Source organism: Rhizobium gallicum bv. gallicum R602sp (assembly GCF_000816845.1).
Lineage (GTDB): Bacteria > Pseudomonadota > Alphaproteobacteria > Rhizobiales > Rhizobiaceae > Rhizobium > Rhizobium gallicum.
Window position 1 is genome coordinate 3636019 of sequence record NZ_CP006877.1, and the last position, 57671, is coordinate 3693689.

Genomic DNA, 57671 nt, shown 5'->3' on the forward strand with positions numbered 1-57671 from the left:
CGACGCATTTCGCCCACCGGCTGACACGGTCGCGCGATGGCGTCCACGCACTGGACGGTTCGGCAAACCGCTTCGCCGAACTCTTCGCTCGCCCGAGCGGCGAAGGCGCCCTCTTGATCATCATCGATTGCCGACGCTTCGGCAAAGCGCGTCTGTTGGCGCGAACCGCGCGGCGCTATGGCTACAAGGTCGTGCTGATCACAACGGAAAACAGCGACTGGCTGCCCGACCAATCCAACGTCATGCTGGCGCTTCCGCCTGCCCGCTCGCCCGACGAGGACAACCTTCCTCCGTTGATCGCTCTTCTCGACTGTCTGTCGGAATCCGTCATTGCCGCCGCAGGCGAAGAGGCGCTCGCACGCCGGCGGCGAATGTCGGAATTCGGCACCATTCTCGGAGAAAGCGGCAATCGCTAGCTTATCGCGTCCAGTTCGGCGCGATGGCGATACATCGCGAGAAACCGCCGGTATTCGCGATCATACAGAGCCTGCTTTGTCGCGTCCGGCGCACGCTCTTCACCGCCGGGATACATTGCCACGCCGGCCGTCGTGAGATCCTTATGTAAGCCACAGGCAACAGAAGCCCCGATCGCAGTGCCCAGCAACACCGCCTCGTTCATCTTCGGAACGACGACCCTGCAGCCTGTCGCATCCGAGTAAAGCTCCATCAGCACGGGGTTCTTTACATGCCCGCCCGCAACATGCAGCGTGTCCGGCACATAACCGTATTCCTTCATCTTTTCGAGAATATGCCGGATGCCGAGCGCAATGCCGACGGCCGTACGCCAGTAGAGCGCGCAAAGGCCGTCGAATGACGTATCGAGCGTCAGCCCGCTGATAGTGCCGACGGCGTGCGGATCGGCAAGAGGCGACCGGTTGCCGTGGAAATCCGGCAGCACGAAGATGCGCGAGCCGAGCGTGTCGCCGTCTTCGGCCCGCAATTGCGCAATGCGGGAGACGATCTTCTGATGCAATGCGGCGGTGGGCTCGCCCCCGGCGGCATGCATACGCACGATATGCTCGAGCAACGCACCCGTCGCCGATTGACCGGCTTCAACAAGCCACGAATCGTGAAAGACGACCTCGTAGTACGGTCCCCACATGCCATGGCTTGGCTTTCGATCGCGGGAGAACGAAATGATGCAGCTCGAGGTTCCCGCAATGAGCGCCAACTGACGCTCAAGCTGCGCTGGGTCGGCCGCATAGCCGGCAAGCGTGCCGAGCGCGCCCGCATAGGCGTCGATCAGGCCTGCCGAAACGTGGCAATCCGTCGTGAGCCCGAGTGCTGATGCGGTCTCCTGGGTGAGCGTGCCGACGCTAGTGCCGACCGGTGCTGTCTCGTCGGGTAGATGGCCGCGCTCCTGCAGGTCTTCCAGACCGATCTGCGCGAGAAAATCCCGCTGCCAGCCCTTTTCCTTGTGCGCCAGATAATTCCACTTCGCCGTCAGCGTGCTGCGCGAACGGGCAAGCGAGCCCGTCGCCTTCCATGTCATGAAGTCGGCAAGATCGAAGAAATAACCGGCATTCATCCAGGTGCCAGGCAGTTTCTTCTTCAGCCACATCAGCTTTGGCATCTCCATCTCCGGCGACATGAAATGCCCGCAATGATCGAGAACCGCATGGCCGGTTGCCGTGCAGAAATCAGCTTCGTTCAACGCCCTGTGGTCGAGCCAGACGATCGTGTCGAAGCGCCTCTCGCCCCCGGTCGAGACGCTGATCTGCCCACCATCGACATCGCGGACGACGAGCGAGCATGTGCCGTCGAAGCCGATCGCACCGACAGACGCAGGAGCTGCGCCCGATTGTTCCATCGCCTTGCGAACGACGATGCACACCGCAGACCAGATGTTTTCGGAATCATGTTCGGCATGATTTTCACGCGGCCTATTCATGATGATCGGATGTTCGGCCTTTCCGAGCAGGCGACCGCGGGCATCGAACACACCGGCACGCGCGCTGCCGGTGCCGACATCCACCGCAACCACATGATCATGCATCAAGGGCAGGCCCCATCCAGCTTTTGTTTCTGGATAAGGTGTATCAAATCCGGCATTGCGTCAAACACGCGTTCCGGCGAAAGCCGCTCGAGTTCGGCACGATAACCTGCAAAATTGGCATGCGACCCGCCGGTAAAGGCAAAGACCGTCATGCCTGCGGCCTGGGCTGCCTCGATCCCCGCCGGGCTGTCTTCGATTACGAGGCAGTCCTCCGGATCGACCTGCATTTCGCGGGCCGCATGCAGGAAGAGGTCCGGCGCCGGCTTTCCATTCTTCACCATCGAGGCGCTGAAGATGTTCGGTAGCTTGTCGATAAGGCCGGTGACGGTGAGCGACAGCCTGATGCGCTCGACCTGGCTGGACGAAGCGACGCAGCACGGGATGTCGAGCGCGTCGATTGTCGCACCTATGCCTTCGATCGGCCTCAGTTCTTTCCTGAATCGCGAATAGAGATTGGTGCGGATGCGCTCGAGAAACTCGTCGCCGGCATGCACCTGATATTCGCTCTTCATCGTTTCGATGACGGTCGCTAGGCTCTTGCCGAGGAATCGCCCATAGACCTCCTCCTCGGTGATCGGCACTCCGAGGTCGTTCATCGCCTCGACGAGCACGCTGACGGAGATCGGCTCGCTATCGACAAGGACACCGTCACAATCGAAAATGACCAGGCGTGTTTCAGAATTAGCCATGAAGACCAACCAGAGTTCCGTTCGGGCGCGTTATCGGCTCGCGCATGCGCAAGCCGGATCAATGGCGGCAGGAATTGCCGCCATGTTGATTTCCTACACTGCAAGCTTGCCGTCGAGATAGAGCTGCAAGGTCGCGCGGGTGCCCTTTTCCCACGCTGTTTTCAGGGCATGCGCAAAACGCTTGCAGAACAACTCCGATTGCGACACCTCGCCGAAAATGTCGTCGAAGACGAGGAACGCCGCCGGATCGTCCTTTGCCCTCAGCGCGGCGGCATGGAGCCGGTCGGCACTAGCATCGTTGAAAACGATCTTTTTGCCGCTGTCGGTCGTGCCCGCGAAGTAACGGCACCAGAGAGCCGAAACCAGCGAAAGACCGACGACGTCCTTGCCCTGGCGCAGATTGTCGAGCGTGGATGGCAGGATAAATTTCGGCTGACGGTTCGAACCGTCCTGGGCCAGGCGCGGGATCGTGTCGGCGATCTTCGGGTTCAGAAGTCGGCGTTCGATCAGCGCGAAATAATCCTTGAGCGAGGTATTCGGCACGGGCGGCACGATCGGGATGATCTCGTCGTTTTCGAGTTTGGCGAGGAACGCGCGGATCAGAGGCTCTTGCATCGCGTCATGCACGAAATGGATGTCCATCAACGCCGCCGGGTACGCGATCGCCGCATGGCCGCCATTGAGGATGCGTATCTTCATATGCTCGTAAGGCGTGACATCCGGCACGAAGGTGACGCCGACTTTATCGAGCGCTGGCCGTCCGGCCGTAAACTTGTCTTCCAGCACCCACTGCTTGAACTCTTCACAATAGACCGGCCAGTTGTCTTCAATACCGAAAGTATCCGTCAGCAAATCGATCTCGCGCTGGCCCGTTGCCGGCGTAATGCGATCAACCATGGCGTTCGGGAAGGCGACATTCGCCTTGATCCACACGGCAAACGCCGGATCGGAAAGCTCCGCCATGCCCAAGACGGCGTTTCTGGTGACGGCACCGTTATGCGGAATGTTGTCGCAGGACATAACGGTGAAGGGCACGATGCCCTTCTCCTTGCGTGTCTTGAGACCGGCAACGATAAGGCCAAAAACGGTTTTCGGCTCGGACGGGTTTTTTCCGTCCGCGACAATCGCCGGATTCGATGGATTGAATTTGCCGGACGCGTCGATGAAGTATCCGCCCTCGGTGATCGTCAGCGAGACGATGCGGATAGCGGGATCGGCGAGTTTGGCGACGATGGCTCCGCAATCGCCGACCGGCAGGATGTCGACCATCGGCCCCGTGACACGCGCCGCCGTCTTGTTGTTGTCCTGCTCCACGACCGTCGTCAGGAAGTCCTGCGCTGCAAGCTTCTCGCGCATCGCGGCGTCGGAAGGCAGCATGCCTGCGCCGATGATGGCCCAGTCGTGATCCTTTCCTTGGTTGAAAAGGTCATCGAGGTAGATAGCCTGGTGGGCGCGGTGGAAATTGCCAACGCCGAAGTGCACGATGCCGGCCGTAAGCGACGCTCGGTCATAAGCCGGGATTTCGGCCGTTTTAGCCGCATCGGTAAGCGTTGCCAGCGATAATTTGCACGTCATGTTTCAGTCCTCTTGAGGTCTTGCGAAGCGGATCTGCCGCTCTGCTCTCAGCAAACCGGACGCCTTGCCCGGCCTGCATTCTCACCCCGCCCGGCATTTGCCTCAGATGGCGAGGCCGCCCTCGTTGAATTTATGGATACGCGTCTTGTCCGCCGTCAGATAGACGGTGTCCCCGGCCTTCGCCGGGAAATCGCCGCCACCACGTGCCGTAACCGAGCCGATACCATCGACGTCGATATGCAGGAACGTGTCGGAGCCGAGATGCTCGGCGACGATGACCCTGCCCTTCCAGTCGCCGCTTTCGGTCGAAAGCAGCACATGCTCCGGACGCACGCCGATCGTATGCGCATTCAGCGCAGCCGCATTCTGACCGGTGATGAAATTCATCTTCGGCGAGCCGATGAAACCGGCAACGAAGAGATTGCGTGGGCTCTTGTAGAGCTCCAGCGGCGAGCCCACCTGCTCGATGTTGCCGCGGTTCAACACGACGATCTTGTCGGCCATTGTCATGGCTTCCACCTGGTCGTGGGTGACGTAGACCATCGTCGTCTTCAGTTGTTGGTGCAGTTCGCTGATCTCGATGCGCATGTTGACGCGAAGTGCGGCATCGAGGTTCGATAGCGGCTCGTCGAAGAGGAAGGCAGATGGCTGGCGCACGATGGCGCGACCGATCGCGACTCGCTGCCGCTGGCCACCGGAAAGCTGGCGCGGCTTGCGCTCCAGATAATCCGTCAGGTTGAGCACGCGAGCGGCATCGCTTACCTTCCTGTCGATCTCGGTCTTGTCCATGCCCGCCATCTTCAATGGGAAGGCAATATTGTTGCGCACGCTCATATGCGGATAAAGCGCATAGGATTGGAACACCATCGCAAGCCCGCGCTCGGAGGGTGCCTTTTCGGTGGCGTCCTTGCCGTCGATGACGATCTTGCCGCCGGAAACGTCCTCCAGCCCGGCGATCAGCCTGAGCAACGTGGACTTGCCGCAGCCCGACGGGCCGACGAAGACGACGAATTCGCCGTCCTGGATGTCGAGATCGATCGAAGGGATGACCTTGGCTTCGCCGAAGACCTTCGAAACGCTCTGAAGGGTAATGCTGCCCATGTTTCTCTCCCTGATGTCTTATTTCACCGCGCCGAAGGTCAGGCCGCGGACGAGTTGTTTTTGGCTGAACCAGCCGAGGATCAGGATCGGCGCAATTGCCATTGTCGATGCTGCCGAAAGCTTGGCGTAGAACAGACCTTCGGGGCTGGAGTAGGAGGCGATGAATGCCGTCAGCGGCGCGGCTTTCGATGCGCTGAGGTTCAGCGTCCAGAAGGCTTCGTTCCATGCCAGTATGATGTTGAGGAGCAGCGTAGAGGCAATGCCCGGTATCGCCATCGGCGTCAGCACGTAGATGATTTCCTTGGCGAGCGATGCGCCGTCCATGCGCGCCGCCTCGAGGATTTCGCCAGGGATTTCCTTGAAGTAGGTGTAGAGCATCCAGACGATGATCGGCAGGTTGATCAGCGTCAGCACGATCACCAGCCCCATCCGGCTGTCGAGCAGGCCGAAATTGCGGAACATCAGGTAGATCGGAATGAGCGCGCCGACCGGCGGCATCATCTTCGTCGACAGCATCCACATCAGCACGTCCTTGGTCCGCTTGGTCGGCGAGAATGCCATGGCCCAGGCGGCAGGGATCGCGATGATGAGGCCGATCAGCGTCGAGCCGAAGGAAATGATCACCGAATTCATGAAGTGGCCGAGATAGTTAGACCGGCTCTGCACCTCCGCATAGCTTTCCGTCGTCCAGTGGAAGAACAGGAACTGCGGTGGCGAAGCAATCGCGTCGGCCTCCGACTTGAAGCTCGTAAGAAACGTCCAGAGGATCGGAAAGAAGATCAGGATCGCCAGCGTCCAGGCGATTGCCGTCATGATCACCTTGCGTTGAGTTGTGACTTTTCTAGCCATCTCAAGACTCCAGATTCTTGCCAACAAGGCGGACAAGGAAGATCGCGACGATGTTGGCGAGGATGACCGCAATGATACCGCCCGCCGAAGCGCCGCCGATATCGAACTGAAGAAGCGCCTGCGCATAGACGAGGTAGGTCAGGTTCGTGCTCTGCGTGCCCGGGCCGCCGTTGGTGGTAACCAGGATTTCGGCAAAGACCGAAAGCAGGAAGATCGTCTGGATCAGGATCACCACCGTGATGGCGCGCGCCATATGCGGCAGAATGATATAGATGAATCTCGATATCGCGCCGGCGCCATCCATTTCGGCAGCTTCCTTCTGCTCCTCGTCCAGCGACTGCAACGACGTGAGCAGGATCAGCGTCGCAAACGGCAGCCACTGCCAGGCAACGATCAGAATGATCGAGAACAACGGCGCGTTTGCCAGCCAGTCGTAGGGCTGCAGTCCGAGCGCCTTGGCAAGATGTGCGAAGAGCCCGTTGACCGGGTTCATGAACATGTTCTTCCAGACAAGCGCTGCCACCGTCGGCATGACGAAGAACGGCGCAATCACCAGGATGCGCACGATGCCCTGGCCATAGATGTCCTGGTCGAGCAGCAAGGCGAAGGCGATACCGCCGACCACGGTGATGATCAGCACGCCGAGCACCAGCAGCAGCGTATTGGTGAGTGCTGCGAAAAAGGCCGGATCGGACAGGAAGTAGCTGTAGTTCAGAAAGCCGACGAAGCTCTCCATTCCCGGGCTGAGAAGGTTGTAGTTCAAAGTCGAGAAATAGATCGTCATCGCAAGCGGGACGATCATCCACGCGAAGAGAAGCACGACGGACGGTGCGATCATCATTCGCGCTGCGGAGCGGGTGTGTAACGTTGCCATGGCGATGACCGATCCTGTTTCGAGGGACGTCTGGCTGCAGGGCAGCTAAGAAAAAGGGGCCGCCGACGCTATTCGGGCATTCGGCGGCCCAGAGGGGCGGGAGGTCAACGATCCCACCGTCTCAGGAGGTTATTATTTGATGTAACCAGCCTTGGTCATTTCGCGGGTCGCCAGTTGCTGCGCGCTCTGCAGCGCCTGGTCGACCGAGACCTGGCCGGCGAGAGCGGCGGAGAACTGCTGGCCGACGGCCGTGCCGATGCCCTGGAATTCGGGGATCGCCACAAACTGGACGCCGACATAGGGAACCGGCTTTACGGTCGGCTTGGTCGGGTCAGCCGCATTGATGGAGTCGAGCGTCATCTTCGCGAAAGCCGCAGCCTTCTGGTATTCTGCGTTCTCATAGAGCGAGGTACGCGTGCCGGGAGGTGCGTTCAGCCAGCCTTCCTTCTCGGCGACGAGCTTGGTGTAGTCCTTGCTCGTTGCCCAGGCGACGAACTTCTCAGCTGCTTCGACCTTCTGCGAGCTCGCCGGGATGGCAAGGCTCCAGGCCCACAGCCAGTTGCCACGCTTGCCGAGACCCTTGTCCGGAGCCAGTGCGAAACCGACCTTGTCGGCAACCTTCGATTCCTTCGGGTTGCTGACGAAGGAGGCCGCAACGGTGGCGTCGATCCACATGCCGCACTTGCCGGTCTGGAAGAGCGCCAGGTTTTCGTTGAAGCCGTTCGACGAAGCGCCGGGAGGGCCGGCTTCCTTCATCAGGTCGACGTAGAAGGTGAGCGTGTCCTTCCACTCCGGCTGGTCGAACTGGGGTTTCCAGCTCTCATCGAACCAGCGGGCACCGAAGGAGTTCGACATCGCCGTGAGGAAGGCCATGTTTTCGCCCCAGCCGGCTTTGCCGCGCAGGCAGATGCCGTAGATTTCCTTGTCCTTGTCGGTGATCTTCTTCGCAGCGTCGGCGATGAAGTCCCAGGTCGGCGCGTCGGGCATCTTCAAACCGGCGGCGTCGAAGAGGTCTTTCCGATACATGACCATCGAGCTTTCACCGTAAAACGGCGCCGCATACAGCTTGCCGTCTACAGTCAGGCCGCTGCGTATGGCTGGCAGCAGGTCGTCGGCGTCATAATCGGCGCCCAGGTTGTCGAGCGGCAGGAGCCAGCTCTGCTTTGCCCAGATCGGGACTTCATAAGTGCCGATCGTCAGAACGTCGTACTGGCCGCCCTTGGTCGCGATGTCAGTCGTGACCTTCTGGCGCAGAACGTTCTCTTCGAGGGTAACCCATTCAAGGTCGATGTCGGGATTCTTCGCCTTGAAGTCATCCGTCAGCTTCTGCATTCGGATCATGTCGCCGTTGTTCACGGTCGCGATCGTCAGCGTTTCGGCCGAAGCCATGCCCGCAAACGCCAATGCTGAGCAGGCGCCCAGCAGAATAGTTCTCAATGTCATATCTTCCTCCCAGAAGATGGGGTATGAGCATTCGCTTTGCTCGTGAGCAATTACTCACTACAGAGCGTGGGATGTCAATTGGAATCGTTGCTGCAACAGCGAAATGACCAGCTATGCGATTGATTTTGAATATGATATTTTTTGCTCAAGACGTGAGCAAAAAATCGGCAGTCTGTTCATCGGTGATCAGGCTATTGATTTGACGGCCAACAATTGCGGCCCTAATCGCCTTGAACTTGCGCTTGCCCTTGGCGATTCCAATGACTGTCGAGGTTTCGCGTGAAGGAATCGAGGCCGACGCGACGCGCTCGTTGATCGGATTATCGAGAAGCCTGCCCTCCTCGTCGAAAATCCAGCCGCAGATTTCGCCGACGGCCCCCTCGCGCATCAGCTCCATCATCTCGTCCTTCTCCAGGAAGCCGTCGACGCACAGTGGGCCGTCGATGCCCAGTTCGCCGATACCGACGAAGGTCACATCGGCTTGGGCGCTGATTGCAAGCGTGTAGCGCACCAGTTGCTGGCCATGGAGCAATTCACGCTCCTCGGCCGAGGTGACGAGCACGGGCAGCGGCATCGGGAAGTGCCGCGCCTTCACCGCATCCGCCATGCTGAAGATGACATTGTAATAGGCGGCTGAACCGTCCGGCGTGATGTTGCCCGTCAGCGAAACGATGCGATGATTCGGACATTCGATCGTCGGCAGTTGATCGACCGCAGCCTTCAACGTGCGGCCGGTACCAACGGCGAGCACGATCGGATCCGGCCGCTTGAGCCATCGCTCGATCTCAGCAGCCGCCGCTTCGGCAATGCCGACCGTCCTCGATGAAGACCCCGGATCGCTCGGCACGATCTCGACATGCTTGAGGTCGAATTTCTTGCGCAGCTGGTTGGCGAGCTCGAGGCAGGCAGCAATCGGATGATCGAGCCGCACTTTGATGAGTTTTTCAGCGACGGCCAGCGACACCAGGCGCTGTGCTGATTGTCGCGAGATACCCATCGCAGAGGCAATCTCGTCCTGCGTGCGCCCAGCCACGTAATAAAGCCAGCCCGCACGCGCTGCGTCGTCCAGCCGTCCAGGTGTCTCGGTTCTTTTCGCCATTGAGGTCTACCGCGCGTAAAATGGGCCGGCTTTCTGCCGGACGAATATCTTTGAGTCTGTGCCGCGCCAGATCAGAACAAAATTGAGCAAAAGTCGAGTGCATTGAGAAAATGCATCGGCGGTATGGGCGAATATTCGCTCAGGCAAACCAGTTTGTGACGAAGAAGATCGCAGCCTTGATAAGGCCGTAGATCACGCCGCCAACGACGGTCAGTGAAATACCGGCCATGACCATTCCAAACGCCGAAAAGAGACCGTCCTTGCCCAAAATGCCGAAGGAAAACAGGCAGATGGTAAAAGCCGGCAGGATGTTGCCGAGCGGGATCGGCAGCGTCAGGATGACCGCAAGCACTAGGCACAGAAAGCCCACAAGGTATTCGGCAGGCGGCTCGACGAGGAAAGAAAGCCGCGGCTGCAGCATGCGCTCGGCAAAGGCGAGCCAACGGTGGATTCGCGAGACGACCGCCTCGAAATCCTCGCGCTTCATCGACCGTCCGGCAATTACCTTCGGTAACCATGGCTTCAGCCCGAACGTCAGCTGCGCTGCAAGAAAAAGTAGCGGCGCGCCGAGGATTGCGGAGGTTCCGGGCGGCGTCGGCACCAGATTGGGAATGGCAAAGACCAGCATGAGCGCACCGGTCGCGCGGTCGCCCATCACCTCGAAAAGATCGCCGATCGAAATGCGCTCGCGGCTCCTGTCACCCGCAAGCTGCCTCAGGATGGCCGAAAGCCGTCGCCCTCTTAGGCGCGGACTCCTGATCAAACGCCTGCGCGATGTCTCCATTTGCTCGATTGTCATAACATCCCGGCTCGTCGGCTCGCGACTGATACCATCTCAATGTGAATCTTCTCTGTCGAATGCGCCGCCATCATGGCCGCGCGGGTTCTGGATCACGGCTATTGCATGGCGATTTTTCGCCGGCACCCTTCACTTGACCCTTAGCAAAAAGCAGCGCTACTGCTCTTGGCAAGGAGAAATTGCTTGCGCATTCTTTTGGTTGAAGACGACAAGATGATTGGGCAAGCGGTGCGCGATCACGTTGCAGCGGCCGCTCACGCGATCGACTGGATGTGTACGATCGGCGATGCTGAGGCCGCTGCAGGCTCCGTCGACTACGGTCTGATCCTGCTTGATCTGCAGCTTCCCGACGGCAGAGGCATCGATTTGCTGAAACGGTTGCGTAACGACGGCATGGCAATGCCGGTAATAATTCTCACTGCGCGCGACCAGATTTCCGATCGCATCGAGGGCCTGAACGCCGGCGCCGACGACTACCTCGTCAAGCCATTCGATCTCGGAGAATTGCAGGCCCGCATCATGGCGGTCGCGCGCCGCTACGACGCCAATCCAAGGACTATCATCCGCATTGCCGATATCGAGATCGACCGGCCGCAGCACAGAATTGCCATCGCCGGCGAGCCGGTCGTGCTGACCAGCCGCGAATGGGCTGTGCTCGATCTGCTCATCGCCCGTCCGGGCGCAATCGTGCCGAAGGACCGGATCGAGGAAGCCCTTTATGCCTTCGGCTCGGAGATCGAAAGCAATACGGTTGAGGTCTATGTCAGCCGGCTGCGCAAGAAGATCGGTCGCGACAGGATCAAGACCGCCCGCGGCATCGGCTACACGCTGGCGCAAGCATGAGACGCGAACCGAGCATTACGCGCCGGCTCATTCTGGCGCTCACAAGTACTATGGTCATCTTCTGGCTCGCCGCGATCGGGCTCGGCATCCAGGTGATGCAGCACGAATTCGACGAGCTTTTCGACAGCGCCCAGCAGGAGACGGCCCAGCGCCTTTTGGCGCTGATCGTCGACGACCTGAACCAGCGCGCCGAAACCTACGCTTCCGGCGTCGCAATTTTAAATACGCCAGCCAGCCGCGAATATCTGACCTATCAAGTCCGCGACAAGGACGGAAATGTCGTTCTCCGCTCCAATGACGCTTCGCCCGAACCTTTCGATGCGCCACTCGTCCGCGGTTTTCACAACAACGATCACCAGCGCATCTATACCGAAGCGACCGCTGACGACGCCCTGTTCATGCAGGTGGCCGATCGCCTCGGCAATCGTCGCGAAGCCGTGCGCGAAAGCGCCGTCACGCTGCTGCTTCCACTGATCGTGCTGATCCCGGCGAGTATCTTCGCCATCTGGCTCATCCTTGGCCGGGCGCTGAAGCCGATCGAAACGCTACGCCGGGACATCGCCACCAAGGACAGCGGCAACATGGCAGCCATTGAAGGCGACGGGTTGCCGAAAGAAATCAAGCCGATCGCTCGCTCGGTCAATCTTCTGCTCGCTCGTCTCCGGTCGGCCCTTGAAGCGGAACGCGAATTTACCGCTAACAGCGCTCACGAGCTCCGCACGCCGATTGCCGGCGCTCTGGCACAGACCCAGCGATTGGCCGAAGAACTGTCGGCCGGTGCCGCCAGGACGCGGGCGCTGCAGGTCGAAAGCTCGCTCGTCGATCTCGGCCGCCTTGCCGAAAAACTGCTGCAGCTTTCACGCGCCGAAGCCGGCATCGGTGCCAGCGACAAAGCCGCCGATCTCAGCAAGGTGCTGGAGATGATCGTCAGCGACTACGAGCGCGACAGCCGCACCAAGGGGCGCGTCAACTATGTGCCCGACGCCGGAGCAACGCTTGTCCGTTATGCAGACATGGATGCCTTTGGCATCGTCATGCGCAACCTCATCGAAAACGCGCTTCTTCACGGCGACCAGGATCGGCCCGCCACGGTCAGCCTGGATAAGGCCGGGACCATCCGTGTCGTCAATGGCGGCCCTGCGATCCGGGAAGCCGATCTTGCGGGCCTCAAGAAACGCTTCCGGCGCGGCACGACCAGCGCATCCGGTTCCGGACTGGGCCTTGCGATCGCCGACCGCATCGTCGCACAGATGGGCGGCACGCTGGAACTCCTCTCCCCGGCAAGCGACGAGACTTCCGGCTTCGAGGCGAAGGTGAACCTGCCGGCATAGGACTTGCAAATCCGCCCGAAGGGTGCGAGCAGACGCGGAAACTTTCGAGGCAGACAAGCATGATCATCTCACTCGACATCGGCGGTTCGGCGATCAAAGGCGGTATCGCACGCTCGGAAACGGATATCGTTCCAATGGGTCGCCGTCCGACGCCCAAGGATGATTTTGCTGCTTTCGCCGAGACCATCCGCAGCTTCATAGCAGAGACCAGCGAAACACCTTCGTGCCTTGCCTTCTCGATTGCCGGCGTCGTCGATCCGGATACGCAACGGCTGACATGCGCCAACATTCCCTGCATTCACAACCGCAGCCTTGCGGCTGATCTGGAGGCCGAACTTGGCTTTCCGGTCCTGATTGCCAACGACGCCGATTGCTTCACCATGGCCGAAGCCGAACTCGGCGCCGGGCGCGGCCACCGCATCGTCTTCGGTGCGATCCTCGGCACTGGCGTCGGCGGCGGGCTCGTTTCCGACGGCCGGCTCGTCAACGCCTCGGGCGGTTTCGCCGGCGAATGGGGTCACGGCCCGATCCTCGCCTGCGAAGCCGGCAATCCCCCCGTGAAAATCCCGGCCCTTCCCTGCGGCTGCGGCCAGAAGGGCTGCGTCGATACAGTCGGTGGCGCCCGCGGCCTCGAGCGGCTTCACAAGACGCTGCACGACCTCGACTTCCCGAGCGAGGAAATCATCGCGCAATGGCGACGGGGTGAGGAAAAGGCGACGAACACGATCGATGTCTATACCGATCTCGTCGCCTCGCCCTTGGCACTCACTGTCAATATCACCGGCGCGACCATCGTCCCGGTCGGCGGCGGCCTTTCCAATGTCGAGCCGCTGCTTGCCGAACTCGACAAGGCCGTAAGGGGCCGCACGCTGCGCAGGTTCGACCGGCCGCTGATCGTGCGCAGCGAATGCCGCTTAGAGCCGGGCCTCATTGGCGCGGCTCTTCTGGGCCTGAAAGCGGTAGCGGCTTGAGAGCATTTTTTCGAGTGAGTTGATTGGAAAATGAAAATGGCGGGGCTTTCACCCGCCATTTTCACTCTGCTGCCAATGCCGGCGGATGATGGTCATCCGCCTCTTCCTGGTTGGCATTGGCATATTCGGTCTCCGTGTCCTTGGTCTTCGGCTCGCGGGCGAAGAAGAGGGCATAACCGGCTGGTAGCACGAGGATGGTCAGCACGGTCGCAACAAGAATGCCGCCCATCATCGCGTAGGCGAGCGGACCCCAGAAGACACCGCGGGAGATCGGGATAAGGGCGAGAACTGCCGTCAGCGCCGTCAGCATGATCGGCCGGAAACGGCGCACGGCCGCACCCACGATCGCCTCCTGCCGGTCCATGCCCGCCTTGATATCCTGGTCGATCTGGTCGACGAGGATGATCGAGTTGCGGATGATGATGCCGAGCAGCGCAATCACGCCGAGGATCGCGACGAAACCGAAGGGCGCGCCGCTGATCAGCAGTGCGGCAGAGGCACCGATGATGCCGAGTGGGCCGGTCGCGAGCACCAGCATCGCTTTGCCGAAATGCTGCAGCTGCGCCATCAGCAGCAGGACGATGACGACGAGCATGATCGGCGCCTTGGCGGCGATCGAAGCCTGACTTTCAGCGGCATCTTCCGCACCGCCCTGGATTTCGATCTTGTACCCGGCAGGCAGGCTGTCGCGCAGGCCCTGCATATCGGCATACATCTTCATCGCCACGTCGTTTGGCTGGATGCCATCTGGCAGCGTCCCGCGGACGGTGATCGTCGGCAGGCGGTCACGCCGCCATTCGACGCCTTGCTCCATGACGGGGACGACCCTGGCGACCTGCGAGACCGGAACAAAACCTCCGAAGTCCGTCGGGACATAGACCGAATTGACCGCCGACACCAGCGAACGGCTGGAATCCGGCTCCCGGGCCACGATCGAGACCGTCTCTTCGCCGTCGCGGAAGTCGTCAAGCGACGTGCCGGACACGGCGGTCTGCAGCGTCTGGCGGACGCGCTGCGAAGTGACGCCGAGGGCGCGGGCACGATCCTGGTCGATCACCAGCTTCATGGCCGGCACCGGCTCCAGCCAATCGTCGTGGACGGCACCGAGCTGCGGATTTTCGGCAAACTTCGCCTTCACCTGATCGGCGATATGGCGAACCTCCTGGCGATCCGGTCCCATGACGCGCATTTGCACGGGCCAGCCCGTCGGCGGACCGAGGAAGAGACGGTCGACCTTGCCGCGGATCGACGGAAAATCGTCCGCAAGGATGCTGCGCAGCTTGACGATCAGCCGCTCGCGGGCAGGTTCATCATTTGCGATGATCAGGAGCTGTGCGAAGTTTGGATTGCGAAGCTGCTGGTCGAGCGGCAAGAAGAAGCGCGGTGCGCCCTCGCCGATATAGGTGGCAATGAACTTCTTGTCCTTGTCATCCATCATCTTGGCTTCGAGCATCTTTGCCTGCGTCTCGACTTCCTTGATGCTGGTGCCTTCCGGCAGCCAGAGATCGACGAGAATTTCCGGACGCGAGGATTGCGGGAAGAAGTTCTGCGGAATGAACTGGAACGCCCAGAGACTCGTCGCAAAGGTGAAGAGCGTGGCAGCCAGCACGATGATGCGATGACGCACAGCCCATGCGACAGTGGTGCGCAGGCGGCGGTAAAAGCGCGTGTCGAAGACATCGTGATGCTCGCCGGCGTGCTTGCGCTGCTTGAGGATCATGTAACCCAGCCACGGCGTGAAATAGACCGCGACGAACCACGAGACGACGAGCGCGATGCCGACCACATAAAAGAGCGAGCGCACATATTCGCCGGCCGTCGATTCTGCAAAGCCGACGGGAATGAAGCCTGCCGTGGTGATCAGCGTACCGGTCAGCATTGGGAAGGCGGTCGAGGAATAGGCGAAGCTCGCCGCCTCGATCTTCACGAGGCCCTCTTCCAGTTTTCGTTCCATCATCTCGACGACGATCATCGCATCGTCGACCAAAAGTCCAAGCGCAATAATGAGCGCGCCGAGCGAGATGCGCTGCAGGTCGATGCCGAGTTCGTACATGATGGCGAAGGTCGCAGCCAGCACAAGCGGAATCGCTATCGCAATGACAAGGCCCGATCGCCAGCCGATCGACAGGAACGAGACGATCAGCACGATGATAAGCGCTTCGCCAAGCGCATGCATGAATTCGCTGATGGCCTCGGTCACGACATCCGGCTGATTGGATATCTGGTCGACGGAAACGCCATAGGGAAGAGATTCATCGAAGCGCTGATAGGTCGCTTCGATATCCTTGCCGACATCCGTGACCTTGAAGCCTTTGGCCATGACCACGCCGACCTGCACGCTTTCGTGCCCGTTGAAACGGTATTTGCGTTGATAGGGGTCTTCGAGCCCGGAGGTAACGGTGGCAATATCACCGAGACGCGTCACCTGGTTGCCGGAACGCAGGCGTAGTTCGCGAATATCCTCGGCCTTCTTCACATCGCCTTCGACGGAAATACGCACCGAACGCAGCCCGGTATCGACAGAGCCGGCAGGATCGACTGTGTTCTGGCCTTTGATGGCATTTTGCAGGTCGAGGATCGTAAGTCCTCGTTCGGCAAGCGCCTTGGAGGAAACGTCGATGTAGATCTTTTCCGGCTGGTCACCAATGATGACGGCCTTCTCGACGCCCCGCGTCGAAAGCAGCATGTCGCGCGCCTGGATCGCGAATTTCTTCAGTTCCGGATAGGAGTAGCCGTCGCCGCTGATCGAATGAAGTGTGATGAAGGTATCGCCGAATTCGTCATTGAAATAGGGCCCAAGCAGGCCTTCCGGCAGCTCGTTCGAAATATCGCCGACCTTCTTGCGCACCTGATAGAAGGCATCCGCCACTTCCGCGGAGTTCGTGTCGCCCTTCACCTGCAGCGTAATGACGGCGCTGCCGGCACGGGTGTAAGAGCGAACGAAATCGAGATGCGGCGTTTCCTGCAGCTTGCGCTCGATCTTGTTGACGACCTGGTCCTCCATTTCCTGGATCGAGGCGCCTGGCCACATAGCTTGCACGACCATGACACGGAAGGTGAAATCCGGATCTTCCTTCTGCCCCATGCGCATCAGTCCGAGCGCACCGGTGATGATGATCAAACCGAAGAGGAAGCGTGCAATGCTGGGATGACCGATTGCCCAGCGCGACAGATTGAAGGAGCGTTTCTCGGTGGTCGAGTTGTCCATGACAGTATTCCCTCTCCTGGACAGCAATTATTGAACGGTGCCGGCGGGCTCGGCGGAAGCCGACTGCTCGCCCGGCACCGAGACCTTCAGGTTCTCGGTCATGAACTGCGTTCCGGCAGCAACAACGAGATCCCCGCTCTTCAGGCCATCGGTGACGTTGACGCCGTCGCCGGTGAAATCACCGACGCGGATTTGGCGTGCGTGCACGGTTGCCGCGCCGCGGTCGACGACCCAGACGATCTTCTTCCCATCCTTCTCGGCAAGCGCGCTCAACGGCACCGCCACATAGGGATCGGAATTCGTAACATCCGCCTCGATCGTCGCCGTCATCCCGAGCAGAACACGCTGATCATTTGGCAGGCTGATGCGGACGGAAAAGGTCCGGGACTGCTGATCGGCGCTTCCTGAAACTTCGCGCACCTTGCCGTCGAGCACCAGCTTGTCATCCGACCAGAAGGTTGCCTTCACCGTCTTGCCCGGCTTGAATTCGGCAATATCGTTTTCCGACACCGCGATCTGAACTTCCTTCTCGCCATCGATGGCAACGGCGACGACAGGTGTACCGGAAGCGACGACCTGACCCGTATCCGCACTGACTGCGGTTACGATGCCGTTCTGATCGGCCTTCAGATCCGTGTAACTTACCTGGTTCTTCGCCTGATCGAGCGAGGAGATCGCAGCATCGCGCGTCGAAACAGCTTGGTCATAGGAAAGCGAAGCCTGCTCGAGTTGCGATTTCGGTGTGGCATTCTTGTCGAAGAGCTGCCCGGCACGCTTGTTGGCGAGATCTGCCGTCTGTACGCCCTTCTCGGCCGCCGCCAGGTTGGCTTCAGCCGTCTTCACCGCGAGCTGATAATCCGTGGAATCGATGCGCGCGAGCACATCCCCAGGCTTCACTCGATCGCCGATATTGACGAGTCGCTCCGTGATCTTGCCCGCAACACGGAACCCGAGATTCATCTCGATGCGTGCTTTTACAGCACCGGAATAGTCGAGGGCTCGCGTTTGGCCGGCCATGGCAATCTCCACGACTTTTACGGGGCGGACGATTTTTTTCGTCTCTGCCTTCTCCTCCTCGCTGCAGCCGGCAAGGCCGAGGCTGACGATGCCGACAAACGCGAAGCTGAAAACGGACGGCAGATTGCGTGTCTTGAGCGAAACCATCTTCGCACTCCTGATCGTTTCGTGTGTTTCTGACGGCCTGGCCATGCCGTTATTTCAATGCCTTGATCGAATATTCGATGAGTTCGTCAACCGTCGCGCGGTTGGTCTTGGCAAGACATTGCGCCACCATCTGGGGGTGGCAGAGCGTCACGGTGGCCGCACCGAAGCAGCGTGATGCAACATTTGCATCCTGCTCGGCGAATTCCCCGGCTGCGATCCCTTCGCGGATCACGCCGGCGATCAGTTCATGAATGGCGTCGATATGTCGTTCGATGACATGCCAGTCGCGTTCGATTGCGACGACGACCATCTCGTGCACCTTCTGTTCATCAAGCATCGTGTCTAGCGTCATCTGATACTGGCCATACACAAATCGTCGCAGGCGCTCCGAGGCGCTGATCGGCAAGTGGCAGATGTCGTAGGCCTGCTTGTAACTGGCCGCCAGCATGCGGCCGCAGATCGCCTGGTGGATTTCCACTTTCGAGGCGAAGAAGCGGTAGATATTGGCCGGCGACATGCCGAGGTCACGCGCCACATCGGCAACCGTCGTCTTGCCGTAGCCATAGTGGCGGAACAGCCGCTCTGCCGCATCCAGAATGCGCGTCACATTTTCCTGGCGGGTACTGTCCAGCATGTTTTCTGCGGTTTCATTCATGCGTTTTCAGAACCTTACTTACGACTGACGAATTTTGAATTTCGTCAGTCGTAAAACATCAGGCGTCATTTGTCAATATTCCGCCACCGCCAAAAAAATGCCGCGGCATCGGCTCGCGGCATTTAAAATCGATCATTGGGGAAATCAGTCCAGCTTGACGTCGAGTGTGATCGGCACGGCGGAAAGCGCCTTGGAAACCGGGCACCCTGCCTTCGCCTTATTGGCGAGCTCGGTGAACGCCGCCTGGTCGGCGCCGGGAACCTTGCCGGTCAGCGACAGATGGATCGCGGTGATCGCGAAGCCACCTTCGACGCTCTCGAGCGTTACCTTTGCCGTCGTCTCCATGTCTTCGGCAGTAAGCCCCGCATCGCTGAGAATCAACGATAGTGCCATGGTGAAGCAGCCGGCATGGGCCGCGCCGATCAGTTCTTCCGGATTGGTGCCTGGAATACCTTCGAAGCGGCTCGAAAAACCATAGGGATGCTCCTTCAACGCGCCGCTCTGTGTCGATATCCGCCCCTTGCCGTCCCTGAGGCCGCCGGACCATTGAGCCGAACCTGTACGATTGATCTGCATGCCGTCCTCCTGTTTCGATTGGACTCATCCGGAAAGGACTTTTGCCGCTTCCCGCCGCAGAGAGGCCAGGCCTCCCCGAACGGCAATATAAGGCTCTATCGGCAGAAGACGACAGCTATCAGAAAATCGGTCCCGAAGAAGACCTGCACTCGCCTGATCGCGCGATAAATCATCATACAATGGAATTGCCTTTGTATGATATTGCAGTAAAGGGTTGTGCACATGCGCCGAGGAGACGTCGCATGGAAACCCGAATTTCCACTAGGATTCGGTTTGCTTCACCGGTGAGGCTAGAGGTCAGTGGACTCCAGCGAGCAGCAGGATGAGGGCGAAAACCCGCGCGAGCGCCGCCCGCGCGTGCGCCGAAACGTCACAGTCTCGATCGCGCGAGCTATCTGTTCCCACCGTTATCCAGCAGGCCTGCCGCTGCCGCGCGAAAACGACCTCTGCGAAATCTACGGCGTCAGCCGCACCGTCATTCGCGAATCCCTGAAAATCCTGGAATCCAAAGGCCTCGTGCGCGGCAAGCCTCGTATCGGCACGACCGTCTGCGACAAGGACGACTGGAACATACTTGATGCCGACGTGCTCGAATGGATGGGACCGCATATCGAGGATTCCGACCTGCTCGGCTGCATCCTCGAAGCCCGACGCACCATCGAGCCTGCGGCCGCCGAATACGCAGCCGCACGCGCAACGGCACAGGAGATTGCCGATCTCGACCGCGCCTGGCGACAGATGCGCGATTGCGCCAACGATCCGGAAAGCTTCACCGATGCCGACATCATGTTCCATTCGGTGCTGCTAGCCGCGAGCCACAACCAGGTGTTCCGGCGGCTCTCGAGCGCCATTCACGCCGCGGTGAAATATGCCCTGCACGCCTCGAATGTCGCGGTTAAAAACCGCCAGGACGCAGTTGCCGTTCACGGCGAACTGGTCGAGGCACTCAGGATGCGCGACCGTAAACGGGCACGCGAATGCGCCAACCGGATGCTGGATCTTGCGGTGCGCGATCTTGCAGCCGTCAAGAAAGCCACCAGCAGCGCCCCGTAGAGAAACACGAGAAGAATGAGGCCTGAACCGATGAAGATCACGAAACTGACCACCTATATCGTTCCGCCGCGCTGGTTGTTTTTGAAGGTCGAGACCGATGAGGGCGTGGTCGGCTGGGGCGAGCCGGTGGTCGAGGGCCGGGCTCTGACCGTGGAAACCTGCGTGTACGAGCTTGCCGACTACCTGATCGGCAAGGATCCATTCCTGATCGAGGACCACTGGAACGTCATGTATCGCGGCGGCTTTTACCGCGGCGGCGCCATCCACATGAGCGCGCTTGCCGGCATCGACCAGGCGCTCTGGGACATCAAGGGCAAGGCCCTTGGCCAGCCGGTCCATTCGCTGCTCGGCGGCCAGGTGCGCGACCGGATCAAGGTCTACAGCTGGATCGGCGGCGACCGCCCGTCAGACGTCGCGCGCAATGCCAAGGAGGTCGTCGCGCGCGGCTTCAAGGCGATCAAGCTCAACGGCTGCGAGGAAATGCAGATCGTCGACACCAACGAGAAGGTTGAAAAGGCCGTCGAGACCATCGCCACCATCCGCGAGGCGATCGGCCCGCATATCGGCATCGGCGTCGATTTCCACGGCCGTGTCCACAAGCCGATGGCAAAGGTCCTGGCCAAGGAACTCGAGCCCTACAAGCTGATGTTCATCGAAGAGCCGGTGCTTTCCGAAAACAGGGAAGCGCTGAAGGAGATCGCCAATCATTGCTCCACGCCGATCGCGTTGGGCGAGCGGCTCTACTCGCGCTGGGATTTCAAGTCGGTGCTTTCCGACGGCTATGTCGACATCCTCCAGCCGGACCTTTCGCATGCCGGCGGCATCAGCGAGTGCCGCAAGATCGCGGCGATGGCGGAAGCCTATGACGTGGCGCTCGCCCCGCATTGCCCGCTCGGGCCGATCGCGCTTGCCGCATGCCTGCAGGTCGATGCCGTTTCCTACAACGCCTTCATCCAGGAACAGAGCCTCGGCATTCACTACAACCAGGGCAACGATATCCTCGACTACATCTCCAACAAGGACGTCTTCAAGTACGCCGAGGGCTTTGTCAGCATTCCCCAAGGGCCGGGTCTCGGTATCGAGGTCGATGAGGCCTATGTCATCGAGCGCGCCAAGCAGGGGCACCGCTGGCGCAATCCTGTCTGGCGTCATGCCGACGGCAGCTTCGCCGAGTGGTGAGAACCAACAAGGGTCGCGTCGAGCGGCCCTTGTTGTTGCACCGTGTAGGAGGCAGCGCGCGCCATCCGTCATAGTGAAAGCTCATAGGAGGAGATTTCAAATGACCAGAGCAATCGCAGTGATCGTCGCACGCATTATCTTCAGCTTCATCTTCTTCATGGCGGCTGGCTTCAAGTTTGCCGACATGGGCGCCACATCAACCTATATCGCCTCCGCCGGTTTTCCGCTGGCCGGCTTCCTGGCATGGGTCGCGGCCTTCTTCGAGATGGCTTTGGCGCTAGCCTTGATAACCGGCGTCTTCTTTACGGAGGCAAGCCTGCTTGCCGGCACTTATGTCGTCTTCCTGGCATTCGCCTTTCATGGCCCGTCACGCTGGACGGATAACCAGGCGGAATTCGGTTTCTTTATCGACCACTTCAGCTTCCTCGCAGGACTTCTATTTGCCGCCGTGCACGGGCCGGAGAAGTGGGCGATCCGCCGCAGCCTGGTGAGGCTTTAAGGCCGCCAGCCCGATAACTTCGCCCCCGCGGCGGAACCATGCCCCCATTCGAACATTGCCCTAACGCAAAACCGAACGAGGGATTGGGAAATGGAACTTCAGGGAAGAACTGCACTGGTCACCGGCGCGGGTTCCGGCATCGGAAAGGCGACCGCTCTGAAGCTGGCCGCAGAAGGCGCAAGGGTTGCCGTTTTGAGCCGCACCGGCCGCGAGGCGAAACAAACCCGCGACGAAATCCGCTCCGCAGGCGGGGAAGCGATCTCGCTGAAGGCCGACACCAGCGACGAAGGCCTGATGCGCGACGCAATTGCAACCCTTCTCGGCAAGTTCGGAGGCATCGACATCGTCGTTGCCAATGCCGGCATCAATGGCGTCTGGGCGCCGATCGACGACCTGAAGCCGCAGGAGTGGGACAAGACGATGGCCGTCAACCTGCGCGGTACCTACCTCACCCTCCATCTCACCGTTCCGTATATGAAATCGAACGGCGGCTCCATCATCGTCGTCTCCTCGATCAACGGCACGCGGACCTTCACGACACCTGGGGCGACCGCCTATACCGTCACGAAGGCCGGCCAGGTGGCGATGGTGCAGCAGCTGGCACTGGAACTCGGCAAGCACGGAATCCGCGTCAATGCCGTCTGCCCGGGCGCCATCGACACCAATATCAGCGACAATACCAGGAGCCGCCACCGCGAGGAGACGGAAATCCCGGTCGTCTGGCCGGAAGGCGAAATCCCGATCAGCGGCGGCGAGGCAGGGCATAGCGCGGATGTTGCCGAAGCCATCCTTTTTCTTGCGACAGAGCGCTCGCGTCACATCACCGGCACACCGATCTGGATCGATGGCGGCCAAGGCCTGCTGCGCTAGGGTCAGCCTCCGAGCCGCGCAGTTTCCAGCGTGTAAAGCTCCTGCGGCCGCTTGACGCCGCGCAGCGCATAACGGCCGATGCAGGCGAGGCCGCTGCGCTGAGCCTCAGGAATAGCAGCTGCAAAATCCGATGACATCAGTACGTTGAGATCGACCGATCGGCATATCGACGCGATGCGGCTGACCTCGTTGACCGCCGGACCAATGACCGTGAAGTCCAGCCGTTCCTGGCTGCCGATATTGCCGTAGAAGACATCGCCGATATGCAGGCCGAGATAGACGTCGGTCGTCGGCCTGCCATCGGTGGCGCGCGCTTGATTGAGCGTCGAAAGCCTCTTGCGCAACAGACCCTCGGCGCGCAATGCCGCGAGGCACGCCTCGGATTGCTCCTCAGCCTTGAAAATCGCAAGCACACCGTCGCCGATGAGCTTCAACACGTCGCCACCTGCCTCATGGATCGCGGAAATCACCACTTCGCTATAGGCGTTGAGCAGCGGCAGAATTTCTTCCGGCGGCGCGCTATCCGATATCTTGGTGTAATTCAGAAGATCCGAAAACCAGAGTACCGCCGAAATCCGCTCGGACTTGCCGCGCGTGATCTTGCCCTCCAGCACCTGCTTCGCTGCATCCTCGCCTAGATAGACCTCGGCGATCGTGCGCGCGATGCGGCCGAGCGCGATGCACTTGATTGCCAGCGCCAGGACCGGCACGAGCTTGCGCAGGATGGCGAGGTCGTGGTCGCAAAATCCTTGCGGATGCCGGGTCGTAAAATGCGAGAAAAAGCAATCCATCTCGCCGATCGTACCAGCTTTGGCGAAGCGATGTACCATGGCGACGAAATCGGTGTGGCCCGCTTCGGCCATCTCGTCGAGCATGACGAAATCCGTCGGGTCGCCGAAGCCGATGCGGCGGCGCACCTCGCTCTCTTTGCCGGACCAGAGATAGTAGAAGGCCGAACGCTGCCAGTTATCCCGCGCACTGCCCTCGCCGGTCGGACCGTATTCGAATTCGGTCTCTATGTCCTCCTGGCTGTCCCACCGGAAGGCACGGCCCTCGTGCACCGGGTGCAGTGTATCCATAAGCGCCATGCCGCGATCGAGCGGCAGGCCGAATTCGCGGCAGGACTTGCAAAAGCCGGTCAGCAGCTCGGCTTCAGAGGCACCCTTCAGTCCCTGTTCCGTCAGCCATGCGGCCACCGTTCCGACGTCGCTGTATTCCATGTAGCCGATCCTCACTGTTGAAACCTGTACCCCGATTTCGCCGGCAAGGGAAAGACAAACTCACCCGGGTACGGGCATATTGTAAGGTGTCACGATTTCGACCGTCGACGGCGAAGACGCCGCGGGATGGCCCGAAAGTTGGCGGCCGATGATGGTCCGGAAGGCAGAGCGGGCGTCCATGCGCAAGTCGTGATGCAGCACGAAGCCGATCTTATGCGCAGCAAGCAGAGCCCGGTTATCGGCATCGAGATCATGAGCGACGAAGATCAGGATCCGCCGCTGCATCGCCTCGAAGGCCGCCAGAACCGCCTTGTTACCGCCGCCGATCGAATAGACGGCATTGATCGCCGGATCGTCAGCGATGGCGCGTGCCGTCTGCGTACCGGTCGCCGCATCGGTTCCGTGTCCCTCGCTGATTTCTGTAATGCCGATCTGCGGATAGCGGTCCCGGATGAGGCGGCGAAAGCCGATCTCCCGCTCTTCTTCGCCACGAAAGCGGCCGCTCGACAACGTCACCAGCACCTGGCCGGAGGCGCCGGAAAAGCGCTCGCCAATCAGATAGGCAGCCGTCTCTCCCGCTGCCCGGTTGTCCGCGCCCGCGTAAGCGGCGCGCAGCGAATTCGGCAGGTCCGTCACCAATGTGACAACGGGAATGCCCGCTTCGTCCGCGCGCGCTACGGCCGCGACGATCTCGGGGACATCGGGCGCCTTCAGCACGATCCCATGCGTTCCGCGAAGCCGAATGCGGTCGAGAAGCAGGACCAGCTCGCCCGGCTTCATCACCTCGGCAAAATGGAAGCGGCAGCGGAAAACCGTCGGCAGGAATGTCGCAACCTCGGCCTCGAAGGCCGCCCGTACGGCAGTGCTGAAACGGTCCGGCGTCTCCATGACGATATCGATCGCGAACTTTCGTGCCGCGGTCTCGGCGCCGGCCTGCTGCTTCTCGAGTTCAACGATGGCAGCCCTGACACGCATTTCGGTCTGGCGCCGTACGCCGCCTCGTCCATTCAAGACGCGATCGACCGTTGCGGTGCTCAATCCCGCTTGAAAGGCAATATCCTTGACGAGGAATATATGCGCCATGCCAATACTGATGGTTTTTTGATGGATTTCTGATCTATAACACGCTCATCCTCGGCGTATAGTGCCATCATCAGAGATGGAGGAGCCGCCTGATGAAAACCGATAACCCACAGAAACTCCGTGCCGATCGCGTCTGGCTGACCGAGGATGCCTGCGATCTCGACGAGTTTCGTGCACTCGCCGAGAAGACCACGTTGCTCGCCGACTATCCGACGGCAGACAGGATCGACAAGAACGTTCTGATCTACGAGAGCCGCAAGGTTATCGCCGCGATCGCCGATCCGCATGGCCGCCGCGCCGTCCTCGCCGAGATATGCGAAGCTTTCGGCGAAGGTCCGGGTGTGGTCGTCTTCAAGCACGCCTATGAGGACCCGAGCGTTATTGATGGCGCCAGCAGGATCTTCGATGACCTTATCGAGGGGCAGCACCGCACCTCGACCGGCGGCGGCGACCATTTCGCCAAGCCCGGCGCCAATGACCGCATCTGGAATTCGCTGGAAAAGCATTGCCTGGCTGATCCGGCAAATTTCGCCAAATATTACGGCAATGCCATTGTCGCCATCGCCAGCGAAGCCTGGCTCGGACCAGGCTACCAGATGACGGCCCAGGTCAACCGCGTAAACCCGGGCGGTGCAGCGCAATCCGCCCACCGCGACTATCACCTCGGCTTCCAGGCTTCGAAAGTAATCGAGCAGTTCCCGTCGCATGTGCACCGGCTTTCTCCAGTGCTGACGTTGCAGGGCGCGGTCGCGCATTGCGACATGCCGCTCGAAAGCGGGCCGACGCTCTTCCTGCCACACAGCCAGACCTATGTACCCGGCTACCTCGCGTTGAAACGGCAGGAGTTCAAGGACTATTTCGAGGAAAACCACGTCCAGCTACCGCTCGAAAAGGGCGATGTGGTCTTCTTCAATCCCGCCCTTTTCCATGCCGCCGGCACCAACCGCTCGGCAAATATCAGGCGTCTCGCCAATCTTCTGCAGGTGTCGTCCGCCTTCGGCCGCGCGATGGAAACGGTAAACCGTGAACGGATGAGCGCGAAGTTGTTCCCGGCTCTAAAGGCGCTGAAGGGCAGGCTCTCCGACGCAGAAATCGCGAATGCCGTCGCCGCTTGCGCCGAGGGATACTCCTTCCCCACCAATCTTGACCGCGATCCGCCCCTCGGCGGCCTTGCCCCGAAGACGCAATCGCAGCTCATGCATGAAGCGTTGAGGCAAGGCTGGAGCGACGAGGCATTGGTGACGGCGCTGGCCGAACAGGCGGAGAGGAAGTTGAGCTAGAAAGGTTAGGCTGGAGCAAGCCGACCCTTCATCCGATCCCCCGGGCAAACCATCGCGCCACACGTTTCTTCTGCCCACCGAGGAGAAGGTCCTGCAGGCGGATGAGGGGCGAGCGTCAGCACTGACAGCAAACGGGGGCCTCGCCCAACGGGGCGCCATTCGGATATCATCGCCACACATCAAGGGGAGGAGCCAAATGACCACAGACCATGGCCGTCTCGACGGCAAGATCGCGATCGTCACCGGCGGCACGCAGGGGCTCGGCGCGACGATCGCCCGGCTCTTTGCGGAACGCGGCGCAAAAGGCATCGTTATCTGCGGCCGCAATGAACGGAAGGGCAAGGCGAAAGCGGAGGACATCTCGTCGAGAACCGGCTCAAAGGTCGTCTATGTCAAAGCCAATCTCGGCAATGTCGAGGACGCGCGCAATGTCGTCCATGTCTGCGACCAGGCCTTCGGCCGCGTCGATGCACTGGTGAACGCAGCGGCGATTACCGATCGCGGAACGATCCTCGATACAAGCCCGGAACTCTTCGACGCCATGTTCGCCGTCAATGTCCGCGCGCCATTCTTTCTGATGCAGGAAACCGTCAAGGTCATGCGTCGCGACAAAATCGAGGGCACGATCGTCAATATCGGCTCGATGTCTGCAAGAGCCGGCCAGCCCTTTATCTCCGCCTATTGCGCATCGAAGGGTGCGCTTGAAACATTGACGAAGAACACGGCCTATGCGCTGCTTCGAAACCGTATCCGCGTCAACGGTCTCAATATCGGCTGGATGGCGACTGAGGGTGAGGACCGCATCCAGAGAGAATATCACGCCGCGTCCGACGACTGGCTGGCGAAGGCCGCGGCAAGCCAGCCCTTCGGTCGCCTCGTCGATCCGGAAGAAGTTGCCCGCGCCTGCGCCTATCTCTCGTCTGCCGAATCCGGCCTGATGACTGGCTCGGTCATCTGCTTCGACCAGTCGATATGGGGCGCATATGACGGATCACCGCATCCGGCGGCAGCCCTTTGAAAAATCGCCAGAGCCCGGCGCATTTGCCGCACCGGGCTCTGGCACGCATCGCCGTTTATGTTTACGAAGAACCTCATATCGCTTTGGGGAGGTGCCAATCAGTGTCGCAAGATATCCTCTATGAGATTCGCGACGACCGCTTCCGCAGCCTGATTGCAGGAAGCGCCAGGCTGGAGGAACTTTATAGCGGCTGCCGCTGGGCGGAAGGCCCTGTCTGGTTCTCTGATCTCAATTGCCTGATCTGGAGCGATATCCCGAACGAGCGCATGCTGCGCTGGGTGCCGGATGGCGGCGTTTCGGTCTTCCGTTCGCCATCGAATTACGTCAACGGCAACACCCGTGATCGTCAGGGGCGCCTGATCTCCTGCGAACACGGCGGCCGTCGCGTTACGCGTACGGAGCCCGACGGCAAGATCACGGTGCTGGCCGACAGCTATCAGGGCAAGCGTCTCAACTCGCCAAACGACGTCGTCGTCGCGTCCGACGGCTCGATCTGGTTCACGGACCCGAGCTACGGCATCAAATCGGACTACGAAGGCCACAAGTCGGAGCCGGAACAGGAGACGCGCAACGTCTACCGCATCGATGCGCAGAGCGGCGTCGTCGAAGCGGTGGTTACCGACTTCATCCAGCCGAACGGCCTTGCTTTCACGTCCGACGAAAAGCAGCTCTACATTGCCGATTCCGGCTCTGCCGATCATGACGTGCCGCGCCATATCCGCGCCTTCGACGTCATCGATGGCAAGAAGCTCGCCAATAGCCGTTATTTCTGCTCAATCGACAACGGCATACCGGATGGCTTCCGCTTCGACACCAGCGGAAATCTCTGGAGCAGCGCCGCCGATGGCGTGCATTGCTTCGCCCCGGACGGTACCTTGCTTGGTAAGATCAAGGTGCCGCAGACCGTCTCCAACGTCACCTTCGGCGGTCAGAAGAAAAACCGCCTGTTTATCACCGCAACACAGTCGCTCTATTCAATCTACACGGCGACGAATGGCGCACAATATCCGTAAGCGGCTCTGCCGGCCGCGCCAATCAGACACGCTTTAAAGAGGAGTCCGGGATGCGGTCCGTCGTCTCGTTCAATGAATCCTGGAGTTTCCACGAAGGCTTCGGCCAGCAGCTTCTCGACGCTTTCGACGGCACGACGAGCGTCAGCCTGCCGCACACCGCCGTCGAGCTGCCCTTCAACTATTTCGACGAGAAGCTCTATCAGCGCGCCTTTACTTATCAGAAAGTCTTGCGCTGGCTGCCCGAGTTCGAAGGCCGCGAAGTATCGATCGTCTTCGATGGCGCCATGGCCGATAGCGTCGTCTACCTGAACGGCGAAGAGATCATCGCTCATAAGGACGGCTACACGCCCTTCGAGGCCCGCCTCACCGGCAAGCTTGTTAAGGGCGACAACCTGGTTACCGTGAAGGTTGACGGCAGCGAGAACCCCGCAATCCCGCCTTTCGGGGGCCGTATCGACTACCTCACTTATGCCGGCATCTATCGCGATGCCTGGCTTAAGGTCACCGGCGCGGTTTCGATCCGCAACATCAAGATCGAAACCGCAAATGTACTCTCCGACGTCAAATCCGTTCGCGTCCGCTGCGATCTCGCCAACCCGCAAAATGCCGCGTTTCTTGGCACCGTTACGGCTTCGCTGAAGGACGCATCCGGCACCGTCATCGCGACCGCGAGCGGCGATACGACGGGCGAAGACGTGACGCTGTCCTTCGAAGGCCTTATGGGCATTTCGCTTTGGGACATTTCCAGTCCTGCACGCTATGAAATCACCGTCGACCTGAAAACCAGCCACGGCTCGGATCGGCTGTCGTCGCATTTCGGCTTCCGCAGCGCCGAGTTCACGCCGGATGGTTTTCTGCTCAATGGCAAGCCGCTGAAACTGCGCGGCCTGAACCGCCACCAGGCATTTCCTTATGTCGGCTATGCGGCCGGGCGCTCGGCGCAGGAGCGTGATGCCGATATCATGAAATCGGTGCTGAAGTGCAATATCGTCCGCACCTCGCACTATCCGCAGTCGAAATGGTTCCTGGACCAGTGCGACCGCATCGGTCTGCTGGTTTTCGAGGAGATCCCCGGCTGGCAGCATATCGGCGACGTGGAATGGCAGCAGGAGTCGATCCGCAACGTCCGCCGCATGATCGAACGCGACTGGAACCACCCGTCGATCGTCATATGGGGCGTGCGCATCAACGAATCGCAGGATAGCCACGACTTCTACGCCGAAACCAACCGGCTCGCCCGCGAGCTCGACCCGACCCGCAAGACCGGCGGCGTGCGCTACATCACGGAAAGCGAGTTGCTCGAAGACGTCTACACGATGAACGATTTCATCCTCGGCAACGAGGAACTGCCCGGCGCCAATCGCCCACGCACGGCGCTTCGCAACCAGCAGGAAAGCACCGGTCTTGATCGAAAGGTGCCGTACCTCATCACCGAGTTCAATGGCCACATGCATCCGACTAAGATCTACGATCAGGAGGCGCGCCAGGCAGAGCATGTGCGTCGTCACCTCGAGGTGCTGAACGCCGCCTACGGCGATCCGGAAATCGCCGGCGCGATCGGCTGGTGCATGTTCGACTACAACACCCATAAGGATTTCGGCTCCGGGGACCGCATCTGCTATCACGGTGTGCTCGACATGTTCCGCGAGCCGAAATTTGCCGCCTATGCCTATTCCAGCCAGTGCGATCCGTCTGACGAGATCGTCATGAAGCCGGTGACCTTCTGGGCGCGCGGGGAACGCAACATCGGCGGCGTTCTGCCTCTGATCATTCTTACGAACTGCGATGAGGTCGAGCTGAAATACGGCTCGATCACCAAGCGCATCGGTCCGGATCGTGATCATTTCCCACACCTACCCCACCCGCCCGTCGTGCTGGACCATCGGCATTTCACGACCGATGAGCTTGGCACGTGGGGTTTTGAGTGGCTCGACGGCGAGTTTACGGGTTATATCGACAGCCAGCCCGTGGCCAGGTTGCGGCTTGCTGCCGATCCGCTGCCGACGACGCTCGACGTGGTGGCCGACAGTGGATCGCTGAAAGCCCGCGAGCGCGACACGACGCGCGTCATCATTCGCGCGATAGACCAATATGGCCAGCGACTTCCCTTTCTGCATGATAGCGTGACACTGCGCGTCGATGGTCCAGCCAAGATCGTCGGCCCCTCCACTATTCCGCTGCAGGGCGGGACGGCTGGCTTCTGGCTGGAAGCAACCGGGCTCACCGGCAACATTACGGTCGAGGCAGTCTCGTCCCGTTTTGCACCTGTCACCCTGCATGTAACGGCCGTCTGACGGACGCTTATGCGATCCGGAGCTCGCTCTCCGGATCAAAGAACACCGCCTTATCGAGATTGAAGGCAAGGCGCGTGCTCTGACCAGGCTGAATACCGGCATCGGCGCGCAGCCGCGCAATGACCGACTTGCCGCCGAGCTTCGTCACGGCGAAAGTGTCCGAGCCTGCGGGCTCGACCACCTCGATCGCACAGTCGCCTTCCGCCAGCGACTTTGCCTTGCGGTCGGCGCCGTCCGGATCGGTCAACGCTTCCGGGCGAATGCCGAAGATCACCTTCTTGCCGGCATAGGAGGCCAGGCTGTTGCTTGCAGCCGAAACCGGCAGCTTTAAGGCTTCGGCGTTCGGCCGGTCGAGTGAAACCTGCAGGCCGCCGGCGCTGTTTTCCAGCGTCGCGTTGAGGAGATTCATCGCCGGCGATCCCATGAAGTCGGCAACGAAGATATTGGACGGGCTATTGTAGATTTCGGCGGGTGTACCGAACTGCTGCAGCACGCCATCCTTCAGTACGGCGATCTTGGTTGCCAGCGTCATCGCCTCGATCTGGTCGTGCGTGACATAGACGATCGTCGTTTTCATACGCTGATGCAGGCGCTTGATCTCGGTGCGCATATCGACGCGCAGCTTGGCATCCAGGTTCGACAGCGGCTCGTCGAAGAGGAAGACCTGCGGATTGCGCACCAACGCGCGTCCCATCGCAACGCGCTGGCGCTGACCGCCCGAAAGCTGGCTTGGCTTGCGGTCGAGCAAATGGCCGATCTGCAGCATGTCGGCCACTTCCTTGATCGCCTTTGCACGCGCATCCTTCGGCACGCCGCGAATCTCCATGCCGAAGGAAATGTTTCCCGCCACCGTCATGTTCGGGTAGAGCGCGTAGGACTGGAACACCATGGCAATGTCGCGCTTGGAGGGATGAAGACCGTTAATGGTGCGGCCATCGATGCGAATATCGCCCGAGGTAATCGACTCAAGGCCGGCAATGGTGTTGAGCAAAGTGGACTTACCGCAGCCCGATGGACCGACCAGCACGAGGAATCCGCCTTTTTCAAGCTCCAGATCGATCCCCTTGAGGATGTCGACGGCGCCGAAGCGTTTTTTAAGACCGGATATTTCAAGGAAAGCCATGGGTTACCCTTTGACGGCGCCCGCCATCAGGCCGCGCACGAAATAGCGGCCGGCGAGGACATAGACGATGAGCGTGGGCACGGCGGCGATCATCGCAGCGGCCATGTTGACATTATATTCGACCACGCCGGTCGAGGTATTCACGACATTGTTGAGCGCCACCGTCATCGGCATGGATTCACCGGTGCCGGCATAGGCGGAAGCGAACAGGAAGTCGTTCCAGATATTGGTGAATTGGTAGATCACCGTGACGACGATGATCGGCAATGAATTTGGCAACATGATGCGACGGAAAATCTGGAAGAAGCTGGCGCCGTCAACCTGCGCTGCCCTGACCAGTTCAGTCGGAAAGGCCTCGTAGAAATTACGGAAGAACAGCGTCGTGAAGCCCAAGCCGTAAACGACATGCACGAAGACCAGATTGACGGTCGGATTGCCGAAGCCGAAGCTCATTCCCGTGGCGTTCTGGAGCGTGACACCGAAGCGGCCGAGTGCACCGAGGATCGTCGCCATCGGCAGCAGCACCGACTGGAACGGAATGAAGCAGGCAAACAGCATCAGCCCAAATACAAGCTTATCGCCGGGAAAGCGCCATTTGGTCAGCACATAGCCGTTGAGCGCGCCCATGATGGTGGAAATTGCAACGGCAGGAACGACCATCTTGATCGAGTTCCAGAAATAGCCCTTGATGCCGGCGCAGGTCAGGCCGACGCAGGTCTCGCCCCAGGCCCGCAACCAAGGCTCGAAGGTCGGCGACTGAGGCAATGCCAGCATGTTGCCGTTCTGGATCTCGTCCATGGTCTTGAACGAGGTAACCAGCATCACGAAGAGGGGCATCAGATAAAGGATCGCGAAGATCACCAGCAGGCCGTAGATGACGGTGCGAGTGATCCACCGGCGGCCAGTGCCGTCTTGCGAAATGGCAATTGCTGAAGAGGCAACGCTACTCATCGCGCCTTCTCCCTCAGTTCGGAGTAGAGATAGGGCACGATGATCGCCGAGATCGTCATCAGCATGATGATTGCGCTCGCCGAACCGACAGCCATTTCGTTTCGCTTGAAGGTGTATTCATACATGAAATTGGAAGGCAGCCAGGCCGAGCCACCGGGACCGCCACTCGTCAGCGCGACGACCAGGTCATAGGACTTGATCGCCATATGGGCGAGTACGATGAAGGCCGACAGGAAGACCGGTCGCAGCATCGGGATGACGATGCGCCTGTAGAGCTGAAAGGTCGTTGCCCCGTCGATCTGGGCGGCTTTCATGATCTCGCCGTCGATGCCACGCAGACCCGCGAGAAACATCGCCATGACGAAACCGGAAGCCTGCCAGACGCCGGCGATCACCACGGTGTAGATGACGAAGTCCTTGTTCTTGATCCAATCGAAATGGAAGCTCGTCCATCCCCATTGATGCAGTGTCTGCTCAAGGCCGAGGCCCGGATCAAGAAACCACTTCCAGGCAACGCCCGTAACAATGAAGGAAAGCGCCATCGGATAGAGGTAGATCGGCCGCAGCAACCCCTCGCCGCGGATCTTCTGGTCAAGCAGAATTGCCAGGAACAGGCCGAGTGCGAGACAAATTCCGACATAGAGAAAGCCGAAAATTCCCATATTGGTAATCGAGGTGTACCAGCTCGACGGCGGATCGGTCTCAAACGTCCAGCGCCATAGCCTTTGATAGGCGCGCGGTCCTGTCAGCACATAGGATGGGAATGTCTTGGAATTGGTGAAGGACAGATAGGCGGTCCAGACGATGAAACCATAAACAAAGATCACAGTGACGGCGAAACTCGGCGCCAGCACGATCTTGGGCAGGACATCCTGCAGGCGGGAGCGGATGGAATTGCCTATTTTGCGTTCCGACGTCAGGTTGATCTCGGGGGTCGCGACAGTGTTCATAAAATCGTCCTCTCCCAGGGCCGTATCTGTGGCAGAACGCCTCCCCCGCCTGCGCGGGGAAGGATCCTATTTGATCGATGGCAAGTTACTTGGCGTCGTCGATTGCCTTGACGAGCTCTTCCACGGCCTGGTCAGAGGTCTTGATCTGTCCATGAACGAACTTGGACACGACGTCCTTGTAAGCATTGGCAACCGCTGGAGGAGCGCCATAGCCCTGGGCCAGCGAGCCGAACAGCGTGCCGCCTTCATTGGCGGCCTTAAGGTCGGCAATACCCTTCTTGCCGCAAGCATCGAAGTCGGTATCGGGAACGTCGGTGCGCGCAGGCACCGAGCCCTTGACGACGTTGAAGGCCGACTGGAAGCTCTTGGAGAGCGTGGCTGTGGCAAGCGCGACCTGCGCGGCCTTGCGGTCGTCCGGCACATTGAACATGCCGAACATGTCGGAGTTGTAGATCACGCTGCCGTCCGTGCCCGGGAAGCGGTAGCAAAGGAAATCGGTATCCGGCGTCTTCTTCGCCGCCACGAATTCGCCCTTGGCCCAATCGCCCATGACCTGAACAAGTGCATCGCCCTTGATTACCATGGCGGTCGCCAGGTTCCAGTCACGGCCGGAGAAGTTCGGGTCGACATATTCCTTGATCTTGGCAAGGTTGTCGAAGGACTTCTTCATCGTGTCTGATTTCAACGACTCTTCGTCGAGGTCGTTGAAGGCCTTCTTGTAGAATTCCGGCCCGCCAGTGGAGAGCACGATCGAATCGAACATCGTCGCTTCCTGCCAGTTCTGACCACCAAGCGCCAGCGGAATGACGCCTGCAGCCTTGGCCTTTTCAAGCAGTGCGATCAGGTCGTCGAAGGTCTTGGGCTCCGTGCCGCCGATCTTTTCCATGACGGCCTTGTTGATCCAAAGCCAGTTGACCGAGTGCACGTTGACCGGAGCAGCAACCCATTTGCCGTCATAGACGGAGAACTTCTGAAGAGCCGCGGGAACAGACTTGTCCCATCCTTCCTTCGTCGCGGTCTCGGTGAGATCGCCCATGACACCTGCCTGCGCGTAGTCAAGCACCGTATAGCCGAGCATCTGCGAGGCGGTCGGATAGGTACCCGCCGCAACCATCGCCTTGAGCGCGGTCATGGCAGCATCGCCGCCACCGCCGGCCACCGGCACGTCCTTCCAAGCAAAGCCTTCCTTGGAGAGGTCCTCCTTCAGCACGTTGAGCGCCGCCGCTTCACCGCCGGACGTCCACCAGTGCAGCATCTGGACTTCCTTCACGTCGGCCGCGTATGTCGCAGTACCTGCCATCATCACGGCAGCAACGGCTGCCGAGCCCAAAAACTTGCGCATGATATTCCTCCCGTTCGCAAGTAAAGCGGCGAGACCCTCCTCGTCCGCCGATGTCTCCCGCAGTCGAAGCGGCAAACATGCCCCGCAACTCTCCCAGTCGCGGTTGATAATTTAAAGCGTTATAAAACGAGCGGCGTCAAGTCTTTCTCGACTCGTGAGAAAAATCGGCCTTTGTTGTATAAATTATTGAAAATATTTAACTTCGGCAGCCGCTTGCAGTGACCGCTTAGAACGAGATTTCCCTTCGCGTGATTGCCGCACCCGGCAATATGGTAGCCAGCAGCGGCAGGTGATCCGAGGCCCGGCGCACGAGCGGTGTCGCGGCAACCGTCGCAGATGTCACGCCAATCCCGTCCGACACGAAAATATGGTCGATCCGCAGGATCGGCAGCCGGGAGGGATAGGTCGGGCGGGGACGCCGCGCGGCGAGCAGCTGCGTATCGCGGAAATGCCGCGCCAGCATTTTGTAAGCCGGCGATGACGGGACAGCATTGAGATCGCCGCAGATGATCGCCGGAGCCGCCTGGAATTTCTGGCTTCCAATCCATTCCCTGCCGAGCAGCGTCGTCACCTGCCGCATCCGATCGATGCCGCGCAGGCCAAGATGCGTATTCAGCAAATTCAGATGAATTCCCGCCATTTCGATCTGCACCCATATCGCCCCGCGCATCTCGCCTACGGAGGGTAACGGCCCGGCTTTCATCAACCGGGTCGGCATGGCCGTCAGGATGGCATCGCCGTACTGCTCCTCCTCGACATGCAGCGCCGGATGAAAGTGGGCCTGCATCTTCAAGAGCGATGCGATCGCATGTGCCTGGTCGATTCCGCCCGTGCGCTTGCGGCCGACATCAAGTTCCTGCAGCGCGATGATGTCCGCGCCGGTTTGCGCGATCACATCGGCGATGCGCGCTGGTTCGATCCGCCGGTCGGTGCCGATGCAGCTATGCACATTGTAGGTCAGGATTTTCAGCTCGCCGCCGGTTGATTGCGGCGGAACGGGGGAGAATGTGCTCATCCCGGGGGAACTAGCTTTCAGCCTGTTTCGTTCCATCTTCGGAACTCCAACGAAACGGGGCATTTATGTCCATCAAACGCGTGCTTATCAATCTGGCTCTCGTCTTCTGCCTGATGCTTGCGGCCTTTCTTCTCTACAGGGTCTTCAGCCGTTACACCTTGAGCGACGTCTTGGAATCGATCGGCATGATACCGGGAGGCCGCATTGTCGGGGGCCTCTGCTTTGCGGCGGCCTCCTACCTCTGCCTGACCGGTTTCGACTGGCTGGCGCTGCGCTACGCCGGCAGACCGCTGAGCTATCCGAAGGCCGCCATTGCCTCGTTCACCAGCCTCTCGATCGGCCATAATCTTGGCTTTGCAGCGCTGAGCAGTGGCGCTGTGCGCTACCGCTTCTATTCTCGCTGGGGCTTGAATGCCGAAGAAGTTGCAAAGGTCATCCTGTTTTGCGGCGTGACCGTGGGCATCGGCCTTTCGGCCCTTGCAGGCATCGCCCTGCTCATCAATCCGCAGGATGCCGCAAGTCTTCTGAAACTCGGCCCGGCCAGTCTGTTCGCCCTTGGCTGCGCCTGTCTCAGTCTGCCCTTAGTCTATGTCACTCTGTCCGCCATCGTCCGCGCGCCGCTGCACGTTTGGAAATGGTCTTTCGAAATGCCCCGCCTGAAGCTCGCATTGGGCCAGGTCATCATCGGAACGGTGAATTTCATCTTCGTCGCAGCCTGCCTGCATCAGATGCTGGCCGTGCAGGGCCAGGCGAGCTACGTGCAGACGGCCACGGCCTACGTGCTTGCCAATATCGCTGTCCTCGTTACCCATGTGCCTGGCGGTCTAGGCGTCATCGAGGCCACGGTCGGCTATGTCCTGCCCGGCGCCGCCTCGATAGGGGCACTGGTGGCCTTCAGGGTGATTTATTTTCTGATTCCGCTGCTGATCGGCCTGCCGGTCTTCGCGATCAGCGAAGTCGTCATTCCGAAGCCAAAACAGCTACCGTCGGAAGATCGCTCTCAACAGTCGGCTCATGCGCAGACGCAGCTTCTGTAGCGGCCGGTAAGGTCGCCGGGGGTCCACGAAAGCAGTTCCGATCATCGGCGATATCTCGCCTCTCGCAATATCGATCGCAAAGTGGCGAAGGCCGCGCTTGCGGATGTTCAGAGCCTCCATGGCATTGAGCAAGGACCGCTTCGCCGTCTCCATTTCTTTGACAGCTTCGCTCGTCGCATCGAGATGCTCGGCAATCAGCCGGTGGCGAAACGACATTATCGCCCGCCGGTGAGCAGCACTTTCCGCCTCGATCGCCAGGTCGCACTCCGTATCGAGCCCCTCCGAACGATTGTTGAGATTCGAAGAGCCGATGCGAATTAAACGGTCGTCGACGATGATTAGCTTCGAATGGATAACAACCTCCTGCTCGCCCCCCTTCCCGTCCGGGACCACCGGATACATCACGCGCAGCCGGTCATAGCGATCGATGCGCTTCAGCCTGCGGATCAGCCGGTCGCGGTTATGCCCCATTGCGAGCTTTTCGATCAGTCCGTGCGAGCTCTTCGTAACCAGAACAGCAATCTCCGGGCCATCTGCCTCCTTGAGGCGTTTCGCGATGACCCGCGCCACGCCGAAGGAGGCAAGATACTGGGTTTCGATATAGATGTATTTCCTTGCCGCATTTATGGCATCGCGCGTCAGCCGAAAGGCTTCAAACCGCCCGCGCTTGCCGATCCATCCTGGCTCGGTGAGTGCAATCGCCGCCGTCACATTCTCCAATTCCGGCGGGAGCGCATGCGGCCATGACACGCCGCCCGGCGGCGCTACTTCGACCAGCTTGCCGGTCGCCTGCTTCCACCGCCGGCGGCACACGTCGCCGATCAGCCGCGCAGCGCTGCCTGAGACCATCGACTGTATGTCATGCACCGGATCGTATGGCACACCGTCCGGAGCCCTTCTAAGCGGATTGTCGGCCCGATGATCAGGCTCATCCCAGCGCCGGGCGGTCAAATCTAGACCGCCGAGGAAACCGATGCTGTCATCGATCGAAACCAGTTTCTGATGGTGGCAGCCACGCACAGGATGGCGCAGATCGAAACGCAGGCTGATCTGCGGATGTGTGGAGAAGCCGTTTTCCTTGAAAAGCTTCAAGGATTTGCCGGAATAGACAGGTCCCATGCCCCAGATCAGTATCCGGATCTGCAGCCATGGATTTTCATCGGCAAGCGCCATTAGAAGTTCGCCGAGCGTTTCCGAGCTTTGATGTGGCCTCAGTCGGATATCGGGATTGAAATCCCAGCCGATGATCCAGATGGAATGTCTTGCCTGTCGCAGAACCTCATCAAGCGCTGCGAAATAAGAAGCGCCGTCAACCAGAAAAGCCGCCTTGTCCGCTTTGCCAGCTCGCCAGACGTTTCGCCCGTTGCGGATAATGCCGCCCGGAATGACCGAAAGAGCGTCGCGGCGCCGACGCGCGACCGTCGTGATATAATCAATTGCTTTTGTTGTCTTGCGGCTGTCGGATACGGCTCGAAAATCGGTCATTCGCTGTCCAGCGCCCTTGAATATTATGCTCTGGAAACGCCCGAATTACGCGGCTTGTTCCCGGATGGGGCAAAAGCACCGGGTGTTCATCATGATGCGGCCGCAAATCTGCTCGACCGATGAAATCCGCATTTCCGCCTGCAGGTATTTGACGCATTGCGAAGGCAAAGGGAGAAATCATCATGCGCCAGTACTCAGCCTGCGTCGAATGGCTGTTCGCCGAACCCGGTGACCGTTTCGAAGACCGCATCTACCGCGCCAGGAAGGCCGGTTTGCCGGCAATCGAGTTCTGGCGTTGGACGGACAAGGATCTCGGCGCGATTTCCGCTGCCCTCAAGCAGACCGGCCTCGCCGTGTCCAGCATCGTGGCAGAGCCGATGATCCCGTTGACAGATGCCACCAACAAGCAAATGTGGCTGGAGGGACTGGCCGCGTCGGTAAAGGTCGCCCAGAGGCTCGCCGCTCCTATCCTCATTGCACAGGCAGGTGACTATCTCCCCGGCCGCTCGCGGCAGGAGCAGCGCCTTGCGCTGACGGCTGCGCTGCGCGCCGGCGCCGATATCCTGAAGGGCACGGGCGTGCGCCTCGGCGTCGAGCCACTGAACACCCGCATCGACCATATCGGTTATTTTCTGGAATCCACCCGCGAAGGACTCGACATCGCTGACGAGATCGATCGCCCCGAAATCGGGATCGTCTACGATATCTACCATTCGGCGGTGATGGATGAACGAACGGAAGATGTGATCGGCGAGCGGATTTCGCGCGTGTTTCATGTCCACGTCGCAGACCACCCGGGTCGCAACGAACCCGGCTCCGGCAGCATCGATCTGGCGCACCGCCTCAACTGGCTGTTTGACAAAGGATACGCAGGAAGCGTCGGACTGGAGTACCGCCCGCTTACGCAAGGCGTTATGGCGGTCAGAAATGCGATTGGCGTGCTTTGATAGAGATCCGCCGGCAAGCTGCGATGACGCGTCGTATCGGAAGCATATGGGTCGCGGCGGCCATTGCAGGGCGGGCCGGAAGCTCGTTTCTTCCGACCCGCCCGATGACGATCAGTTCGACTGCCAGCTCTTGACCAGTTCGTCGTAATTGACCGTTACCGGCTTTTCTTTCTCGTTCTCGACCTTCAATTGCGGAGCGAGGTTGCCCTTTGCGACGGCATCCTTGTTCCAGTATTCGAGATCCTGCTCTTCGGCGAGCTTCGGGCCGACATCGCCCTGAACGCCGGCGCGTTCCAGGCGCTGCAGTACCTTTTCCTGCTCGGCGCAAAGCGAATCCATGGCTTCCTGGGGGGTCTTCGCGCCCGAAGAAGCATCGCCGATCGCCTGCCACCAGAGTTGTGCGAGCTTCGGATAGTCCGGCACGTTGGTGCCGGTCGGCGACCACTGCACGCGGGCGGGCGAGCGATAGAACTCGACCAGACCGCCGAGCTTCGGAGCGCGTTCGGTGAAGCTCTTGTCACGAATGGTGGACTCGCGAATGAACGTCAGCCCGACGTGGCTCTTCTTCACGTCGACCGTCTTCGATGTGACGAACTGAGCATAGAGCCAGGCGGCTTTGGCACGATCGTCCGGGGTCGACTTCATCAGCGTCCAGGAGCCGGCATCCTGGTACCCGAGCTTCATGCCGTCCTTCCAGTAGACGCCGTGCGGCGACGGGGCGAAGCGCCACTTCGGCGTACCGTCCTCGTTCACGACCGGCAGGCCCTGCTTCACGAAATCGGCGGTGAAGGCCGTGTACGTAAACATCTGCTGAGCGATCTCACCCTGCGACGGAACCGGGCCAGATTCGGAGAAGGTCATGCCCTGGGCTGCCGCCGGAGCGTAGGCCTTCATCCAATCCAGATACTTCTGGATCGAATAGACGGCTGCAGGACCGTTGGTGTCGCCGCCGCGTGCGACGCAAGAGCCGACTGGACGCGAGTTTTCGTCTACCTTGATGCCCCATTCGTCAACCGGCTTGCCATTCGGAATGCCCTTGTCGCCGTTGCCGGCCATGGAGAGCCAGGCGTCGGTGAAGCGCCAGCCGAGCGACGGATCCTTCTTGCCGTAGTCCATGTGGCCATAGACCTTCTTACCACCGACCTCACGTCCGGTGAAGAATTCAGCGATGTCTTCATAGGCCGACCAGTTGACCGGCACGCCGAGGTCGTAGCCGTACTTCGCCTTGAAGTCTGCCTTGTTCTTCTCGTCGTTGAACCAGTCGTAGCGGAACCAGTAGAGGTTCGCGAACTGCTGGTCGGGCAGCTGATAGAGCTTGCCGTCCGGCGCCGTCGTGAAGGACTTGCCGATGAAGTCGTCGATGTCGAGGTTCGGATTGGTGACGTCCTTTCCCTCGTTCGCCATGAAGTCTGTCAGACTGCGTGCCTGCTGATAGCGCCAGTGCGTACCGATGAGGTCCGAGTCGTTGATGTAGGCGTCGTAGATGTTTTCGCCTGACTGCATCTGCGTCTGCAGTTTTTCAACGACGTCGCCTTCGCCGATCAGGTCGTGGGCGATCTTGATGCCGGTGATGGCGGTAAAGGCTGGTGCCAGCACCTTCGATTCATATTCGTGCGTTGTGATCGTTTCGGAGACAACCTTGATGTCCATGCCGGCGAAAGGCTTTGCCGCATCGACGAACCACTGCATTTCCTTTTCCTGGTCCGCACGGGAAATCGTCGAGAGATCGCCGACTTCCTTGTCCAGAAAGGCTTTCGCCTCATCCATGCCGGCATAGGCGGAACCCGCCATGGCCAGCAAGATGCCTGCTGTTGTCGCTAGTAAATGCCGTCGCATAGTATCCTCCCAGGGTTTGCGATTGCAGTCTTCACGTCTCAGGCGGCCAGTCCCCCGGCCATCTGTATTACCTGCCGTCACGCGTAGCGGAACACGCCGATGGCGTAGACTACGGCGAGGGCAAGAGCCCACCACAGGTTGGGCCCGACAAGGCCCAGCCATGCGAGATGAATGAATGCTGCACCGAGCAGCGAAATGAAGAGCCGGTCACCGCGCGTCGTTTCGAAACGCAGCACGCCGACCCGCGGCGAGCCCCCCGGCGCGAAATATTCCCACACGCTCATGCCGATCAAAAGCACGAGGATCGTCAGGAAGAACAGTGCCGTGGGCAGCGTCCACGCCATCCAGGAAAAGTTCATATCGATCTCCCTCAAACGCGCCCAAGAGCAAAGCCCTTGGCGATGTAGTTCCTGACGAAATAAATGACCAGCGCGCCCGGCACGATCGTCAGCACGCCGGCAGCAGCCAGCACGCCCCAATCCATGCCGGCCGCCGAAACGGTGCGTGTCATGATCGCCGAGATCGGCTTTGCAGCCGTGGTCGTCAGCGTGCGGGCAAGCAGCAGTTCGACCCACGAAAACATGAAACAGAAGAAGGCTGCGACGCCGATCCCGCTTGCGATCAGCGGCATGAAGATCTTCAAGAAGAAGCGCGGGAACGAATAGCCGTCGATATACGCAGTCTCGTCGATTTCCTTCGGCACACCCGACATGAAGCCTTCCAGGATCCACACTGCCAGCGGCACGTTGAAAAGGCAATGCGCCAGAGCAACGGCAACATGGGTGTCGATGAGGCCGAACGCCGAATAGAGCTGGAAGAAAGGAAGCGCGAAGACGGCCGGCGGTGCCATCCTGTTCGTCAGCAGCCAGAAGAACAGGTGTTTGTCGCCGAGAAACCGGTAGCGCGAGAAGGCGTAGGCCGCCGGCAGCGCTGCAAGCACCGAGATCACCGTGTTCATCACGACGTAGATGATGGAATTGATATAGCCATTGTACCAGGATGGATCGGTAAAGATCACCCTGTAGTTCCTGAGTGTCGGGTTCTGCGGCCAGAGCGAGAAGGCGCCGGTGATCTCGGCATTCTCCTTGAAGCTCATATTGATGAGCCAATAGATCGGCAGCAGCAGAAAGACGATATAGATCGTCGAGACGACCCAGGAGAAGTTGCCGGCGGGTTTGTATTTCATCGTGGTTTCCATGACCCTCTCCTCATGAATTCGCGTCGCTGCTGGTCATGACCGTGTAGAATATCCACGAGAGCAGCAGGATGATGAGGAAGTAGACAATCGACATGGCGGCTGCAGGCCCGAGGTCGAACTGGCCGACCGCCATCTTCACGAGATCGATGGAAAGAAATGTCGTGGAATTGCCCGGTCCACCACCGGTGACAACGAAGGGTTCTGTATAGATCATGAAGCTGTCCATGAAGCGCAGGAGCACCGCAATCAGCAGCACGCGCTTCATCTTCGGCAACTGGATATAGCGGAAGACGGACCAGCGCGAAGCGCCGTCTATCTTCGCAGCTTGATAGTACGCCTCGGGGATCGAAACGAGACCGGCATAGCAGAGCAGCACGACAAGGCTCGTCCAATGCCAGACATCCATGATGATGATCGTGATCCACGCATCAATAGGGTCGCGGACATAGTTGTAGTCAAGCCCCATCGCTTCCAGGCTGTGGCCGAGCAAGCCGATATCGACACGGCCGAAGACCTGCCAGATCGTGCCGACCACATTCCACGGGATGAGGAGGGGTAGCGCCATCAGCACGAGGCAGACAGGCACGCCAATGCCCTTTTTGGGCATGTTGAGCGCGATGAAGATGCCAAGCGGGATTTCAAGCGCCAGGATGATGAAGGAAAATAGCAGGTTTCGCTGCAGGGCTTCCCAGAAGCGGTCGGAATGCAGGATGTCGTCGAACCAGTCGGTGCCGGCCCAAAAGAACTCGTTGTTGCCGAAGGTGTCCTGAACTGAATAGTTCACGACCGTCATCAGCGGAATGGCCGCCGAAAACGCGACGAGCAGCAATACCGGCAGGACGAGAAACCAGGCCTTGTTGTTCCAGGTCTTTTCCATGATCAGCCCTCCCTGCCGACCCGCCACGATCCGGCGTAGATGCTGATCGCATCCGGATCGAAGCTGACGCGCGCATCCGCGGGAATTTCCGCATCTTCCGGCACGACGATGGCGATCGGCTGATCCGCAAACCGCGCGCGAACGATCTTTTGCCTGCCGATATCCTCGACCTTTGAAATCGAGACGGGCATGCCTTCACGGCCGAGGCGGATGAATTCGGGACGGATGCCAAGTTCGACCTTGGCCGCACCATTCGTTTTCGGCGCGTAGCCGAGACTGATCGTCTCACTGCCAATCTTGACGGTATTGCCGGCAACTTCCGCTGGCATGACATTCATCCCCGGCGAGCCAATGAAATAACCCACAAACGTGTGGCTCGGGCGTTCGAATAGTTCCGTCGGCGTGCCGATCTGCACGATTTCTCCCTCATACATGACGACGACCTTCTCGGCGAAGGTCAGTGCCTCCGTCTGGTCGTGGGTCACATAGACCATCGTGAAACCGAACTGCTTATGCAGCCGCTTCAGCTGCGACCGCAGCACCCATTTCATGTGCGGATCGATAACCGTCAGCGGTTCATCGAACAAAATGGCGTTGACGTCGTTTCGCACCAGACCGCGGCCAAGCGAAATTTTCTGTTTCTGATCGGCCGTAAGCCGCTGCGCCTTGCGCTTGGCCCAGTCCGCAAGATCGATCATCTCGAGAATTTCACGAACGCGCCGATCGACGTCGGCCTCCGAAACACCTCGGTTGCGAAGCGGAAAAGCGAGATTGTCGTAGACCGTCATCGTGTCGTAGATGACGGGGAACTGGAAAACCTGCGCGATGTTGCGGGCTTGCGTCGATAGCATCGTTACGTCCTGGCCGCCGAACAGGATGCGCCCGTGCGAAGGCTGCAGCAGACCGGAGATGATGTTGAGAAGCGTTGTCTTTCCGCATCCTGACGGGCCAAGAAGCGCATATGCGCCGCCGTCGGTCCACTCATGATCGACTTCCTTCAGGGCATAGTCCTTGTCCGTCTTCGGATTGGGTCCGTAGGCGTGGCGGATATGGTCGAGAGTGATCCGTGCCATTTTGTCCCCCTATGCCGCTAGCCGCGTGGCGGCGATGGCGCGGCCGCTCTCGCCGAACGCCATCAGGTGACGCGTGTCCAGGAACACGTCGACATCCGTATCCGGCTCGATATCATGAATGCCATGCGCCAGCATAACCCAGCGCACCCCTTCGTAATCCAGATGCACGAAGCTCTCGGAGCCGGTGATTTCGGAAATCTGCGTTCTGGCGCGAAGCTTAGGCGCATCAGCGGTCTGTGGTTCCAGCGCAAGATGATGCGGATGAAACGCGATGGTGACCGGACCGTCCGCGATTGCCGCAAGATGTGCCGGCACCGGGATACCGACTAGGCCATCATGCTGAAAGCTCGCGCCTGCTTTCGAAACCGAAATGAAATTCAGCGGTGGGTCGGCAAAGGTCTTGGCCGTCACCAGATCGGCGGGTCGGCGATAGACGGAAATCGTCGGACCGAATTGCGTCACGCTTCCCTGATTGAGGGTTGCGGTATTGCCGCCAAGCAGCAAGGCTTCCGAAGGTTCCGTCGTCGCATAGACGAAAATCGCGCCCGACTGGGAAAATATCCTCGGCAGTTCCTGGCGCAGTTCCTCGCGCAGCTTGTAGTCGAGATTGGCAAGCGGTTCGTCGAGCAGCACCAGACCTGCATTCTTGACAAGGGCGCGCGCAAGCGCGGTCCGCTGCTGCTGCCCGCCTGACAGGTTGAGCGGAGTACGCTCGAGATACGGCGTCAGCTTCAGGAGTTCTGCCGCCTTGCGCACTTCCACATCGATCGTCTTCGCGTCCCGGCCAGCGATCCTGAGCGGCGAGGCGATATTCTCATAGACGGTAAACGCGGGGTAATTGATGAATTGCTGGTAGACCATTGCGACATTGCGCTTCTGCACCGGCACGCCGGTCACATCGGCGCCATCGAAATGGATGGAGCCGCTGGTTGGACGGTCAAGTCCAGCCATGAGGCGCATCAACGACGTCTTGCCGGAGAGCGTCGGTCCAAGCAGGACGTTCAGCGTGCCCCGTTCAAGTGTCAGATCGGTCGGGTGAATATGGTATTCACCACCTACCATCTTAGCGGCATTCCGCAATTCAAGCATTCCGGTTCCCGTGCCTCCTCACGACGGGGACGACATGGCGCCTCATCCCGCAAGTTGCGCAGGGATCGCGGCCATGTACTCCTCCAATTTCTGTACTTCATCCATCTGCAGATATAGCCCGTTCTTGGTCCTTCGCCACAGGATGTCTTGAGCGGTGACGGCCCATTCGTTGCGGACGAGATAGCGGACCTCGACCTCGTAGAGATCGGAACCGAAGCAGTGGCCGAGATCGGCGATAGATTTAGCCTCTGCAAGCAGGCTCGCGGCGCGCGTGCCGTAGCGGCGCACCAGCCGGCGGGCATGGGCCTCGGCAAGGAACGGATAGTCAGCCTTCAGCCTGCTCACCTCGGCCGCATAGCCCTTGACCGGGAAATCGCCGCCCGGCAGATGGCTCCTCGCTGTCCACGGGCCGCCCTTCGTGCCGATCGCCTCGCCGATCTTTTCCAGCGCATGCTCCGACAGCCGCCGGTAGGTGGTCAGCTTGCCGCCGAAGACATTGAGCAGCGGCGCCTCGCCACCTTTGCCTTCGAGCTGCAGCACATAGTCGCGCGTCGCCTCCTGTGCCTTCGAGGCGCCGTCGTCATAGAGCGGCCGCACCGCCGAATAGCTCCAGACGATGTCGTCCGGGGTCACCGGTGCGTTGAAATACTCGCTGGCGGCGGCGCAGAGATAGCCGGTCTCCTCCGCAGTGATGCGCACGTCCTTGGGATCGCCGCTATAGTCGCGGTCGGTGGTGCCGATCAGCGTGAAGTCGTCCTCGTAGGGGATGGCGAAGATGATGCGGTTGTCGGGATTCTGGAAGAAATAGGCCCGCGGCCCCTCGAACTTCTTCTTGACGACGATGTGGCTGCCCTGCACCAAGCGCACATGGCGGGCCTCGGTCTCGCCAAGGGCTGCACGCAGCACCTGGTCGACCCAGGGACCGGCGGCATTGACCAGCATGCGGGCCTGATGCCGACGCCTTTCGCCGCTCAGTATATCGCAGCTGTCGATTTCCCACAGGCCGTTCTTGCGCCGCGCCGCCACCACTTTGGTGCGCGGCATGATCAGCGCACCGCGGTCGGCGGCATCGCGGGCGTTGAGCACCACCAGGCGGGCATCGTCGACCCAGCCGTCGGAATATTCGAAGGCCTTGGCAAACACCGGCTTGAGCGGCCGGCCCGCCGGATCGCGGCGCAGGTTCAGCACGGCGGTCGGCGGCAAAAGCCTGCGGCCGCCAAGATGGTCGTAGAAAAACAGCCCCAGCCTGATCAGCCAGGCCGGCCGGATGCCACCCTTGTGATAGGGCAGCACGAAGCGCAGCGGCCAGATGATGTGCGGCGCCATCGCCCAAAGCACCTCGCGCTCCATCAGCGATTCGCGCACCAGCCGGAACTCGTAATGCTCCAGATAGCGCAAGCCCCCATGGATCAGCTTCGTCGCCCCAGACGACGTGCCAGAGGCAAAGTCGCCCATCTCCGCCAGCGCCACAGAATAGCCGCGTCCAGCAGCATCCCGGCAAATGCCGCAGCCGTTGATCCCGCCGCCAATCACGAAAAGGTCGTGATGTGTTTGGCCCACTTTATCCCTCCCCGTGCGCCGCAGTCGATTTGCGCAAACCGCACAAATCGAAACTTTTTGAAGTAAAAACGAAAACCATTCGCGTGTCAAACGAATGTTTCTTGCATCAAGACGGGATAAGAAAAAGCCGCCACCCGATCGGGTAGCGGCGCATTATGAAGCGGCCGAGAGCGTAGGAAAAACCGGCATGAACCGGGCTGTTTTCCTAGCCCTCCAGCCACTTTACCTGTTCGGGCGTAAGCTCGATGTCGAGGGCCGAAAGGCTATCTTCCAGTTCGGCGATCGTGCGCGGGCCGATCAGCGGAATGACTGGGAACGGCTGGGCGATCACATAGGCGAGCGCGATATGGATCGGGTTTCGGCCGAGCTTTTTTGCGAGCTCATTTGCGCGGTCGCGGCGTGCGAAATTGCGATCGGAATACCAGCAACGGACGATTTCCTCATCATCGTGCTTGTCGCGTCCTGCCCGGTCGGTGAAGAAACCGCGGCCTTGGCTGGACCAAGCGAAGTTCGGAACCTGCTTTTCGTTCAGCCACTTCTTCCATTCGTCATCCGAGGCCGCGACGCATCCAGCCCAGATCGGATCGAGCATTTCGGCCAGCGAAAAGTTATTAGAAAGCGCCGCAGGCGCTTTCTTGCCGGTCTTTGCCGCATAGGCCATTGCCTCGTCCATCCGCTCACGGGTCCAGTTCGAGCCGCCGAAAATCCCGCGGATGCGGCCGCGATTGACTTCGGCATCCATGGCATCGACGAACTCTCCCACCGGAATATCGGTATTGTCCCGATGCATGAAGTAGATGTCGACATAGTCCGTCTTCAACCGCTCGAGCGACTGATCGAGTTGCTTGGCGATCATGTCCGGATAGCAGAGCGGCGAATGCGCCCCCTTGCCGATCAGCACGATCTCGTCACGCGAAACATTGCGGCTCGTGTGCCAATCGCCGAAGATGCTCTCCGTCTTGCCGCTTCCGTAAACATAGGCCGTGTCGAAGACGTTGCCGCCCGCCTCGTAGTAGGCATCGAGCGTCAGCGAGGCGGCCGCAAAGTTCGGAAAGAACTCGAATCCAAGTGTTACGACAGAGGCGGGTTTAGAGATGCCTGGTATCTGGCGCTGCGCAATGCTGCTGCCAGGCCGGACTGCTCCGCCCGCAATATTCGTGGTTCGCTTCGACGCCTTCTCGACACCATATTCGAGGCCGACAGAGGCCCGCCATTTGTCGAGAACGCGAAGATTGCCGGTGGAATCGGCCCAGCTCATGCCCGGCGAAGCGAATTCCTTCTCTCCGGCGCGGATTGCATCTCCGGCCGCGTCGACTTCGAAGGAATAGAGCCAGCGGTCTTCCTTGACCTCGACCGTTTCCTGCTCGGCTCCCTTGAAAATCTCAATCGTGCCGATGCCGCCCTTGTGACCTGAGGCGAACCAGAAATCCTTGACCTCGATGCGGCCTTCGGAGCCGATGACGCGAAGCGTATTGTCCTGCTGGGCCATGATGGAGCAGGAGACTTCGGCAATGATGCCGTTTTGGAATTTCAAGACGGCGGAGGCCCATTCGTCTACGCCGGACTGTCCGAGGTGCGCCACGCCGGAAACCTTCTCCGGCTCGAGGAACGGTGTGCCTTCAACCGCACCGGCGATCAGCCGCGCCATCGAAACGGGGTAGCCACCGACATCCAGGATGCCGCCGCCTGCCGTGTCGTTGGCGAATAAACGATGCTCGGGCTTGAAGCTGCCCATGTTGAAGCCGAAGCTTGAGCGGATGATGCGCACCGTGCCGATCACGCCGCTTTTCACCAGTTCGACGATCTTCGCCGTCTGAGGATGCAGGCGGTACATGAAGCCCTCGCCAGCAAAGACACCGGCCTTCTGCGCTTCGTGGTAGATCGCATCCGCATCGAAGGCCGAAAGCGCGATCGGCTTTTCCACCAGCACATGCTTTCCAGCGCGAATCGCCTTGATCGCCCACTCGGCATGGCCGGTATGCGGGGTGGCTATATAGACGGCGTCGATCTCCGGATCGGTCAGCAGCGCGTCATAGCCCTTAACGATGCGAGCGCCGGGAAAGCCATCGCCAAGGCCGGGCTTTTCCGGATTGCGGCTCGCGATCGCCACCAGCTTACCCGTACGCGAATGGGCAATGCCGTCTGCGAAGGTGCGGGCGATGGTGCCGGGGCCGATGATGCCCCAGCGGATCGGTTGTTCTGAACTCATGACTATTCCTCTTTCGTATCTTCGTCTTGGGAGCGGATTTCGTCAGCGCAAGCGATTGCCTTCGCTGTCGAACAGGAAGGTGCGTTTTGCCGACAGCGCGACGGTGAGCGTGTCACGATCGGCTGCAGAACGGGATTCCGGACGTTCGATGATGAGTGGCTGGCCGCCCGCAGCGGTCGCATAGATGTAGCTGGTATTGCCGAGGTGTTCGGCAACATCGACCGCGACGGTGAGGTCGGCGTCGCCACTGCCCTGGTCGGAAAAATGCTCGGGTCGCACGCCGAGCGTTACTTGCGCCCCTTTTCCGGTTGCCGCCAAAACCGGCAGCGTCAGGCGGACGTTCCTCTCGCCCGCCAAGGCGATTGTCACGTTCGATGCATCGCGTTCAACAACCTCTGCCGCCAGAAAATTCATCTTCGGCGAACCCACGAAACCGGCAACGAACTGGTTAGCCGGATCGTCGTAAAGATCGAGCGGCGCGCCGATCTGCTCGATGTTGCCGGCGCGCAGCACGACGATTTTGTCGGCAAGCGTCATCGCCTCCGTCTGATCGTGCGTGACATAGATCATCGTCGCGCCAAGCTGCTTGTGCAGCCTGGAGATTTCCACGCGCATCTGCACGCGCAGTTCTGCATCGAGGTTCGAGAGCGGTTCGTCGAAGAGGAAGACCTCGGGCTCGCGAACGATGGCGCGGCCGATCGCAACACGCTGGCGCTGGCCACCTGAGAGTTGCCTGGGGCGCCGTTCCATCAATTCCTTGATCTGCAGGATCTCGGCGGCGTGGCGCACCCGTTTCTCGGTATCCTCTTTCGGGTTGCCGTTCATGCGCAAGCCGAAAGAGAGGTTTTCTGCTACCGTCATATGCGGGTAGAGCGCATAGGATTGGAAAACCATGGCGATGCCGCGGTCGGCGGGCTCGACATTGTTGACGACCCTGCCGCCGATCGTGATCTCGCCCTCCGAGATATCCTCGAGGCCGGCGATCATCCTGAGCAGGGTGGATTTTCCACAGCCCGAAGGGCCGACGAAGACGACGAACTCGCCGTCCTTCACGTCGAGATTGGCGCCATGGATCACGCCGAAGGCGCCAAAGCGTTTTACAACATTCCTGAGTGAAAGCTCCGCCATGCGGCCTCCCCTATTATTTGATTGCGCCGGCCGCGATGCCGGCGATGAAGTGGCGCTGCAACAGCACGAAGACGACGAGGATCGGCGCGGTCAGCAACATCGCACCTGCCATGATGCCGCCCCAGGAGACCTTGGTGAGGCCGATCAGCGTTCCAAGAGCCACCGGCGCTGTCATCATTCCGGGCCTGGAATTGATGAGCAGCGGCCAGAGATAGTTGTTCCAGGATGCCAGGAAGAGAATGATCGAGAGCGCCGCCATTGTCGGACGGGCAAGCGGCAAGGCGATGCGCAGGAAGATCTGCCACTCCTTGACGCCTTCGACGCGGGCGGCATCGAAGAGCTCGTTCGGCATCATCGAGAAGGACTGGCGCATGAAGAGCACGCCCAGCGAATTGAAGAGCGGCGGGACGATCAGCGCCACCCAGGTATTCGCCAGCTTGAATTCACGCGCCACCATGATGAATTGCGGGATCACGACGACGGCGAAAGGCAAGGTGATCGTGCCGAGAATGATGGCTGTGACGACGGAGCGGCCAGCGAATCGATAGCGGGCAAGCGCCCAGCCGGCCATCGATGTCAGGAGCACCGACAAGAAGGTGTAGATGACCGCGACGGTGATCGAGATGAACATCGCCCGGAGAAAATTCGTATCGGCCTCCAGGTTCTTGAAATTCTCAACGAAATTCGTCGACGGCCAGAGCACGATGTCCGGGCTGAAGATGCCATTGTCCGGCATGGTGGAGAAAACGAACATCATCCAGAGCGGAAAGAGCCAGATGATGGCAAGCGGCGTCAGCACGACATGCAGCGCAATCTTGCGCATCAAGAGGGACTGCGACTTGGACCTCGACTTCATTTCGGTTCCCTCCCCACCCAGAGATTAAAAAGCGAAATTGCAATCGCCAATGCAGCTATCGTGTAGGCGATCGCCGACGCGTAGCCGAAATTCAGCGATGTGAAGCCCTGTCGGTAAAGAAGCAGGCCGAGCGTTTCCGTGCCCCCGCCCGGGCCGCCGCGATTGGTAATGAGGAAGGGTTCGGTGAAGAGCTGCATCGTGCCGATCACCGACAGCACCACGCAGAAGAGGATGATCGGCTTCAGGAGCGGCAGGGTGATGTGAAAGAACTGCTGTATTTTACTGACGCGATCGAGCGTCGCAGCCTCGTAGACATCCTCGGGGATCGACTGCAAGCCGGCTAAGATGATGATCGCGTTGTAGCCGGCCCAGCGCCAGGTAACGGCGATTATGACGAGGGCCATCGCCGCGTTCGCATTGTCGAACCAGGAAACGGGAGCGATGCCGACCGAACCGATCAACTTGTTGACGATGCCGAAGTCGATGCTGAACATCAGCCGGAAGACGGCGGCATAGGCGACCTCGCCGACGACGACGGGCGCGAAGAAGGCGAAGCGGAAAAGAGGCCGCGCCTTCAGCAGCGGCGAATTTAAGAGCACCGCCATGACGGTTGCAAGCGCAATCATCACCGGCACCTGGATGACCAGGATGATCAGCGTGTTGTAGAGCGCGTTATAGAAAGCCGGGTCGCCGAAAAGGCGCCCCCAATTCGACGCAAGGCTAAATTTCCAGGGATTGACGCGCGTATTCTGGAACGAAATCAAGAACGAGTTGATGATCGGCCAGACCCAGAAGGTCGCGAAGACCAGCAGATAGGGCGCAAGGAACGCATAGGCGCTCCGGGTCCTGAACGGCATTTATTTCCTCCTCACAAGCAAAACGAGCCACCATGTAGGTGAATGCCGGGCGCGCACCAGGCGCCCGGCCGGTTGCTCATTCTGCGATCGGAAGGCCGGTCGCCGAGGCGATCTGGTTGGCCGCATCGTCAAGTGCAGCTTTCGCATCCGGATAACCGCCCGCGAAATACTTCGTCTGCGCTGCCTTGTAGATCGCGTCCGCATCGCTCTGAAACGCCGTCCCGCGGCTCGGTACGATCTTCGGCAGCGTCGAAAGGATATCTGCCCAGACCTTCTGCCCGCCCCAATAAGGCAGCGGCTCGTTGACGAAAGGATCCTGGACGGCCGACAGCAGCGAGGGGACGAGGCCGAAGGACTTCAGCATCGTGACCTGGCCCTCATTGGTTGCCAGCGCATAGTTCAGATAGGCCCAGGCCGCTTCCTTGTTTTCGGAATTGGCGTTGATGGCTAGCGACGAACCGCCAAGGTTTGCGGCATGCGGGCCGTCAGCCGTGAGGCTCGGCATCATGTAGACGCCCCATTTGCCTGAAAGGTCCGGCGAGCCTGAGCGTATCGTGCCCTCGTACCAGCCGCCATACATCTGGCTTGCGACCTTGCCGGCGGTATTGGCCTGGATTTTCTGGTCCCAGATGGCGGCTGTCAGCGTACCGGCGTCCTTCATCTGCTTGACCTTTTCGAGGGTCGCGACGCAGGCCGGCTGGTTGATCGTGATCGCCTGGCCGTCGGTGGAGAAATAGCCGCAGCCCTGCTCGTTGGCGATCATCCGGAACCACTCGCTATCGCCGTTGAAATCGGCCTGGGCCATCACGACGCCGGGATTGGCTTCGGAAATCTTCTTACCGGCGGCGATGAAATCGTCCCAATTCTTGATCGTGGCCGGATCGACGCCGGCCTTTTCATAGAAATCGCGGCGGTAAAAGACGGCGACCGGGCCGGAATCCCACGGCATCGCATAGGCAATGTCATCCACCTCCAGCTCGGTGCGTTTGAAGTCCGGGAATTTCGCCTGGATTTCCGCCGTATAGCCGAGATCCTTCAGGTTGGCGAAGCAGTCCGGGAAGCGGTTCCAGAAGATTTCTGCCTCGAAATTTTCGATCGTCACGATGTCCGGCAGGCCGTCGCCGCCGGCTGCGCAGCCGGCAAGTGTCTTGTCGAAGACTTGGCTGTTTCCGAGGTCTTCGACCGTGACCTTGATATCGGGATATTGCTTGTTGAAGCCTTCGAGCGTGGATTTCAGCGCCGACGCCGCGACGTTCCAGCTCCAGATGGTGAGATTGCCCGACTGCGCGAATGCGGAACCGGAAGAAAGCAGTGCGACCGCAGCGGTCGCACCGATAAGTTTGAAGCGCATTGAAAATCCTCCCTTTTCAATTGCCGTCCTTTAGCGAACGTGGCTAAGTTATCCGTAAGGGAGCCGCTGTCTCCTAAAAAGGGAATATCAATTTGGCGGAAAGTAAGGTTGCCAGCAGAGCCATCTATCAGCCGGGCGCAAGCAGCATCGAAGGATCGCCGACAGAGCTGCAGCTATTTCATGCCCATCCACCGGTGATGGCGATGCCGCACTGGCATGCGCAGGTGGAGGTGAATTACATCATGCGGGGCACTGTGCATTACCGCATGAACGATCACGAAATGACGCTCAAGGCCGGCGACATGTGCCTATTCTGGGGCGGCCAGCCGCATCAGATGGATGAATCCTCGGAAGATTCGCTCTACGCAGGTGCCCATTTGCCGCTTGTCTATTTCTTCCGTCTCCGCCTTCCCGCTGAAATCTCCAGCCGCCTGATGAAGGGCTCGACGCTGCTGACGTCTGCCACCGATGCCGCGGACAAGGAGAACTTTTCCCGCTGGTTCCGCTACGCGAATTCGGGCAATCCGGCAAAGGCGCAGCATGCCGTCGACGAGTTGCTGCTCCGTATCGAGCGCATCGCATTCGAACCCTATTCGATGACGGTCGTCGGCTACGGTGGAAGGGAGGCCGATCAGCCCCATGCGCAACCGTCACGCAGCATAGTCAGGATGTGCGATTTCATCGCCGCTAATTTCATGGAGGACATCGACACCGTCGATATCGCCCGGGCGGCGGACCTGCATCCGAAATATGCAATGAACGTCTTCAAGAAATCGACTGGTATGACGCTCAGCAAATATCTCAATCTGCTGCGCCTCTCCCGCGCCCAGGCATTGCTGATGGCCGACGATACCAATGTGCTTCAGGTGGCGATGGACAGCGGTTTCGGCTCCATCAGCGCCTTCAACAAGTCCTTCCGCCACATCGCCGGCATGTCGCCCTCGGACTTCCGAAGAGACATTCGCCTCGCCACATCGAGTGGCGCGCCGGCAAGCTAGGCTGGTTCCCGTCCATAAACGGTAAACTTCTGAAACTGTGTGAAGAATCACGATATTGCCGGGCCCGACAGCCGTGAGGCGGAGCCCGAGGAAGTCTGTCCTACAAGACGACCAGCGCGATCCGGCGCAAACCTTTGAAGAGATCAACCGGATGCTGCTGGCTCGTAGAGGTCTCAACCGCATACCGGGATAGATCTGAGCCGCCTTGAGCCAAGCCTGAACCATTCCCGGCCCGCGCCAGGCCCGATCAGCGAGCCCCGGATTGCGAGCGCCCAGGCATAGGAGCAATATACGGAATACATAATATTCATCTGGCCGTCTGGGGAACTCGGCGATCATGTTACGCAATCACTTAATACTCGCCGTCGCCGGCGTCGTTCTCGTTCTAAGTCTCGTCCTGGCCGGTCTATGGATCTGGACGGGAAACGTCATCGTCTCGATCATGTCCGAGCGCCTGATCCGAGAGGTGACGCATGCTGTGCATCGCGACGTCGGTCATTTGGTGAGCGGCGCCGACAAAGCGGTTTCCCGGTTGGCCAATGGTCTTGTTCGTCACGACCTATCGCCCGGCGACCCAGATGCTGTCGCACAGGAGCTCCATGCCTTGCTGGCCGAGGAACCCGACGTCGACTGGATGTTTTTCGGCAACGAGGCGGGCGGGATGGTTTCGGTCGGGCGATTGGCAGATTCAAGCGTCGTGTTTTTGATCACCGATGAATTTCGCGCAGGCCCCGTGCGCGAGTTCGAAGCACTGCCAAGCGGCAGGACCGGCCGATTGCGGAAGTCGAAAGGCGCGATCGATGCACGCCGGAGGATTTGGTACGCGCAGGCCAAGGAGACGGGCAAGCGATACTGGACCGAGCCCTATCTCGGTGTGGCCGAGCCGATCTTGGGCATCTCGCTCTCCGTCCCCGTCTTCAACACGAACCGCAACTTCGTCGGGGTGGGTGGGATCGATCTCATCCTCACTCAGCTTTCCAGGTTCTTGCAGACGCTGGAAATCGGCGACAACGGCAGGGCCTTCATCATTGATGCCACCGGACATTTGATTGGCGCGTCGGGAGGAGTGTCGCCCGTCACCATCGGCGCCGACGGCGGGCACCTGCGCCTGCAGGCATCAGAGGCGACCGATCCCATCGTTCGCGAAACCGCCCGCTACCTTCGTCGGCATCCTGACATCGCCGGGTCCTCGGCACCCGGACCGCACGTGTTTTCCTTCAGTGACCCTGAGGGCGGCAAGATCTATGCGGCCGTCGATCGCGCCGCTGCCCCCGGTGCACTTAACTGGACCATCATCTCAGCGGTGCCAGCTTCGGATTTCCTGATGCCTGTATATCGTGCGGCCTATCTCTCGATAGGCGTCGGCACGGTCATCGTCGCTGTCTTCGGGGTCCTCGGACTAAGGATGGTCGGTCGCACGTTGCGGCCGTTGACTGCCTTGACGCAGGCAGCGCACGCGATTGCAAACGGCGAATGGCGAGAGGTGCCCAAGGTTCGTCGAAACGATGAGGTCGGCCTGCTTGCCCAGGCGTTCGCTCTCATGACCTTCCGTCTCAAGGAGACATTGGAGGGTCTGCGTCGAAGCGAGGCCAACTTCGCAGAAGCGCAACACGTTGCCCATGTCGGCTATTGGGAACGTGACCTCGGTACAGACTGTCTTACCTGGTCAGAAGAGACATACCGCATCTTTGGGCTGACGCCGCGCACAGGCACGGTGGTCAGTCTTGCCGAAGCGGTTGAGCGGATTCATCCAGAGGACCGGGCGATCTGGAGCCAGGCCGCGGCAGAGGCCGTGCGTGGCGAATCTCGTTACGACTTGGAGTACCGCATCGTCCGGCCGAGCGGCGAGCTGCGCATAGTGCACAGCCAGGGCGATCTGACAAGGGACGCGTCCGGACGGCCGCACAGCATGTTTGGTACGATCCAAGACGTTACCGAGCGCAAGCGGGTGGAAGAGGCGCTGCGGGACAGCGAGGAGCAGTGGAGAGCCGTATTCGAGAACAATCCGACGATGTACTTCATGGTGGACGCCAGTGGCACCATCGTGTCTGTGAATCCCTTTGGGGCGGAGCAGCTTGGGTACACGGTCGACGAACTGATCAACCGCCCCGTACAGGACATCTTTCATGAGGCAGACCGAGAAACGATCCAGAGGCATGCGGCCGCCTGCTTCGAACATCTCGGCCGAGCCATGAGCTGGGAACTGCGCAAGATACGTAAGGACGGCTCGATGCTCTGGGTCCGCGAGACGGCTCGAGCGATGGTGATCAAGAAGCGACCTGTCATCCTGATCGTGTGCGAGGACATCACCGAACGCAAGCGCGCCGAAGAGGCCGCCCGGCGGAGTGAAGAAGAGCTTCGCGAGGTCATCGAGACAGTTCCTGCGATGGTGTGGACTGCCTTGCCCGACGGCCGTGTCGATTTCATCAATCGGCGTTGGCAGGAGTTCACAGGCTTGTCCCTGGATGCAACGGCAAGAGCGGGCTGGGGCGCTGAAGCCCGGTTTCACCCCGAAGACCTTGAGCAGTATATGTCCAGGTGGCGTGCCTCCTTGACCACGGGCCACCCGTTCGAGGTTGAGGTGCGAATCCGTCGGGCGGCCGACGGCGAATATCGCTGGTGGTTTGAAAATGCCGTGCCGCTGCACGATGAGCACGGAAACATTCTCAAATGGTATGGGTTCCTCGTCGACATCGAAGATCGCAAGCGGGCCGAGGAGGCCCTGCAGAAGGCGCAGGCCGAGCTCGCGCATGTCGCGCGCGTGACGACGATGGGCGCCCTGACCTCCTCCATCGCCCACGAGGTTAACCAGCCGCTCGCCGCCGTGGTCGCCAACGCCAACGCGGCCCTGCATTGGCTCGCCAGCCAGCCCCCCAACCTCGACGAGGCGCGGGAGACGGTGGCGCGCATCGTCCGCGACGGGCACCGGGCCGGCGAAGTCATCGGCCGGGTGCGCGCGCTCCTGAAGAAGACAGCCACTGTCACGGCGCAGGTGGACCTGAACGGCCTCGTCGAAGATTCGGTAGCCCTCGTCCAAGGTGAGGTACGCCGCCATCGGATCGTGCTACGGACCGAGGTGGCTAACGACCTTCCGCGCGTTGCGGGCG

49 protein-coding genes (2 of these 49 only partly in view) are annotated in these 57671 nt (G+C 60.1%); 16 read left to right on the plus strand and 33 right to left on the minus strand.

The genetic code is table 11. From position 1 onward, the window contains the following. On the plus strand, positions 1-416 hold the final stretch of the coding sequence (locus RGR602_RS17820) for a MurR/RpiR family transcriptional regulator (protein ID WP_039846180.1). 439 nt of this gene lie to the left of the window's left edge; the window shows 416 of its 855 coding nt (coding positions 440-855); the start codon falls outside the window, past its left edge; it ends in the stop codon at positions 414-416. Here RGR602_RS17820 and RGR602_RS17825 read toward each other — a convergent pair. The 9 genes from RGR602_RS17825 to RGR602_RS17865 all read right to left on the minus strand — a co-directional run bounded on the left by RGR602_RS17825 (position 413) and on the right by RGR602_RS17865 (position 10344). Continuing rightward, complete coding sequence (locus tag RGR602_RS17825; protein ID WP_039846181.1) at positions 413-1996, minus strand: FGGY-family carbohydrate kinase; 1584 nt, start codon at positions 1994-1996, stop codon at positions 413-415. The genes RGR602_RS17820 and RGR602_RS17825 overlap by 4 nt on opposite strands. Continuing rightward, entirely contained in the window at positions 1996-2685 is a 690-nt protein-coding gene (locus tag RGR602_RS17830; protein ID WP_039847006.1) for an HAD family hydrolase, read from the minus strand. Before RGR602_RS17830 ends, RGR602_RS17825 begins: the two co-directional genes overlap by 1 nt. 93 nt (positions 2686-2778) lie before the next feature. Continuing rightward, positions 2779-4260: a mannitol dehydrogenase family protein gene (locus tag RGR602_RS17835; RefSeq protein ID WP_039846182.1), complete on the minus strand. Its 1482-nt coding sequence runs from the start codon at positions 4258-4260 to the stop codon at positions 2779-2781. 102 nt (positions 4261-4362) lie between these two features. Continuing rightward, complete coding sequence (locus RGR602_RS17840) at positions 4363-5361, minus strand: ABC transporter ATP-binding protein (protein ID WP_039846183.1); 999 nt, start codon at positions 5359-5361, stop codon at positions 4363-4365. An 18-nt stretch (positions 5362-5379) separates the two neighbouring features. Beyond that, positions 5380-6210, minus strand: coding sequence for a carbohydrate ABC transporter permease (locus RGR602_RS17845; RefSeq protein ID WP_022715969.1), 831 nt, complete (start codon positions 6208-6210; stop codon positions 5380-5382). A 1-nt stretch (position 6211) separates the two neighbouring features. Continuing rightward, positions 6212-7084: a carbohydrate ABC transporter permease gene (locus RGR602_RS17850; RefSeq protein WP_039846184.1), complete on the minus strand. Its 873-nt coding sequence runs from the start codon at positions 7082-7084 to the stop codon at positions 6212-6214. A gap of 132 nt (positions 7085-7216) precedes the next feature. Continuing rightward, positions 7217-8527 carry an ABC transporter substrate-binding protein gene (locus RGR602_RS17855; RefSeq protein WP_039846185.1) on the minus strand — a complete coding sequence of 437 codons (1311 nt, stop codon included), beginning with the start codon at positions 8525-8527 and terminating at the stop codon, positions 7217-7219. A gap of 145 nt (positions 8528-8672) precedes the next feature. Further along, positions 8673-9626, minus strand: coding sequence for a sugar-binding transcriptional regulator (locus RGR602_RS17860; RefSeq protein WP_039846186.1), 954 nt, complete (start codon positions 9624-9626; stop codon positions 8673-8675). A gap of 139 nt (positions 9627-9765) precedes the next feature. Then, positions 9766-10344, minus strand: coding sequence for an exopolysaccharide biosynthesis protein (locus RGR602_RS17865; RefSeq protein ID WP_223844027.1), 579 nt, complete (start codon positions 10342-10344; stop codon positions 9766-9768). Between the two features lie 264 nt (positions 10345-10608). On the opposite strand from RGR602_RS17865, the gene RGR602_RS17870 reads away from it, so the two are divergent. Genes RGR602_RS17870 through RGR602_RS17880 form a run of 3 tightly spaced genes read left to right on the plus strand, consistent with a single transcriptional unit; the run spans position 10609 to position 13570 of the window. Further along, a complete protein-coding gene (locus RGR602_RS17870) occupies positions 10609-11268 on the plus strand; it encodes a response regulator (protein WP_039846188.1) in 660 nt (219 codons plus the stop codon). After that, positions 11265-12599, plus strand: coding sequence for a sensor histidine kinase (locus RGR602_RS17875; RefSeq protein ID WP_039846189.1), 1335 nt, complete (start codon positions 11265-11267; stop codon positions 12597-12599). The genes RGR602_RS17870 and RGR602_RS17875 overlap by 4 nt, the downstream gene beginning before the upstream one ends. Before the next feature lie 59 nt (positions 12600-12658). Then, positions 12659-13570 carry an ROK family protein gene (locus RGR602_RS17880; RefSeq protein WP_039846190.1) on the plus strand — a complete coding sequence of 304 codons (912 nt, stop codon included), beginning with the start codon at positions 12659-12661 and terminating at the stop codon, positions 13568-13570. Between the two features lie 61 nt (positions 13571-13631). Here RGR602_RS17880 and RGR602_RS17885 read toward each other — a convergent pair whose 3' ends face one another. From RGR602_RS17885 to RGR602_RS17900, 4 genes are all read right to left on the minus strand, one after another. Next, positions 13632-16778 carry an efflux RND transporter permease subunit gene (locus RGR602_RS17885; RefSeq protein WP_039846191.1) on the minus strand — a complete coding sequence of 1049 codons (3147 nt, stop codon included), beginning with the start codon at positions 16776-16778 and terminating at the stop codon, positions 13632-13634. 27 nt (positions 16779-16805) lie between these two features. Continuing rightward, positions 16806-17942, minus strand: a complete 1137-nt coding sequence (locus RGR602_RS17890) for an efflux RND transporter periplasmic adaptor subunit (RefSeq protein ID WP_039847007.1) — start codon at positions 17940-17942, stop codon at positions 16806-16808. A 49-nt stretch (positions 17943-17991) separates the two neighbouring features. Next, complete coding sequence (locus RGR602_RS17895; protein WP_039846192.1) at positions 17992-18597, minus strand: TetR family transcriptional regulator; 606 nt, start codon at positions 18595-18597, stop codon at positions 17992-17994. Positions 18598-18741: 144 nt separating this feature from the next. Next, a complete protein-coding gene (locus tag RGR602_RS17900; RefSeq protein ID WP_039846193.1) occupies positions 18742-19173 on the minus strand; it encodes an OsmC family protein in 432 nt (143 codons plus the stop codon). A gap of 300 nt (positions 19174-19473) precedes the next feature. Between RGR602_RS17900 and RGR602_RS17905 the strand changes: the two genes are divergently transcribed. The 4 genes from RGR602_RS17905 to RGR602_RS17920 all read left to right on the plus strand — a co-directional run bounded on the left by RGR602_RS17905 (position 19474) and on the right by RGR602_RS17920 (position 22774). After that, complete coding sequence (locus RGR602_RS17905; RefSeq protein WP_039846194.1) at positions 19474-20226, plus strand: FadR/GntR family transcriptional regulator; 753 nt, start codon at positions 19474-19476, stop codon at positions 20224-20226. 30 nt (positions 20227-20256) lie between these two features. After that, positions 20257-21405 (plus strand): galactonate dehydratase, encoded by a 1149-nt coding sequence (gene dgoD, locus RGR602_RS17910; protein WP_039846195.1) that lies wholly within the window; start codon positions 20257-20259, stop codon positions 21403-21405. Between the two features lie 100 nt (positions 21406-21505). Next, positions 21506-21904 carry a DoxX family protein gene (locus RGR602_RS17915; protein WP_039846196.1) on the plus strand — a complete coding sequence of 133 codons (399 nt, stop codon included), beginning with the start codon at positions 21506-21508 and terminating at the stop codon, positions 21902-21904. Positions 21905-21994: 90 nt separating this feature from the next. After that, positions 21995-22774: an SDR family oxidoreductase gene (locus tag RGR602_RS17920; RefSeq protein WP_039846197.1), complete on the plus strand. Its 780-nt coding sequence runs from the start codon at positions 21995-21997 to the stop codon at positions 22772-22774. Positions 22775-22776: 2 nt separating this feature from the next. On the opposite strand, the gene RGR602_RS17925 is transcribed toward RGR602_RS17920, so the two are convergent. Next, complete coding sequence (locus RGR602_RS17925) at positions 22777-23994, minus strand: adenylate/guanylate cyclase domain-containing protein (protein WP_039846198.1); 1218 nt, start codon at positions 23992-23994, stop codon at positions 22777-22779. A gap of 60 nt (positions 23995-24054) precedes the next feature. Further along, positions 24055-25077, minus strand: a complete 1023-nt coding sequence (locus RGR602_RS17930; RefSeq protein WP_039846199.1) for a LacI family DNA-binding transcriptional regulator — start codon at positions 25075-25077, stop codon at positions 24055-24057. Positions 25078-25169: 92 nt separating this feature from the next. Here RGR602_RS17930 and RGR602_RS17935 point away from each other — a divergent pair, with 92 nt between their 5' ends. The 4 genes from RGR602_RS17935 to RGR602_RS17950 all read left to right on the plus strand — a co-directional run bounded on the left by RGR602_RS17935 (position 25170) and on the right by RGR602_RS17950 (position 30682). After that, a complete protein-coding gene (locus tag RGR602_RS17935) occupies positions 25170-26357 on the plus strand; it encodes a phytanoyl-CoA dioxygenase family protein (protein ID WP_039846200.1) in 1188 nt (395 codons plus the stop codon). 196 nt (positions 26358-26553) lie between these two features. Further along, a complete protein-coding gene (locus RGR602_RS17940) occupies positions 26554-27375 on the plus strand; it encodes an SDR family oxidoreductase (protein WP_039846201.1) in 822 nt (273 codons plus the stop codon). A gap of 101 nt (positions 27376-27476) precedes the next feature. After that, positions 27477-28388, plus strand: coding sequence for an SMP-30/gluconolactonase/LRE family protein (locus RGR602_RS17945; RefSeq protein ID WP_039846202.1), 912 nt, complete (start codon positions 27477-27479; stop codon positions 28386-28388). Between the two features lie 50 nt (positions 28389-28438). Then, on the plus strand, positions 28439-30682 hold the full coding sequence (locus RGR602_RS17950) for a glycoside hydrolase family 2 protein (protein ID WP_039846203.1): 2244 nt from the start codon (positions 28439-28441) through the stop codon (positions 30680-30682). A gap of 7 nt (positions 30683-30689) precedes the next feature. Here the strand turns inward: RGR602_RS17950 and RGR602_RS17955 are convergent, their stop codons facing one another. From RGR602_RS17955 to RGR602_RS17975, 5 genes are all read right to left on the minus strand, one after another. Next, positions 30690-31805, minus strand: a complete 1116-nt coding sequence (locus RGR602_RS17955; protein WP_039846204.1) for an ABC transporter ATP-binding protein — start codon at positions 31803-31805, stop codon at positions 30690-30692. Between the two features lie 3 nt (positions 31806-31808). Further along, on the minus strand, positions 31809-32756 hold the full coding sequence (locus RGR602_RS17960; protein WP_039846205.1) for a carbohydrate ABC transporter permease: 948 nt from the start codon (positions 32754-32756) through the stop codon (positions 31809-31811). Beyond that, positions 32753-33706: a carbohydrate ABC transporter permease gene (locus RGR602_RS17965; RefSeq protein ID WP_022715992.1), complete on the minus strand. Its 954-nt coding sequence runs from the start codon at positions 33704-33706 to the stop codon at positions 32753-32755. The genes RGR602_RS17960 and RGR602_RS17965 overlap by 4 nt, the downstream gene beginning before the upstream one ends. An 85-nt stretch (positions 33707-33791) precedes the next feature. Continuing rightward, positions 33792-35048: an ABC transporter substrate-binding protein gene (locus RGR602_RS17970; protein ID WP_039846206.1), complete on the minus strand. Its 1257-nt coding sequence runs from the start codon at positions 35046-35048 to the stop codon at positions 33792-33794. 226 nt (positions 35049-35274) lie between these two features. Further along, positions 35275-36063, minus strand: a complete 789-nt coding sequence (locus tag RGR602_RS17975) for an endonuclease/exonuclease/phosphatase family protein (RefSeq protein ID WP_052451614.1) — start codon at positions 36061-36063, stop codon at positions 35275-35277. A gap of 65 nt (positions 36064-36128) precedes the next feature. On the opposite strand from RGR602_RS17975, the gene RGR602_RS17980 reads away from it, so the two are divergent. Beyond that, on the plus strand, positions 36129-37100 hold the full coding sequence (locus RGR602_RS17980) for a putative bifunctional lysylphosphatidylglycerol flippase/synthetase (RefSeq protein ID WP_039846207.1): 972 nt from the start codon (positions 36129-36131) through the stop codon (positions 37098-37100). Here the strand turns inward: RGR602_RS17980 and RGR602_RS17985 are convergent. Next, the gene (locus tag RGR602_RS17985) at positions 37044-38585 is read right to left on the minus strand and encodes a phospholipase D-like domain-containing protein (RefSeq protein ID WP_039846208.1); all 1542 of its coding nucleotides are present in this window, start codon (positions 38583-38585) and stop codon (positions 37044-37046) included. The genes RGR602_RS17980 and RGR602_RS17985 overlap by 57 nt on opposite strands. Positions 38586-38767: 182 nt before the next feature. On the opposite strand from RGR602_RS17985, the gene RGR602_RS17990 reads away from it, so the two are divergent. Continuing rightward, positions 38768-39532, plus strand: a complete 765-nt coding sequence (locus RGR602_RS17990; RefSeq protein WP_039846209.1) for a TIM barrel protein — start codon at positions 38768-38770, stop codon at positions 39530-39532. A 111-nt stretch (positions 39533-39643) separates the two neighbouring features. Here RGR602_RS17990 and RGR602_RS17995 read toward each other — a convergent pair whose 3' ends face one another. The 12 genes from RGR602_RS17995 to RGR602_RS18050 form a co-directional block, all read right to left on the minus strand. Next, positions 39644-41368, minus strand: a complete 1725-nt coding sequence (locus RGR602_RS17995; RefSeq protein WP_039846210.1) for an ABC transporter substrate-binding protein — start codon at positions 41366-41368, stop codon at positions 39644-39646. Between the two features lie 77 nt (positions 41369-41445). After that, entirely contained in the window at positions 41446-41727 is a 282-nt protein-coding gene (locus RGR602_RS18000) for a DUF2160 domain-containing protein (RefSeq protein WP_039846211.1), read from the minus strand. 11 nt (positions 41728-41738) lie between these two features. Beyond that, positions 41739-42566 carry a carbohydrate ABC transporter permease gene (locus RGR602_RS18005; protein WP_039846212.1) on the minus strand — a complete coding sequence of 276 codons (828 nt, stop codon included), beginning with the start codon at positions 42564-42566 and terminating at the stop codon, positions 41739-41741. 10 nt (positions 42567-42576) lie between these two features. Next, positions 42577-43443: a carbohydrate ABC transporter permease gene (locus RGR602_RS18010; RefSeq protein WP_022716001.1), complete on the minus strand. Its 867-nt coding sequence runs from the start codon at positions 43441-43443 to the stop codon at positions 42577-42579. A 2-nt stretch (positions 43444-43445) separates the two neighbouring features. After that, a complete protein-coding gene (locus RGR602_RS18015) occupies positions 43446-44516 on the minus strand; it encodes an ABC transporter ATP-binding protein (RefSeq protein ID WP_039846213.1) in 1071 nt (356 codons plus the stop codon). Positions 44517-44525: 9 nt separating this feature from the next. Beyond that, the gene (locus tag RGR602_RS18020) at positions 44526-45605 is read right to left on the minus strand and encodes an ABC transporter ATP-binding protein (protein WP_039846214.1); all 1080 of its coding nucleotides are present in this window, start codon (positions 45603-45605) and stop codon (positions 44526-44528) included. A gap of 42 nt (positions 45606-45647) precedes the next feature. Further along, positions 45648-47165: a glycerol-3-phosphate dehydrogenase gene (gene glpD / locus RGR602_RS18025; RefSeq protein ID WP_039846215.1), complete on the minus strand. Its 1518-nt coding sequence runs from the start codon at positions 47163-47165 to the stop codon at positions 45648-45650. A 205-nt stretch (positions 47166-47370) separates the two neighbouring features. After that, positions 47371-49374 carry an aldo/keto reductase gene (locus tag RGR602_RS18030; protein ID WP_039846216.1) on the minus strand — a complete coding sequence of 668 codons (2004 nt, stop codon included), beginning with the start codon at positions 49372-49374 and terminating at the stop codon, positions 47371-47373. Positions 49375-49416: 42 nt separating this feature from the next. Beyond that, on the minus strand, positions 49417-50502 hold the full coding sequence (locus RGR602_RS18035) for an ABC transporter ATP-binding protein (RefSeq protein ID WP_039846217.1): 1086 nt from the start codon (positions 50500-50502) through the stop codon (positions 49417-49419). Between the two features lie 13 nt (positions 50503-50515). Continuing rightward, positions 50516-51358, minus strand: coding sequence for a carbohydrate ABC transporter permease (locus tag RGR602_RS18040; protein WP_039846218.1), 843 nt, complete (start codon positions 51356-51358; stop codon positions 50516-50518). Further along, positions 51355-52215 (minus strand): carbohydrate ABC transporter permease, encoded by an 861-nt coding sequence (locus tag RGR602_RS18045; protein WP_039846219.1) that lies wholly within the window; start codon positions 52213-52215, stop codon positions 51355-51357. The genes RGR602_RS18040 and RGR602_RS18045 overlap by 4 nt, the downstream gene beginning before the upstream one ends. A 76-nt stretch (positions 52216-52291) precedes the next feature. After that, a complete protein-coding gene (locus tag RGR602_RS18050) occupies positions 52292-53566 on the minus strand; it encodes an ABC transporter substrate-binding protein (RefSeq protein WP_039846220.1) in 1275 nt (424 codons plus the stop codon). 86 nt (positions 53567-53652) lie between these two features. On the opposite strand from RGR602_RS18050, the gene RGR602_RS18055 reads away from it, so the two are divergent. Then, on the plus strand, positions 53653-54564 hold the full coding sequence (locus RGR602_RS18055; RefSeq protein WP_039846221.1) for a helix-turn-helix domain-containing protein: 912 nt from the start codon (positions 53653-53655) through the stop codon (positions 54562-54564). Between the two features lie 442 nt (positions 54565-55006). Further along, positions 55007-57671, plus strand: partial view of a PAS domain S-box protein gene (locus RGR602_RS18060; protein ID WP_223843956.1) — the 5' portion only. 365 nt of this gene lie beyond the right edge of the window; only the first 2665 of its 3030 coding nucleotides appear in the window; it begins with the start codon at positions 55007-55009; its stop codon lies off the right edge, out of view.

Bases quoted from the DNA above. Each gene is read 5' to 3' on its own strand.
- RGR602_RS18050 (WP_039846220.1), bottom strand. From the start codon at position 53,566: ATGCGCTTCAAACTTATCGGTGCGACCGCTGCGGTCGCACTGCTTTCT.
- RGR602_RS17855 (WP_039846185.1), bottom strand. From the start codon at position 8,527: ATGACATTGAGAACTATTCTGCTGGGCGCCTGCTCAGCATTGGCGTTT.
- RGR602_RS17930 (WP_039846199.1), bottom strand. From the start codon at position 25,077: ATGGCGCATATATTCCTCGTCAAGGATATTGCCTTTCAAGCGGGATTG.
- RGR602_RS18020 (WP_039846214.1), bottom strand. From the start codon at position 45,605: ATGCTTGAATTGCGGAATGCCGCTAAGATGGTAGGTGGTGAATACCAT.
- RGR602_RS17920 (WP_039846197.1), top strand. From the start codon at position 21,995: ATGGAACTTCAGGGAAGAACTGCACTGGTCACCGGCGCGGGTTCCGGC.
- RGR602_RS17960 (WP_039846205.1), bottom strand. From the start codon at position 32,756: ATGAGTAGCGTTGCCTCTTCAGCAATTGCCATTTCGCAAGACGGCACT.
- RGR602_RS18030 (WP_039846216.1), bottom strand. From the start codon at position 49,374: ATGAGTTCAGAACAACCGATCCGCTGGGGCATCATCGGCCCCGGCACC.
- RGR602_RS17925 (WP_039846198.1), bottom strand. From the start codon at position 23,994: ATGGAATACAGCGACGTCGGAACGGTGGCCGCATGGCTGACGGAACAG.
- RGR602_RS17915 (WP_039846196.1), top strand. From the start codon at position 21,506: ATGACCAGAGCAATCGCAGTGATCGTCGCACGCATTATCTTCAGCTTC.
- RGR602_RS17875 (WP_039846189.1), top strand. From the start codon at position 11,265: ATGAGACGCGAACCGAGCATTACGCGCCGGCTCATTCTGGCGCTCACA.
- RGR602_RS17980 (WP_039846207.1), top strand. From the start codon at position 36,129: ATGTCCATCAAACGCGTGCTTATCAATCTGGCTCTCGTCTTCTGCCTG.
- RGR602_RS17955 (WP_039846204.1), bottom strand. From the start codon at position 31,805: ATGGCTTTCCTTGAAATATCCGGTCTTAAAAAACGCTTCGGCGCCGTC.
- RGR602_RS17970 (WP_039846206.1), bottom strand. From the start codon at position 35,048: ATGCGCAAGTTTTTGGGCTCGGCAGCCGTTGCTGCCGTGATGATGGCA.
- RGR602_RS18005 (WP_039846212.1), bottom strand. From the start codon at position 42,566: ATGGAAACCACGATGAAATACAAACCCGCCGGCAACTTCTCCTGGGTC.
- RGR602_RS17985 (WP_039846208.1), bottom strand. From the start codon at position 38,585: ATGACCGATTTTCGAGCCGTATCCGACAGCCGCAAGACAACAAAAGCA.
- RGR602_RS17850 (WP_039846184.1), bottom strand. From the start codon at position 7,084: ATGGCAACGTTACACACCCGCTCCGCAGCGCGAATGATGATCGCACCG.
- RGR602_RS18015 (WP_039846213.1), bottom strand. From the start codon at position 44,516: ATGGCACGGATCACTCTCGACCATATCCGCCACGCCTACGGACCCAAT.
- RGR602_RS17975 (WP_052451614.1), bottom strand. From the start codon at position 36,063: ATGAGCACATTCTCCCCCGTTCCGCCGCAATCAACCGGCGGCGAGCTG.
- RGR602_RS17825 (WP_039846181.1), bottom strand. From the start codon at position 1,996: ATGCATGATCATGTGGTTGCGGTGGATGTCGGCACCGGCAGCGCGCGT.
- RGR602_RS17845 (WP_022715969.1), bottom strand. From the start codon at position 6,210: ATGGCTAGAAAAGTCACAACTCAACGCAAGGTGATCATGACGGCAATC.
- RGR602_RS17880 (WP_039846190.1), top strand. From the start codon at position 12,659: ATGATCATCTCACTCGACATCGGCGGTTCGGCGATCAAAGGCGGTATC.
- RGR602_RS18040 (WP_039846218.1), bottom strand. From the start codon at position 51,358: ATGAAGTCGAGGTCCAAGTCGCAGTCCCTCTTGATGCGCAAGATTGCG.
- RGR602_RS18010 (WP_022716001.1), bottom strand. From the start codon at position 43,443: ATGGAAAAGACCTGGAACAACAAGGCCTGGTTTCTCGTCCTGCCGGTA.
- RGR602_RS17890 (WP_039847007.1), bottom strand. From the start codon at position 17,942: ATGGTTTCGCTCAAGACACGCAATCTGCCGTCCGTTTTCAGCTTCGCG.
- RGR602_RS17885 (WP_039846191.1), bottom strand. From the start codon at position 16,778: ATGGACAACTCGACCACCGAGAAACGCTCCTTCAATCTGTCGCGCTGG.
- RGR602_RS17860 (WP_039846186.1), bottom strand. From the start codon at position 9,626: ATGGCGAAAAGAACCGAGACACCTGGACGGCTGGACGACGCAGCGCGT.
- RGR602_RS18000 (WP_039846211.1), bottom strand. From the start codon at position 41,727: ATGAACTTTTCCTGGATGGCGTGGACGCTGCCCACGGCACTGTTCTTC.
- dgoD (WP_039846195.1), top strand. From the start codon at position 20,257: ATGAAGATCACGAAACTGACCACCTATATCGTTCCGCCGCGCTGGTTG.
- RGR602_RS17995 (WP_039846210.1), bottom strand. From the start codon at position 41,368: ATGCGACGGCATTTACTAGCGACAACAGCAGGCATCTTGCTGGCCATG.
- RGR602_RS17965 (WP_022715992.1), bottom strand. From the start codon at position 33,706: ATGAACACTGTCGCGACCCCCGAGATCAACCTGACGTCGGAACGCAAA.
- RGR602_RS18035 (WP_039846217.1), bottom strand. From the start codon at position 50,502: ATGGCGGAGCTTTCACTCAGGAATGTTGTAAAACGCTTTGGCGCCTTC.
- RGR602_RS17900 (WP_039846193.1), bottom strand. From the start codon at position 19,173: ATGCAGATCAATCGTACAGGTTCGGCTCAATGGTCCGGCGGCCTCAGG.
- RGR602_RS17840 (WP_039846183.1), bottom strand. From the start codon at position 5,361: ATGGGCAGCATTACCCTTCAGAGCGTTTCGAAGGTCTTCGGCGAAGCC.
- RGR602_RS18045 (WP_039846219.1), bottom strand. From the start codon at position 52,215: ATGCCGTTCAGGACCCGGAGCGCCTATGCGTTCCTTGCGCCCTATCTG.
- RGR602_RS17950 (WP_039846203.1), top strand. From the start codon at position 28,439: ATGCGGTCCGTCGTCTCGTTCAATGAATCCTGGAGTTTCCACGAAGGC.
- RGR602_RS17935 (WP_039846200.1), top strand. From the start codon at position 25,170: ATGAAAACCGATAACCCACAGAAACTCCGTGCCGATCGCGTCTGGCTG.
- RGR602_RS17940 (WP_039846201.1), top strand. From the start codon at position 26,554: ATGACCACAGACCATGGCCGTCTCGACGGCAAGATCGCGATCGTCACC.
- RGR602_RS17895 (WP_039846192.1), bottom strand. From the start codon at position 18,597: ATGAATGAAACCGCAGAAAACATGCTGGACAGTACCCGCCAGGAAAAT.
- RGR602_RS17830 (WP_039847006.1), bottom strand. From the start codon at position 2,685: ATGGCTAATTCTGAAACACGCCTGGTCATTTTCGATTGTGACGGTGTC.
- RGR602_RS17990 (WP_039846209.1), top strand. From the start codon at position 38,768: ATGCGCCAGTACTCAGCCTGCGTCGAATGGCTGTTCGCCGAACCCGGT.
- RGR602_RS17835 (WP_039846182.1), bottom strand. From the start codon at position 4,260: ATGACGTGCAAATTATCGCTGGCAACGCTTACCGATGCGGCTAAAACG.